Here is a 47,021-nt window from a genome sequence, read left to right on the forward strand (position 1 = left end):
CTACACTATATTTTATCACCGCTGTAAAGGGACTGCATTATTTAAGAGGTTTGCTATAAGTGCGGAAAGAATCTATCTACCGTTTACGAAACGGGGAAGAATGCCGCGTATTTTTCTCTCAAATGACAAAAAAGCAAAAAGATTATTGCGTTTCGTCCGATGCAAAGAAATTTCGTGTTGAAATTACCGGAAAAATGGCGTATAATTTAGAAATGCTATAGACGCAGAGAAAATAGAACGGTTTTTCAGCCGGAAGAAAAGAGGGAGAAAGATATGGAATACCGTATTGGATTAATTCACGGAGACGGAATCGGACCGGAAATTGTAAATGAAGCAAAAAAAGTTCTGGACGCCGTCTGCGAGAAATATGGACATCAGTTTGAATATACCAATCTTCTGCTGGGCGGAGCCTCCATTGATGTGCACGGCGTGCCGCTGACAGATGAAACCATAGAAGAAGCAAAAAAATGTGCCGCTGTTCTGATGGGCTCCATCGGAGGAGATGCCAAGACTTCCCCATGGTACAAATTAAGCCCGGATAAGCGCCCGGAGGCCGGACTTTTAAAAATCCGGAAATCGTTAGGCCTGTTTGCAAACCTGCGCCCGGCGTACCTGTATCAGGAATTAAAGGATGCCTGCCCGTTAAAAGAAGAAATTATCGGTGAGGGCTTTGACATGCTGATCATGCGTGAGCTGACCGGCGGCCTGTATTTCGGAGAGCGCAGCACCGTAGAAGAGAACGGCATCAAAAAAGCAACGGATACCCTGACTTACAGCGAGCCTGAAATCCGCCGTATTGCAATCCGTGCCTTCGACATCGCCAGAAAGAGAAAGAAAAAAGTAACAAGTGTAGATAAAGCAAATGTTCTCGACTCCTCCCGTCTGTGGAGAGCTGTTGTGGAGGATGTTGCAAAAGATTATCCGGACGTTATGTTAGAGCATATGCTGGTTGATAACTGTGCAATGCAGATTGTTCACAATCCGTGCCAGTTTGACGTGGTTCTGACGGAAAACATGTTCGGAGATATCCTTTCCGATGAGGCAAGTATGGTGGCAGGTTCCATCGGAATGCTTTCTTCCGCCAGCCTGAATGAGACAAAATTCGGTCTGTACGAGCCAAGCCACGGCTCCGCACCGGACATCGCCGGAAAGAACATCGCAAACCCGATTGCAACCGTTCTGTCCGCAGCTATGATGCTCCGCTACTCGCTGGACCTCGACAAAGAGGCAGAGGCAGTTGAGAATGCGGTACAGAAAATCTTAAAAGACGGATACCGCACCGTAGATATCATGTCCGAGGGATGCACTAAAGTTTCCACCTCCGAAATGGGAGATCTGCTGGTAAAAGCACTGGAGTGAGGCTGAAAAAGGCTTTTCGTAAGTTGCGAGTCCCAGTTTGTGGGAGATTTTGTCCGAATGAGGGGAAAATATACCGCAAAGTGGGGCTTGCAGATTGCGGAAATGGTTTTTCAGACACACTCTAGCATAAAACTGTAAGATAAGAAAAGAGGAAAAGATCATGAGAAGTGATGCTGTAAAAAAAGGAATCGCACAGGCACCGCAGCGTTCTCTGATGCGTGCGCTGGGTCTGACCGAAGAAGAGATGAAAAAACCGCTCGTAGGAATCGTAAGCTCCTACAATGAGATTGTACCGGGCCACATGAACCTGGATAAAATTACAGAGGCTGTAAAAATGGGCGTTGCCATGGCAGGCGGAACACCGATCGTGTTCCCGGCCATCGCAGTCTGTGACGGTATCGCCATGGGCCACATCGGAATGAAATATTCCCTCGTTACCCGTGACCTGATCGCCGATTCCACCGAGTGTATGGCAATGGCACATCAGTTTGATGCCCTGGTATGTATCCCGAACTGTGATAAAAACGTACCTGGTCTTCTGATGGCAGCAGCAAGAGTCAATGTTCCGACCGTATTTGTCAGCGGCGGCCCGATGCTTGCCGGCCACGTAAAAGGCGAGAAGAGAAGTCTTTCGAGCATGTTCGAGGCAGTCGGCTCCTACGCTGCCGGAACCATGACAGAGGAAGACGTCTATGATTTCGAGTGCAATGCGTGCCCGACCTGCGGTTCCTGCTCCGGTATGTACACCGCAAACAGCATGAACTGCCTGACCGAGGTTCTCGGTATGGGCTTAAAAGGCAACGGAACGATTCCGGCCGTATACTCCGAGCGTCTGCGCCTGGCAAAGAGAGCCGGTATGCAGGTTATGGAGCTGTTAAAACAGGATATCCGTCCAAGAGACATCATGACAAAAGAAGCATTCTTAAACGCTCTGACCGTCGATATGGCACTGGGATGTTCCACCAACAGTATGCTGCATCTGCCGGCCATTGCGCATGAGGCAGGCGTAGAGCTGAATCCGGAGATGGCAAACGCCATCAGCGAGAAGACCCCGAACCTCTGTCATCTGGCTCCGGCAGGATACCACTACATCGAGGAGCTGAACGAGGCAGGCGGTGTTTATGCCGTTATGAATGAGCTGAACAAGCTGAATCTGCTGCACACAGAGTGTATGACAGTAACCGGAAAGACCGTAGGAGAGAACATCAAAGGATGTGTCAATAAAAATCCTGAGATCATCCGCCCGGTTGAGAATCCATACAGCAAGACCGGCGGTATCGCCGTTCTGAAAGGAAACCTGGCACCGGATACCGCAGTTGTCAAACGTTCTGCCGTTGTTCCGGAGATGCAGGTTCATGAAGGCCCGGCCAGAGTCTTTGACTGCGAGGAGGATGCCATCGAGGCAATCCGCGGCGGCAAGATCGTGGCAGGCGACGTTGTTGTCATCCGTTATGAGGGACCAAAGGGTGGTCCTGGTATGCGTGAAATGCTGAATCCGACTTCTGCCATTGCAGGTATGGGACTTGGTTCTTCCGTAGCCCTGATTACAGACGGCCGTTTTTCCGGCGCATCCCGCGGTGCGTCCATCGGTCATGTAAGCCCGGAGGCAGCAGAGGGCGGTCCGATCGCACTCGTTGAGGAAGGCGATCTGATCCGTATCAATATTCCGGAGCACAAGCTGGAGGTTGTCGTATCGGACGAAGAGCTGGCACGCAGAAAAGCTGCATGGACTCCGAGAGAACCAAAGGTAACGACAGGCTATCTGAAACGCTACGCAAAGATGGTTTCCAGTGCAAATAAGGGAGCTATTCTGGAGTTCTAATTCAGAAAAACTATGAGAAACACGCTTTGCGAGTTTCTCATAGTTATCGCGGCAGTCGCCAAGGTTTCGTGCAAGCACGGACTTTGGCTCGTTGCCCGCGTAAATCATAAAATCATATCAGCCGTCCGAACGCGCTTTTTCTCGGATGGCTGATTTCATAAACAGATTTCATACACAAAGCGAAAAACATAAGGAAGGAATCATACAGACATGGAATTAACTGGATCACAGATTGTTATCGAGTGCCTGAAGGAGCAGGGTGTGGATACCGTGTTCGGCTATCCGGGCGGAACCATTTTAAATATCTATGATGAACTTTACCGTCATCCGGAAATCCACCATATCCTGACCTCACACGAGCAGGGTGCTGCGCATGCGGCGGACGGATATGCGCGTGCTACCGGAAAAACAGGCGTCTGCATGGCTACAAGCGGCCCGGGCGCAACGAATCTTGTCACCGGAATTGCAACCGCCTACATGGATTCTACACCGATGGTAGCGATTACCTGCAACGTAGGAAAGGCACTGCTTGGAAAAGACAGCTTTCAGGAGATTGACATTGCGGGTGTCGCAATGCCGATCACAAAATACAGTGTGATTGTAAAAGATATCACCGTTCTTGCAGATACACTGCGCCGTGCGTTTACGATCGCAAAGAGCGGAAGACCGGGCCCGGTTCTGGTCGATATTACAAAAGATGTCACAGCGGCAACGTATGAGTATGAGCCGAAGACTCCGGAGAAAATTGAACCGTTTACTGAGAGAATTACAGAAGAAGGCCTGGATCACGTCGTATCCCTGATTCAGGAGTCGAAACGCCCGTATATTTTCGTGGGCGGCGGCAGTATCATCTCCGGCGCGTCCGAGGAAGTGCGCGAACTGGCACACCGCATCCAGGCACCGGTCTGCGACACCCTGATGGGAAAAGGTGCGTTCCCGGGAACGGATGAGCTGTACACCGGCATGCTCGGTATGCACGGAACGAAAACATCGAACTACGGCGTGACAAAGTGCGATCTGCTGATCGTGCTCGGCGCAAGATTCTCCGATCGTGTCACCGGAAACGCTGCAAAATTTGCCAATAACGCAAAAATCGTTCAGATCGATGTGGATGCGGCAGAAATCAACAAGAATGTTGTTGTCGAGTCGAGCATCATCGGAGACGTCAAAGAGGTCTTAAAACGGCTGAATGCGAAGCTGGTGCCGATGCACCACGATGAGTGGATTGCAAAGATCAGGGAAATGAAAGAAAAATATCCGTTAAAGCATGAAGAGGGGCTTACCGGACCGTATGTGATCGAGGAGATCTATAAGGCAACGGACGGACAGGCAATTATCACAACGGATGTCGGACAGCATCAGATGTGGGCGGCGCAGTATTACCGTTATACGAGCCCGAGAACGCTTCTGACCTCCGGCGGTCTTGGAACGATGGGATTCGGTCTTGGAGCAGCCATGGGCGCAAAAATGGGACGCCCGGACAAAACGGTCATCAACATCGCAGGTGACGGCTGTTTCCGTATGAACATGAATGAGCTGGCAACACTTTCCAGACACAACATTCCGATCATCGAGGTTGTTGTCAACAACCACGTACTCGGCATGGTACGCCAGTGGCAGACGCTGTTCTACGGAAAACGGTATTCCAATACCGTTCTCCAGGATCAGGCAGACTTTGTCAAGGTTGCTGAGGCGCTCGGCGTAAAGGGCATCCGCGTGACGAAAAAAGAGGAGATGGGTCCTGCCATCCGTGAGGCAATTGAGGGCGGAAAACCGGCGCTCATCGATGTCTGGATCGACTGCGACGAAAAAGTATTCCCGATGGTACCGGCAGGAGCTCCGATTGAGGATGTCTTCGATGCAGAGGATCTGGCAAAAAAGGAACAAGAAAAGGATTGACAGATTTCTGACAAAGAGGTATCATAATTTCAACGTGGTAAAGCAATACCGTATTACCGCACGAATCGCACAGATGTGATTACAATGGAAACCATCGGTCTACTATCGGTGGTTTCCTAGTAAGATAAAGTAACACCAGGGGCAAAAGTTCGAAAGTCTGACGCAAGCAAAGCTTACAGGAAGATTTTTGAACTTGGGACCCGCAAAATATGAGTAAGTAGCCATTTTTCGGAGAAAAATGAGCGGAGTACGAATATTTTGCAGATTACGGGAGCACAAAGTGCGGAGTAATCTGGTGCAGAAAAGAGAAACAGGAGGATGAGAAAAATGAGCAGAGTCTATAATTTTTCCGCAGGACCGGCGGTTCTGCCAGAGGAAGTGTTAAAAGAAGCCCAGGAGGAAATGCTGGATTACCGCGGATGCGGCATGTCCGTGATGGAGATGAGCCACCGTTCCAAAGTATTCCAGAACATCATCGATGAGGCAGAAGCAGATCTTCGTGATCTGATGGGAATCCCGTCAAATTACAAAGTTCTGTTTCTCCAGGGCGGTGCATCCCTGCAGTTTTCCATGATCCCGATGAACCTGATGAAAAACGGTGTCGCAGATTATATCGTAACAGGCCAGTGGGCAAAGAAAGCATATGCAGAGGCGCAGAAATACGGAAAGGCAAACAAAATTGCCTCCTCTGAGGACAAAACATTTTCCTACATCCCGGACTGCAGCGATCTTGCCATCAGCCCGGATGCCGACTATGTTTATATCTGCGAAAACAACACCATTTACGGCACCAAATACAAAAAGCTGCCGAATACCAAGGGTAAAACCCTGGTGGCAGACGTCTCCTCCTGTTTCCTCTCCGAACCTGTCAATGTCTCTGATTACGGCATCATCTACGGCGGTGTCCAGAAAAACATCGGACCTGCCGGAATGGTGATCTCCATTATCCGTGACGATCTGATCACCGACGATGTCCTGCCGGGAACACCGACCATGATGAAATTCAAGACACACGCAGACGCAGGCTCCCTGTACAATACACCGAACTGCTACTGCATCTATATGTGCGGCAAGGTATTCAAATGGCTGAAGAAAATGGGCGGCCTGGAAGTTATGAAACAGCGCAACGAAGAGAAAGCAAAGCTGCTGTATGATTTCCTGGATCAGAGCAAGCTCTTCAAAGGAACCGTTGTACCGGAAGACCGTTCTCTGATGAACGTTCCGTTTATCACCGGAAATGCAGATCTGGATGCGAAATTCGTCAAAGAGTCCAAAGAAGCCGGACTTGAGAACCTGAAAGGCCACCGTACCGTCGGCGGTATGCGTGCAAGCATCTACAATGCAATGCCAAAAGAAGGCGTTGAGACACTTGTTGCCTTCATGAAAAAGTTCGAGGAGGAAAATCTCTAATGTTTCAGTATCATTGCTTAAATCCGATTGCAGGCGTAGGCCTTGCAAATTTTAATGAAAACTATCAGCAGACCGAGAGTCTGGAAGATGCCGATGCCGTTCTCGTCAGAAGTGCAGCTATGCACGGCATGGAGCTGCCGAAGAGCCTCCTTGCCGTAGCAAGAGCAGGAGCCGGTGTCAACAACATTCCGCTTGCCGACTGCGCAGAGCAGGGTATCGTGGTCTTCAATACACCGGGAGCCAATGCAAATGGTGTTAAAGAGCTTGTACTTGCCGGTATGCTGCTGGCATCCCGTGATATCGCAGGCGGTATCGAATGGGTGAAGAGCGACAAAGAAGACGGCGACATCGCAAAGACAGCAGAAAAACAGAAAAAGAAATTTGCCGGCTGTGAGATCAGCGGAAAGAAACTCGGTATCATCGGCCTTGGTGCCATCGGCCAGCTTGTGGCAAATGCAGCCACCCATCTTGGTATGGAAGTATACGGATACGATCCATACATTTCTGTCGATGCAGCATGGAACCTGTCCCGCGACATTCATCACATCCAGAACGTGGAAGATATCTACCGCACCTGCGATTACATCACTATCCATGTGCCGCTGATGGACAGCACAAAGGGCATGATCAACAAAGCAGCAATCGATGAGATGAAAGACGGCGTCGTTCTTCTGAACTATGCAAGAGACCTTCTCGTTGACGAGGATGCCGTTCTGGAGGCTTTAAAGGCCGGCAAGATGAAGAAATACGTAACCGACTTTGCAAACCCGAGAGTAGTCGGCGCAGAAGGAACGATCGTTACCCCGCACCTTGGAGCATCCACAAAAGAGTCCGAGGATAACTGTGCTGTAATGGCAGTTAAGGAAATCCGCGATTTTCTGGAGAACGGAAACATCAAAAACTCCGTCAACTTCCCGAACTGCAGCATGGGCGTATGCACCGGCGCAGGCCGTGTGACGATCTGCCACAAGAATATCCCAGGTATGCTGGGAGCCTTCACAACCGTTATGGGTAATGCAGGTGTCAACATCAGCGATATGACAAACAAAGGTAAAGGCGATTACGCTTACACGATGATGGATCTGGAAAGCGAAGCAACCGAGGAGATGGTAAAGGCCCTCGAAGCAGTTGATGGTGTATTAAAGGTTCGTATCATTCAATAAAGAGAATCAAAGAAAATCCAAAAGTGACAGGAAAAGGCGGTGCCCGAAAACAGGGGCACCGCCTTTTCCTGTCAAGAACGGCAGAAGTTACTGCTGTTTGACTTCCTTTGGGTAAAGAACGGCACAAAAAAGAGAACTGCCCTGGGACAGTTCTCTTTGCCTGTAATGTGTGGTTACGAAAAGATTTTCAGATTCGTTTCCAGACGGCACCGCCGCGTACATCGGCAACTTCAATGCCCTGTGCTTTCAGATCGTCACGGATCTTATCTGCTTCCGCAAAGTTTTTGGCTTTCTTTGCTTCATATCGTTTTAAAACGAGCGCATCAATCTCCGGATCTCCCTCGCCGGTAATCTGATAACCGGATGCAGTGGAAGCGGAAGTTGTCTTTGAGGCCTCTTTTCTCTTTGCTTCTGCATGGGAGAGAAGGGCAAGACCGAGCACCTGATCGAAATTGTCGAGAAGTGCCAGCTTCGTTGCGTCGTTCATGTCTGCCTTTAAGACATCATACAGCGTTGTGATGGCAAGCGAAGTATTGAGGTCAGCATCGAGTGCTTTCTGGAATTTTTCTTTTAAAACACTCATGGAAGCTTCATCGACGGATCCGTTCTCCGGATTTAAAGCAGCGATACGGGCGATCAGCTTGTCGTAGGCAATTTTTGCGTTGTCCAGGTTCTCCCACGTAAACACAAGCGCTTTGCGGTAATGGGACTGCAGGCAGAAGAAACGGTAGATAAGCGGATCGTAGCCTTTTTCTTCCAGAAGAGAAACCGTCAGGAACTCACCTTTTGATTTCGACATTTTTCCGGTCGAGGTATTCAGGTGATGTACATGGAACCACTGCGGGCACCATGCATGGCCAAGGTAGCTTTCGGACTGCGCAATCTCGTTGGTGTGGTGCGGGAAGGCATTGTCCACGCCGCCGCAGTGCAGGTCGAGGTATTCTCCGTTGTATTTCATGGAGATACCGGAGCACTCAATATGCCATCCCGGATAACCGACACCCCATGGAGAGTCCCATTTGAGCGCCTGGTTCTCGAATTTTGATTTGGTAAACCAGAGAACGAAATCGTTTTTGTTGCGTTTGTTGGTATCTTCCTCTACGCCCTCGCGGACACCAACGGCAAGATCATCCTCGTCGTGGTCGTTGAATACATAGTAGTGGTCAAGACGGCTGGTGTCAAAGTAAACATTTCCGCCGGCAAAGTAAGCGTAGCCGGTGTCCATCAGTTTTTCAATGATTTTAATATATTCGTCAATGCATCCGGTCGCCGGCTGTACGACATCCGGGCGCTTGATATTCAGCTTTTTGCAATCCGCAAAGAATGCATCGGTGTAATACTGTGCGATTTCCATGACTGTTTTATGCTCGCGCTTGGCACCTTTGACCATCTTGTCCTCACCGGTGTCCGCATCGGAGCTTAAATGGCCGACGTCGGTAATGTTCATGACACGGTTGACGTCGTAGCCTTCATAGCGGAGTGCCTTTTCAAGAACGTCCTCCATAATATAACTGCGCAGATTTCCGATGTGCGCAAAATGATAAACGGTAGGTCCGCAGGTGTACATTTCTACACGGCCCGGTGTGTGTGTCTGGAATTCAGCTTTTTTATGGGTTGCAGAATTATAAAGATACATAAAAGAAGTCTCCTTTTTCTTTTCGTGCGGATACGGATGCAGAAGTGATGATACACAGGAAAGCAAAAAAGCGTCTGCTGTATCCGACAAGGATATCAGAGACGCCGCGTGCGGTGCCTGTTTTCCGTGTACTGCACTGGTTCCTTATTAGAACTAATATTAGCAGGATTTTTTTTTGCTGTCAATAGTCCGGAGACTGTCGAAGACAAAAAGTAAAACGCATTTAATAGGAAGAAACACATTTTTCAGAAATAAAAAGACAGTACTGCAGAACGCAAATGGAAAGAAACAATTATTTGTGTAATCTTTTTTTGTTATAAAACCGAAGAATACAGGAAAATAGAAAAACAGCATCAGAACAATACCCAAAAAGAGGAAAATAGAGGATTTTGATGACTTTAAATGCAGTTTATACACTTTTCTCCTGCATCGGATATTGACAAACAGAGAGAGTTCTGGTTATAATGAACGCAGTTGTTTTTGGACAAACGGACAAATGTACGGGCATGAGGGATGAAGAAAACAAATCTTGTTGGACGCATCTCCTTTTTGTACTCTTCGTTTTGATGTGGTAAAGTGCCAAAATGAAAAACGGTGGAATGGCGAAGCCGTCCCGGCAAATATCCGGATGATGCAAAAACAACGCGAATCCATGAAAGGAGTTAGGAAGAATTATGAAAAGAAAAATTGTAAGCGCATTACTTGTTATGAGTATGGCTGCAAGCCTGGTTGCCTGCGGAAATTCCGGCAGCGGAAGTTCTGATCCGGCAGATGAGAGTGTAAGCGTAAGCAGCAGCGCGTCTTCCGAAAGTGATGCAAGCGCATCTGCAAGCAGTGAGAGTGAAGCCGAGGCAGAGGAATCCGAAATGCCGGAAGGATACGATGAGACCAGCACAGAGCTCTATAATGAGGCACTGGGCGATTTCAACGATGCACTTGCTACTGCCAAGGAAGCAGAAACGGTGGATGAGAGATATGCCCTGATGGCAGTTGCCGAGGGAAAACTGATGGAGTCTGCCATGATGTACCCGCTCATCTCAAAAGGTGGTATGTACGCTATGTACAGAATGGCTCCGCACACTAAGGACTATACCCTTTGGGGAAGCGATACGGACCGTTATCATCAGTATGTTGTAACAACTGACTTTATCAAAGCAGAAGATTACAACGAGATGAGAGCAAAATGGGATGAGCTCAAAGGAACAGGAACCTATGAGAGCTGGGTAAAAGAATATCTGGCAGGAAAAGGCTACACCTTAAAAGACAGCTTCTCCATGCCGTATTCGAGCGATCCGGTAACATGGGACGGACTTGCAACTTCCCGTGCGGCAGATAACGATGCGATCATCAATACTTACGACGGACTGATGGAGTACGATGTAGAGGGAACTCTGCAGCCGGCACTGGCAGAATCCTATGAAGTATCCGATGACGGACTGACCTATACCTTCCACCTTCGTAAAGATGTAAAATGGACTGATTCCCAGGGACGTGAAGTGGATACTGTAAAAGCAGATGACTTCGTGGCCGGAATGCAGCACATGTGTGATGCACAGGGCGGTCTGGAGTACCTGGTACAGGGCGTGATCAAAAACGTATCCCAGTACATCAGCGGCGAAATTACCGATTTCGACGAGGTTGGTGTGAAAGCAGTAGATGATTATACCGTAGAGTACACACTTGAGGAGCCATGCAGCTACTTCGAGACTATGCTCGGTTACACCATCTTCATGCCGATGAGCAGAAGCTACTATCAGTCCCAGGGCGGTAAATTTGGTGCTGAGTATGATTCCTCCGCAGCAGATTATCAGTATGGAAAAGATTCCAACTCGATCGCATACTGCGGACCGTACCTGGTAACCAACGCTACAGCTAAAAATACCATCGTATTTAAACTGAGCGATTCTTACTGGAACAAAGACAACGTAAACATTAAAACCCTGACCTGGCTGTACAATGACCAGTCTGATGTTACCAAAATGTACACAGATGCAAAAGCAGGTACCGTTGACTATGTAAACCTGAACACCTCCACCATGGAGACAGCAAAATCCGAAGGTCTGTACGACCAGTACGCAGTAGTCTCAGATACCGACGCTACTTCCTACATGGGATTTTACAATATCAACCGTACTGCGACTGCAAATGCCAACGACGGAACAACAGCAAAGACTACAAAGTCTGACGAAGAAATCCAGAGAACAAACAAAGCGCTGCAGAACGTTCACTTCAGAAGAGCGATCAGCTTTGCGGCAGATCGTGGCGCTTACAATGCACAGCAGGTTGGCGAGGATCTGAAATATACTTCTCTTAGAAATACCTTTACCCCGGGATATTTCGTAAGCCTGTCAAAAGACACTACCATTCAGATCAACGGAACCGACACAACCTTCCCGGCAGGCACCTACTATGGTGAAATCGTACAGAAACAGATCGACGCCGATGGCGTGAAGATCAAAGTATGGGATGCCGAAAACAAGACCAGCGATGGTTTTGATGGATGGTACAATCCGGAAAACGCAGTAGAAGAACTGAATACCGCAATCGAGGAGCTCGCAGAAGAAGGCATCACCATCGATGAGAGCAACCCGATCCAGATTGAGTATCCATATCCGTCTGCAGTAGAAGTTTACACCAACAAAGCAAACTCCTACAAGAAATCAGTAGAGGCTGCCCTTGGCGGAAAAGTTGTGATCAATCTGGTTGATGCCGTAGACATGGATGGATGGTACTATGCAGGATACTATGTAAACTATGGTTATGAACAAAACTACGACGTATATGATGTCTCCGGATGGAGTCCGGACTTTGGTGATCCGTGCTCTTATCTGGATACCATGCTTCCGGACTATGAAGGATACATGACCAAATGTTTCGGTATCTTCTAATTTTTGAAAAGGTAAAATTGGAAAGACCAGAACAGTTGAAAGCCAATGAATAAACCGGCAGGGGGATGGGGACAAAAAAAGCCATTCCCCTGTCATATTGTGTTAAGGAATGAGAGAATATGACAAAATATCTTTTTAAGCGTTTGTTGCATGGCCTTGTTTCCGTAATAATCGTCGTTGGATGCGTTATGACTATGATCTATTCTCTGATGGACCGAAATCTGATTTTCGCACAGGACGCCACCTATTCCCATCAGAGCAATAACCAGAAAAAGGTGTACAAATATCAGAAGTGGGAGACATACGGATATCTTGATTATGTAACCTATGCAGATTATTTGAACGCTCTCAAAGCAAAAGGCGAAATTGACGAGGATACGAGATCCAAAGCAGTAGCATTCGGAAGAACGAAAGACCAGGATTCAGAACTGGTATCTGAATATGTAAAGGAATTTACAGCTTATTATAAAGCAAAAGGTTACACCGTAAGAAGATACGACGCGATCATGATGGGCAAGAAAAAATATGCCAACGGCGGACAGCAGCAGCTGTTTGCGTACAAGGATATTCCGCTTGCAACGCGTCTCGGAAAATATTTTTCCGGTTTGATTGACATCGACAGCATTCACGATGCTGCAAAGGTAGAAGGTAAGAGGGGGATTACATTTACCTTACACGATCCGGTATATGGGGGAAAGAAATTTTCACCGGCCATCATGGGAAATGGCACAACACACAAGTACCTGATGTACTTTGACTCAAAATTCCCATATTTCCATCAGAATATAATCACCATAAATTTAGGAAAGTCCTATTCCGTAAATGAGGGTGTGGATGTAGCACTGACCATGACCCGCGCACAGGGATCCTACGTAAAATCGGAGATTACCTATCCAAGCGGTCTGGTGGAATACAGTGCAGACGATCTGCACAGCGCAACGTATATGAACGAATCTCAGGATGCAAGCGCTGTTCATTCCGATCGGTTCGCAGATGACTATACCAACGTGGATACAGTTAAGAGTGGTAAATCAAAAATCGGCTATTCCTTTGTAATCGGTATCATTGCCGTAATTCTTTCCTATCTCATCGCAGTGCCGCTTGGCATTCTGATGGCGAGAAAGAAAGACAAACTGGTTGACCAGCTTGGAACCATCTATATTGTATTTATTATAGCAGTACCTTCACTGGCCTATATCTTCCTGTTTAAGGCAATCGGAGGAAAAATGGGTCTGCCGACCACCTTTGACATGGATTCGAAGAGCAAGCTGATGTATATTCTGCCGATCGTTTCCCTGGCACTGCCGCAGGTGGCAAACCTGATGAAATGGCTGCGTCGATACATGATCGACCAGATGAACTCCGATTACGTAAAATTCGCAAGATCCGGTGGTCTGACAGAGGGAGAAATCTTTACGAAACACATTTTGAAGAATGCAGCGATTCCGATTGTGCAGGGTGTTCCGGCGAGCGTACTGTTCGCACTGACCGGAGCCATCATCACCGAGCGTGTGTACGTAGTACCTGGTGCCGGTAATCTGCTGACGGAAGCAATCAGCAAATATGACAATGGTGTTATTGTAGGTGTTACACTGTTCTACGCAGTGCTCTCCGTTATTTCCATCATCCTGGGCGATGTTTTGATGTCCATGGTGGATCCGCGAATCTCATTCTCAACGAAAGACAGGTAGGGACTTATGAATTATGATTTAGATAAATTCGGTCTGTCTGAGGAAGAACTGTTTTCTCCTGTAGATAACAGCAGTTTGGAGTCTGAGAAAATTACGGCTCCGAGATATTCCTACTGGCATTCCGTGTTCCGCGTATTTTTTAAGAAAAAAATCAACATTGCCGTACTTTGCCTCCTGGGTGTGATTCTGCTGATGACGTATGTGTATCCGCTCTTTGTGGAGTACGACCGTTTCGCCAATCTGATGAACGGCGCGACAAAACATCTGTCTCCAAGCAAAGCCTTGCAGCAGCTTGGATTCAATATTCACTGGATTTTAGGATCCGGTGCTTCCGGACAGTCAACCTTTGATGCTGTCTGGTTTGGTTCCAGAATTTCAGTTTCCCTGGCATTTATCTGTGCGCTCATCAACCTTTCGATTGGTGTGATTGTCGGATCTGTCTGGGGATTTTCGAAGAAGGTTGATGTCTTCATGATGGAGGTTTACAACATCATCGGAAATATTCCGTATGTACTTCTGATCTCCGTCCTGGTGCTTATCTTTTCTCCGAGCTTCTGGACTATGGTATTTGCACTGACCGTTACCGGATGGCTCGCCATAGCGTATTTTATCCGTACACAGGTCGTTATCATCCGTGACAGAGAGTATAATCTGGCATCAAAATGTCTCGGAACCTCTATTTTCCGCATTGCGATGAAGAATATTCTTCCGTTTATGACATCTGTCATTGTTACTCTGGCGGCAACTGAGATTCCGTCCTACATCTCTTACGAGGTGTTCCTGGCTTACATCGGTATGGGACTTTCTGACATGTCTCTGGGAAGACTGATCTATGAGGCTGAGGGTGCCATGCTGACACCGGGATGGGGATTCGAGTTCTGGAGTCCGGTTGTTGTCGCTTCAATCATCACCGTAGTATTATATGTAGTTGGACAGAACCTTGGAGATGCGTCCGACCCGAGAACACATATGTAGGAAGGAAAGCCGCATGGAAGATAAAAAAGTATTATTATCGATTAAGGACTTACAGGTAAAATTCCGTGTCCGCGGCCGTATCCTGACGGCAATCCGGGGCGTAACGCTGGATATTTACGAGAATGAGTCCATTGCTATCGTAGGAGAGTCCGGTGCCGGTAAATCCGTATTCACAAAAGCGTTTGCGGGCATGCTGGACAGCAACGGCTTCATTGACCAGGGAGATATCATTTTCAACGATGCCGAGCTGAGCGATACCGTTGTGCCGCTGAACTCTTATGCGAAAAAGACCATCGCATCCACCTGGGAAAAACTGAATGAGTATTCCAAACTGGAATATGGTTCAGAAGTATTCCTGAAAATGAAGGCGCTGGAGCAGGAAAAAGAAGAAAAAATGACGCTGAGCGAGGAAGAGCGTGAGAAAGCAGATGCTGAAATCAAGGAACTTGTAATAAAGAGAACCGAACTTTTCAACTATAAGCAGACACTCGATACTTCCAAAGAAAAAGCGAAAATCAAAGAGACATCCGCGGAGATTTCCAGACTGGATGGAGAGATTAAGGCTCTGCAGAAAGCAAAAGAAGAAAAAATCAAGGCACACAAACAGGCTGCCATGAACGATACGGCCTACAATCAGGCGTATGATGCAAAGATGGCAGAGTACAAAAAAGAGTATGCCGGCCTGACAGCAAAAGAAATTACGGACGAGACAAGAAAGAGAAATGAGATTCTTGCCAAAGAGATCTATCTTTCCGTTGGACGTTACAAACTGCGCAAAAAAGTCCGCATGATCAAAAAGCTGCACGAGGCATTCAAAGCTGCAATGGAGCGCGGTGTGGATCTGAACGATGAGCAGAAGCGAAACGGCGTTTTTGACCAGGCTACCTTCCGCGTACGCTATCTGGATGAGACACCGGAGCAGCTTCATGGAACCTGTATCATCAATCTGGCAAAAATCCAGGATCCGAATGACTGGGGTCAGATCCGCGGTAAGAAAATTGCAACCGTATTCCAGGATCCGATGACTTCCCTGAACCCGATCATCACAATCGGAAAACAGATTACGTCTGTTATCATGAAGCATCAGCATGTCAGCGAAGTGGAAGCAAGGGCACAGGCGCTTGAGCTGATGGAAAAGGTTGGTATTCCGAACGCAGAGCAGCGTTTCGATGATTATCCGTTCCAGTATTCCGGCGGTATGAGACAGCGTATCGTTATTGCGATTGCACTTTCCTGCCGTCCGAAGATCCTCATCTGCGATGAGCCGACAACTGCGCTGGATGTTACGATTCAGGCGCAGATCCTGAAGCTGATCAAGGACCTTCAGAAAGAGTACAACTATACCATCGTGTTTATTACCCACGACCTTGGTGTCGTAGCGAATATCGCTGACCGTGTTGCCGTTCTGTACGCAGGACAGATCATCGAGTTTGCGAATGTAGAAGAGCTGTTCTACGACCCGCGCCATCCGTACACCTGGGCACTGCTTTCTTCCCTGCCGCAGCTTGCGGAGCGGAATACAAAGCTGTTCTCGATTACCGGTACCCCGCCGTCTCTGTACAACAAGATTATCGGAGACCCGTTCGCACCGCGTAACCAGTACTGTCTGAAAATCGACACACTGGAAGAGCCGCCGATGTTCAAAGTAACGGATACCCATTACGCCAAAACCTGGCTGCTGGATCCGAGAGCACCGAAGACGGAGAAGCCGGAGGCAATTCAGAATATTCACGAAAAATTATTAAAAGCATACAACTTATAGGAGAGTTTGAAAGTGTCTACAAAGCAGGAAAGCAAGACCACTGTTTCGCATCTGCCGGAGCATGGTCCGATTGACGAAAATGGAAGAGAAATCTTACTGCAGGTAAAAAATGTAGATATCACTTTCGGCAAGGGCGATGACGCAGTCAAAGCGGTAAAAAATGCTTCTTTTGACATCTACAAGGGAGAAACCTTCTCCCTCGTAGGCGAGTCCGGTTCCGGAAAGACCACGATCGGCCGTGCGGTCATTCGTGTCAACCCGTGTTCCGCAGGAGAGATCCTGTACAAGGGTGTTAAAATTTCCGGCAAGATTCCGCATTCCCTGGACCGGGAGGTTATCCGAAACATTCAGATGGTATTCCAGGATCCTGCCGCATCGTTAAATGAGCGTGCGACGGTCGATTACATCGTATCCGAGGGTCTTTACAACTTCCATCTGTACGAGAACGAGGCAGACCGTGTGAAAAAGGTAGAGAACATGATCAACGAAGTTGGTCTTCTGCCGGAGCACCTGACCCGTTACCCACATGAGTTCTCCGGCGGACAGCGCCAGCGTATCGGTCTGGCCCGTGCCATGGTTATGGAGCCGGAGCTGGTTGTAGCCGATGAGCCGATCTCCGCACTGGACGTATCGATCCGTGCCCAGGTCCTCAATCTGCTGAAAAAATTCCAGAGAGAAAAACAGGTTACTTATCTGTTTATCGCCCATGACCTTTCCATCGTACGGTTCATTTCCGACCGTATCGGTGTTATCTACAAAGGAAATATCGTAGAGGTTGCGGATGCAGAGGAGCTGTTTAACTTCCCGCTGCACCCATACACGCATTCTCTGATTTCTGCGATTCCGATTCCGGATCCGCAGCTTGAGAAGAACAAAGTGCTGTACACCTACGATCCGTCCATTCACGATTATTCCGTGGACAAACCGGAGTTCGTGGATATCGGACACAACCACTTTGTATACGGAAACAAGAAAGAGATCGAAGAGTACAAGGCACTCCGTGAAAAGGGAGAGCCGCTGCAGCCGATCACCATCAGAAAGCCTGGCGAGAAAGTAAAAGAGGAGAACCACGAGGTTCATCTTTCCAAGGCAGAAGATGAGTTCCTGAAAACTCCGCTTCACGATACCGGAAGCATCTGGTACAAAGTGCTGTCGTTCTTCTTCCCGATCATCGGTATTATCGCAGCAATGGTATACAAAAAGAAACAGTACTATCACAACTATAAAGCATGTAAGCAGGGCGCGCTGTACGGATTCGCCGTACTGGCCGTGATTCTCCTGATCTTTATCATTGCATTGATATTGGTTGTCCTATAGCAGACTGTGAAAAGCAAAGCAGTGTCAGAATCGAAAGTCTTTTGATTCCGGCGCTGCTTTTTTGTGCCGTTTTACTTGACGGGAAACATATTTTCTGGGACAATAAAACACAGTGCGAATGAAGGGGAGAACTTAAAGTAAGAGGAGTAAAAGAATGGGAAGAACAGTAAAAGATCCAAACAGACGGCAGCCGAAGCCGGTGCAGAAAGTTCAGCTCTCTGAAAAGAATGTCGGACGGCGCATCGTGCTTGTGGTACTGTTTCTGGCGATCGGATCCGGTTTTCTGGTGTATGGTTTTATGAATTTTCTGCGCGGCGATTCCGGCTGGCGCGAAATCAGCGTGAAGGCGGGCTCGGAGCTGAACTGCAGCGAGGATTTCACACTGAAATATAATGTCGGTGCAGGCGGCGTATCGGCGGGTGGGGAGGCAAAGGCACTCTCGCTGATTTATACCGATGCGGCGGTGAAGGGCTACCGGCTTTTCAATATCGACGAGAGTTTCGATGATGTGACAAACCTGTACGATATCAACCAGCATCCAAACGAAGTGATGACGGTAGATCCGGTTTTGTACGATGCCCTGAAAAAAGTATCCGATGCCAACTGCCGGGAAATCTATCTGGGACCGCTGTACGCGTCACTGGAAAATCTCTGCATGAGCAATGATGATGCGGTCGCAGCACAGTTCGATCCGGAGAAGGATGATGATGCGGCAGAGGAAGCGGCAGCCGTCGCAGCCTTTGCGCAGAACCCGGATGACATTTCCATGGAATTCCCGGGAGAAAACCAGGTCTGCCTGCATGTGTCGGATGCGTATCAGGCATATGCCGCAGAGATGGGCTACACGGCGTATCTCGACTTTTTCTGGATGAAAAATGCTTTTTTGATTGACTATCTGGCGGACACGATCCGCGGCGAGGGCTATCAGCTCGGCATTATTTCCAGTAAGGACGGTTTCGTGCGCTGTCTCGATGAAACGGGAGAAAAAGAGTACCGGTATCCGCTGTATCATCTTTCCGGGAACGAAATCCAGTCATATGGAACAATGACGTATGAAGGACCGAAAAGCATCGTGTTTTTCCACGCTTACCAGGCGGGCAGCCCGGATGCGTACCGCTATTATCAGTATCAGGACAAAACGATGTGCACGCCGTATCTTAGCGCGGCAGACGGAAAAGACCACACAGCAGCATCCGAACTGATCGTCTATTCCGGTGAATATGGCTGTGCCAATACGCTGCTTGCAGCATTTTCTGATTATCAGGCCGAATCGCTTTCCAGAGAGTCCCTGGAAACACTGACTTCACAGAACATTTACAGTATCTGGTTTGAGGACGATGAGATGCAGACGACAGATGAAGATCTTGCCGTAATCGTAGGAAATGAATAAAAAACAAACCAGATTTGCATTGTACAATCGCGGTTAGGATGGTAGAATAAAATCAGAGTTTGAAAAATCATTTCCACAATCTGCAAGCCCCACTTCGCGATCTGTTTTGACCTTATCCGGTTGCTGCAGACCGTTTGGGCTGAAAATGGGACTCGCAGCTCACGAAAAGCTTTTTTCAAACACGCTCTGGCATGAATGAGTGCTTTTTTATGCGATTTTGTATGGGGGAAGCAGCAGCGAGAGCACGTAAAATAAAAAAGGAGGGGTTATAATTTTGAAAATGGAAGAAAAATTATACGATTATATGGATTGGGCGGAAATAGAAGCCGTGGTCTATTCCGAGGAAAATCATCCAAGAGACATCTTGGGACCGCGCGTAACGGAGGATGGTATTTTGATTCAGGCGTTTTTCCCGGGTGCAACCCGTGCAGCCGTACATACGATTCGCGACGGAAAACAGACTGAAATGGTCTGCGAGGATGAAGCAGGATTTTTCGCTGTTCTGCTTCCGGGAAAGAAAATTCCGTCCTATACGCTGATCTACTGGGACGGCGACGGAAACCAGATGGAGCATTACGATCCGTACGCCTATCCGATGCAGTTCACCGAGCAGGAACAGAAACAGTTTGAAAACGGCATCTGTTATTCCATCTATGAGAAGCTGGGTGCACACCCGGTCAAAATTGACGGCGTCAGCGGTGTTTACTTCGCTGTCTGGGCACCAAATGCGATCCGTGTCAGTGTTGTCGGAAATTTCAATAACTGGGACGGAAGAGCATATCAGATGAATCTTCTGGAGTCCGGAATCTACGAGCTCTTTATCCCCGGTGTTCGTGCGGGCGACATCTATAAATATGAAATCAAGGCAAAGGGCGGTCTGACGTATCTGAAATCGGATCCATACGCGAATGCAGCACAGCTGCGTCCGAACAATGCGAGTGTTGTGGTTGATCTTGGAAAATATGCCTGGCAGGATGAGAACTGGATGAAGAAGCGTGGTGTCACACAGGGCGACAAAGCGCCGATTTCTGTTTATGAAGTGCATCTTGGCTCCTGGAAAAAACCGGACGATGGCCGTGAATTTTATAACTACCGTGAGATCGCTCCGATGCTGGCTTCTTATGTGAAAGAGCTCGGCTACACCCATGTTGAGCTGATGCCGGTGATGGAGCATCCGCTCGATGAATCCTGGGGTTATCAGGTAACGGGCTATTACGCACCGACAGCACGATACGGAACGCCGGATGACTTCCGCTATTTTATGGATACGATGCACCAGAACGACATTGGTGTTATTCTCGACTGGGTACCGGCACACTTCCCGCGCGATACCTTCGGACTTTCTGCGTTTGACGGAACGTGTCTGTACGAGCATTTTGACCCGAGACAGGGATCCCATCCACACTGGGGAACGCTGATTTACAATTACGGCAGACCGGAAGTAAAGAACTTCCTGATCGCCAATGCGCTTTTCTGGGCAAAAGAGTACCATGCCGACGGAATCCGTATGGATGCGGTTGCATCGATGCTGTATCTTGATTATGGCAAGCAGGACGGGGAGTGGGTCGCAAATATCTACGGCGGAAATGAGAACCTTGAGGCAATCGAATTTTTAAAACATCTGAACTCCATCTTCAAAAAAGAGTTCCCGGATGCGCTTCTTATCGCAGAGGAATCGACCGCATGGCCGAAGGTGACGGGAGAACTCGACGATGAAGGACTTGGCTTCGACTACAAGTGGAACATGGGCTGGATGAATGATTTTACGGAATATATGAAAAACGATCCGGTATACCGCGGGGCACATCACGATCAGCTGACTTTTTCTATGGTATATGCATACTCGGAGAAATTCATGCTGAGTCTGTCGCACGATGAAGTGGTTCATCTGAAGGGATCCATGTATACCAAAATGCCGGGTACACCGGAGCAGAAAATGGCAAATCTTCGTCTGGCGTACGCTTATCAGATGGTGCATCCCGGAAAGAAGCTTCTGTTTATGGGACAGGAATTCGGACAGGAAAAAGAGTGGAATGAGAAACAGCCCCTGTCCTGGGAGCTTCTTGAGGACAAGGAGCATCTGCAGTTAAAGAACTATATGGCAGCACTGCATGCGTTTTACAAGGCAAATCCGGCACTGTATCAGCTTGACGAAAAGCCGGAGGGCTTTGAATGGATCAATGGCATGGAGTGGGAGAAGAATCTTCTGATCTTCCTTCGCAGAACAAGGAAGAAAGAAGATACGCTGCTTGTCGTATGCAACTTCTCGAATGTCGAGTACGATGATTTCCGCATTGGTGTGCCGTATCCAGGAAAGTACAAAGAGATGTTCAACAGCGATGCGGAAAGCTATGGCGGAACAGGCGTCGGAAATCCACGCGTGAAAATGTCGAAAAAAACAGAGTGCGACGAGCGGAAAAATTCGATTACCGTAAAACTCGCACCGCTTTCTGTTCAGGTATTTTCTTATACGAAGCCGGAGACGGGCGCTGCAAGCAATAAGAGCGCAAAGGCAAAAACTGCAGCGAAAGCGGCAGCAGAGAAGAAAACCGGAAAGAAGGGAAAACCGGCTGGAAAAACGGAAGAAGCAGTAAAAGCAAAGAAAACAACAAAGACTGCCCAAAAAGCAGAGAAAAAGGTATCGGAAAAAACGGTGAAAACCGCAGAGAAAAAGCAGGGAACTACGACTGCGACAGAGAAGGTGGAGAAAGCCGTAAAGCAGGCGATCGACAGCAAACCGGTGAAAACGGTAGAGCAGACGGTGGACAAGCTGGTGAAAGCCGGAAAATCCGCAGCGGCAGAGGCAGCAAAAGCCGTGGAAAAATACCGCGCAGCCGCCGATCCGGAAAAGAAGCCGGCTACAAAGCCGGAAACAAAGCCGGAAACCAAGTCGGAAGCAAAATCAGAGGCAAAACCAGAGACAAAAACGAAAAAAAGCACAGGCATGAGTGAACTCGGCGAGGAGCTGCAGAGAAAATTCGAGACAGAGGAGAGATAACACATGGTGAATCTGACAGCGGCAGAACGCGTCTATGAATACTGGATCGACAAAGCCTCCTCGACTGCCGATCTGGTGCTGAAGATCGTGTTTGCGGTAATCCTTTTTCTGGTTGCACGCAAACTGATCCTGTGGCTCTGCGGGCTGATTCGAAAAAATATGCGGCGTTTTAACACGGAGGAGGCTGTGGTCAGTTTTACCGTTTCCATGGTGAAATACAGTCTGAACACGCTGCTGGTGCTGACAATCATCGTTCAGCTCGGCATTGTGTCCGAAGCGTCGATCGCGGCGGCCATCGCCTCCGCCGGCGTTGCCGTATCCCTGGCACTGCAGGGCGGCCTCTCAAACTTTGCAGGCGGCGTGATGATTCTGCTGCTGAAACCATTTAAGGTCGGTGACTACATCATTTTTCCGGGCGAAGGTCAGGAGGGAACGGTTAAGAAGATTGAGATGTATTACACGACAATCAACAGCATCGACAACCGTACCATCATGATCCCGAACGCCAATCTTACGAATCACACCATCATCAACGTGACGGCAATGGACCGCAGAAAGCTGGAAATCAAAGTCGGCATTTCTTATGAGTCCGATATCAGAAAAGCGAAGGACATCCTGCGCCGCCTCGTTGAGGAGGAGCCGCATTTTCAGTCGGAGGAGCAGCAGTTTTTCGTAGATGAGCTGGGCGAGAGCGCGATCACGGTCGGTCTGCGCGCCTGGGTCGCAACGGAAAATTACTGGCCGGTCAAATGGAAAATGAATGAGCGCATCAAAGAAGAGTTTGACGCGGCGGGAATTTCCATCCCGTATAACCAGCTCGATGTCCACATCTGCCCGGAACCGGCGAACAAAAAAGCCGGAAAAGGCGATAAATAAAGGATATTTTGAAAATTAACCCTTGCAATTGCACGGAAAAGGTGCTATAGTAAAGCTGTTAATAAGTGACTGTTAAGGAGTGGACGATTTCGTCCACTCTTTCTTGTGTACAGGGAAATGAAAGAATTTTTCGAAAGTTTCCCTGAATCAAAAAGGTGGTGAGGATTTGAGCAGAAGAGAAGAATACGAACAGAAGGCAGAAGAACTGATCACTCCGATTGTAGAAGCCAATGGTTTTGAACTGGTGGATGTGGAGTATGTCAAAGAGGGCGGTACCTGGTACCTGCGTGCTTACATCGACAAAGAAGGCGGAATTACCGTAGATGACTGCGAAATCGTCAGCCGTGCATTTTCTGACCGGCTGGACGCAGAGGACTTTATCGATGACGCCTATATCATGGAGGTCAGCTCCCCGGGTCTTGGACGTCCGTTGAAAAAAGAGAAGGACTACAAGAGAAGCATGGGAAAAGAACTGGAAATCCGGACATACCGTGCGATCGAGAGAAACCGGGAATTTTACGGAATACTCACCGCATATGATGATAACAGTGTGACCATTGAGGAGGAGGACGGAACAGAGCGCGTCTTCCAGAAAAGCGATATTGCATTGATCCGTTTAGCATTTGATTTCTAAACAGACGCAGATACAGGAGGAAAAGAGAAAAATGAATACAGAATTAATGGAGGCCCTTGAAGTTCTTGAGAAAGAGAAGAATATCAGCAAAGATACCCTGCTTGAGGCAATTGAGCAGTCGCTGATCCAGGCCTGTAAAAACCATTTTGGCAAAGCAGATAATGTAAAGGTAAGCATCAACGCCCAGACTGGTGATTTCAAAGTCGTAGCAGAGAAAACCGTTGTTGATCTGGTACAGGATCCGATCATGGAGATCGCCCTTTCCGATGCAAAACGTGCAGACTCCCGCTATGAACTCGGCGATATTGTTCCGGTAGAAATCAAATCCAAAGAGTTCGGCCGTATTGCAACCCAGAATGCCAAAAACGTCATTCTTCAGAAGATCCGTGAGGAAGAGCGTAAAGTTTTGTTTGATCAGTACTTCGAGAAAGAGCACGATGTGGTTACCGGTGTGGTACAGCGCTATGTAGGACGCAACGTCAGCATCAACCTCGGTAAGGTAGACGCTCTGCTGACCGAGAACGAGCAGGTCAAAGGCGAGAAATTTGAGCCGACCCAGCGTGTGAAAGTATACGTTCTGGAAGTAAAGAATACAACCAAGGGACCGAAGGTTATGGTATCCCGTACCCATCCGGAACTCGTAAAACGTCTCTTTGAGTCTGAGGTTTCCGAGGTTGCGGAAGGCATCGTAGAGATCAAGAGCATTGCCCGTGAGGCGGGAAGCCGTACAAAAATGGCAGTATGGTCCAACGATCCGAATGTCGATGCAGTCGGCGCATGCGTTGGTATGAACGGAAGCCGTGTCAACGCGGTTGTCAACGAGCTGAACGGCGAGAAGATCGACATCATCACATGGGATGAGAACCCGGCACTCCTGATCGAGAACGCACTTAGCCCGGCAAAAGTTATCTCCGTTATGGCAGACCCGGATGAGAAGACCGCAAAAGTGATCGTTCCGGATTACCAGCTTTCCCTTGCCATCGGTAAAGAGGGACAGAACGCAAGACTTGCCGCACGTCTGACCGGGTTCAAGATCGACATCAAGAGCGAGACCCAGGCACGCGAGGCAGGAGACTTCGACTACGTAGAAGAAGAGGAATACGAGGAAGAGGGCAATTACGATGAGTCCGCAGCAGAGGAGGAAGCCATCTCTGCAGAAGAAGACTTCAACGAGAATGATGTAGAAACAGCAGAGAAAGCCGGAGACGAAGAGTAATTAAAATAAAAACAAAGGCGGGATGAGCATTTGAGTACAGTTCGTAAAGTGCCGCTGCGTAAATGCATTGGCTGCAATGAAATGAAAAACAAAAAAGAAATGATCCGCGTGGTGAAAACCACCGAAGGAACGATTATTCCAGACACAACCGGAAGAATGAACGGACGCGGTGCTTATGTCTGCTCTCTGGAATGTCTGGGGAAAGCAATGAAAAACAAAGGACTTTCCCGTTCTCTGAAGGCAGAAATTCCATCAGAGGTTTATGAGCAGTTAAAGGAGGCATTTGCGAAGATTGAACAGTCAAAGTAAAGGATTATCCATGCTGGGCCTTGCCATGAAGGCGGGTAAGGTATCGAGCGGCGAATTTGCGACCGAGCAGGCCGTAAAGAGCGGCAGCGCATACCTTGTCATTCTGGCGGAAACGGCGTCGGCCAATACACAGAAGAAATTTCGCAATATGTGTGCATACTATAAAGTGCCATGCATTCTTTTTGGGGACAAAGAGCAGCTTGGAAGAGCCATCGGAAGAGAATACCGTTCTTCCCTTGCCGTATGTGAAGCGCATTTTGCAGAAAAAATAGCAGCATTGTTGGCAGAAGCGTAAGGCGTAAGGCCGGAAAGGTCGGTGGATGGATGCAGGAAACACGAAAACCGCAGAAAGAGGAGAAAAGATCATTGGAAAAGAAAGATACAGAAAACATGGAAATGAAGAAACCGGAAGAGCAGGCAAAACCGAAGAAAAAGAAAATTATTTCCGTTGTGCGTCCGCAGAACGCAACAAGTAAAGAAGCAAAAGAGTTCACGAAGAACCAGGGACAGAAAAAAGACCGTCCGTCCCGCGGAAACGGCCGTCCGGAAGGAAACCGCAATGGAAACGGAAGAAGCGAGGACCGTCCGAACCGTGGAAACGGAAACGGCGGAAATGGAGATCGTCCGAACCGCAATGGAGACCGTCCGCAGGGAGAGCGCCGTTTCAACAATAACGGAGACCGCCCGAACCGCAATGGAGACCGTCCGCAGGGAGAGCGCCGTTTCAACAATAACGGAGACCGCCCGAACCGCAGCGGAGACCGTCCGCAGGGAGAACGCCGCTTCGGCGGAAACAATGGAGACCGCCCGAACCGCAGCGGAGACCGTCCGGGAGGAGACCGCAATAACGGCGGAAGAAGCGGAAACGGTGAGAGAAGCGGAAGACCATTCGGTGAGCGTTCCGCACGTCCAAACGGAGGCAGACCGGGAAATAATGGCGGAAGACCGTTCGCAGGAAAGGATGATGATTCCCAGAATCAGAACCGCCGTCCGGGAGGAGACCGCCGCAGAACCGAGCATAAGAGCTCTGCAGGCGATACAATGAGCCTTGGCATCAAGAAGCCAGGCCGTGATACAGGAAGAAAAGAAAAAGACAAAAACAAAGATTCTTTAAGAGAGAATAAATTCAGTGAAGACAGAGGAAGAGGCGGAAACCGTCCGAACCAGGGACATCATCAGCAGTCCAGACTCCCGAAAGCGCTCCAGAAACCGGTCAACAAACCGAAACAGGAAGCTCCGAAAGATGAGGTAAAGGAGATTACCCTGCCGGAGAAAATGACCATCCGCGAGCTGGCTGAGAAGATGAAAATGCAGCCGGCAGTCATCGTAAAGAAACTGTTCATGGAAGGAACGATGGTTACCGTAAACCATGAGATCGATTTCGAAAAAGCACAGGAAATCGCGCTTGATTATAACATCATCGCTGAGCCGGAAGAGAAAGTCGATGTGATCGAAGAGCTCTTAAAAGAGGACGAAGAGGATGAAAAAGACATGGTTCCGCGTCCGCCGGTAGTCTGCGTTATGGGACACGTTGACCACGGTAAAACATCTCTTCTGGACTGCATCCGGAACACCCATGTCACCGACCGCGAGGCTGGCGGTATTACCCAGCACATCGGTGCATACACCGTTTCGATCAACAAACAGAAGATTACGTTCCTCGATACCCCGGGACATGAGGCATTCACCGCTATGCGTATGCGTGGAGCCAATGCAACGGATATCGCCATTCTCGTTGTCGCAGCAGACGACGGTGTGATGCCGCAGACCGTTGAGGCAATCAACCATGCAAAAGCAGCCGGCGTTGAGATCATCGTTGCGATCAATAAGATCGATAAACCAGGCGCAAACGTAGAGCGTGTAAAACAGGAGCTCTCCGAGTACGAACTGATTCCGGAGGACTGGGGCGGAAGCACCGTATTCGTTCCGGTATCTGCAAAGAACAACGAAGGTATCGACGATCTGCTTGAGATGATCCTTCTGACTTCCGAAGTGCTCGAGCTGAAAGCAAACCCGAACCGGAAAGCAAGAGGTCTTGTCATCGAGGCTGAGCTGGATAAAGGAAAAGGACCGGTTGCTACCATTCTGGTACAGAAAGGTACCCTGCATGTCGGCGATTACATCGCAGCAGGCGCATGCTCCGGTAAAGTCCGTGCGATGATGGATGATAAGGGACGCCGCGTCAAAGAGGCAGGCCCGTCTACTCCGGTTGAGATTCTCGGACTTTCCGATGTTCCGAACGCAGGAGAGATCCTCGTTCAGACCGATAACGATAAAGAAGCAAAGAACTTCGCAGCAACCTTCGTGGCAGAGAACAAGAAGAACCTGCTTGAGGAGACAAAAGCGAAGATGTCCCTGGATGATCTGTTCAACCAGATTCAGGAGGGTAACTTAAAAGAACTGGCACTCGTTGTCAAAGCCGATGTACAGGGATCTGTCGAGGCAGTAAAACAGAGTCTTGTCAAACTCTCCAACGAGGAAGTTGCCGTACGCGTCATCCACGGCGGTGTCGGTGCGATCAACGAGTCCGACGTTATGCTGGCAACCGCATCTTCCGCCATCATTATCGGATTTAACGTACGCCCGGATGCGAACGCAAAATCCATGGCAGAGCAGAACGGCGTAGACATCCGTCTGTACCGTGTCATCTACCAGGCAATTGAGGATGTTGAGGCAGCCATGAAGGGTATGCTTGAGCCGGTTTACGAAGAGAAAGTTATCGGCCATGCCGAGGTACGTCAGCTCTTCAAGGCATCCGGTGTCGGAACGATCGCCGGAAGCTATGTACTGGACGGAACGTTCCAGAGAGGCTGCAAAGTTCGAATCAGCCGCGAAGGAAACCAGATCTTCGAAGGAAATCTGGCATCCCTCAAACGTTTCAAAGACGATGTCAAAGAAGTGCGCTCCGGCTATGAGTGCGGTCTTGTATTTGAAGGATTCAACGATCTTCAGGAGTTCGATCAGGTCGAGGCTTATATCATGGTAGAAGTGCCGAGATAGAAATGAGGAATTAAGTTGAGAAAAAACAGTATTAAAAACACCAGGATCAACGGGGAAGTACAGAAAGAGCTTTCCAACATCATCCGGAACGAGATCAAGGATCCGCGCATCGGAATGATGACCTCTGTCACAGCGGCAGAGGTAGCGCCGGATCTGAAGACGTGTAAAGTATATATCAGTGTGTTTGGCGATGATGAGGCGAAGAAAGAAACCATCCGCGGCTTAAAGAGCGCGGAGGGCTTCATCCGCCGTATGCTGGCCAAGACCATTAACCTCCGCAATACACCGGAGCTGACCTTTGTCCTGGATGAGTCGATTGAATATGGCGTTACGATGTCGAAACTGATTGATGAAGTAACACACAAAGAAGACAAAAAGGATGAGGAAAATGAAGAAAATTGATGAAATTCTAAACGGAGTCTCCTGCATGGCCATCGCCGGACACGTTCGTCCGGACGGTGACTGCATCGGTTCCTGCCTGGGATTATACCAGTATCTTCGCGACAATCGGCCGGAGATTCAGGCAGATGTCTATCTTGAGGATCCACGGCCGGAATTTTCCTATCTTCCGGGTTTTTCTGAGGTAAAGACAAGCTGTGAAGAGAAAGCGTACGACCTTGTGGTCCTTCTGGATGTATCCAGCGAGGAGCGCATCGGCGTTGCCGTACCGCTTCTTGCAAAAGCGGGAAAGACGATCTGCATCGATCACCATGTGACGAATACAGAATATTGCGAAATCAATCACGTAGAGCCGGATGCAAGCTCTGCCTGCGAGGTGCTGTTCGGACTTCTGGAGGAAGAAAAGATCTCCGAGCCGTGCGCCGAGGCGCTGTACACCGGTATTGTGACCGATTCCGGCGTATTCCAGTACAGCAGCACCTCTCCGCATACGATGCGGGTTGCGGCCGCTCTGATGGAAAAGGGAGTTCCGTTTACCAGAATCATCGAGGATGCATTCTTCAAGAAAACATACGTACAGAACCAGATTATGGGACGCACGCTGACAGAGAGCATCATGCTTCTCGACAAGCAGTGTATTGTCGGTATCGTGCGGAAGAAGGTCATGGACTTCTATGGCCTGACAACGGGAGATATGGACGGCATTGTCAGCCAGTTAAAAAATACAGAAGGCGTTCACGTAGCGATCTTCCTGTATGAGCTGGAGCCGCAGGTCTTCAAAGTAAGCCTCCGCTCCGACGAGCTGGTTGATGTGAGCAAAATCGCAGCCGTATTCGGCGGCGGCGGCCATATCCGTGCGGCTGGCTGCACGATGTCAGGTTCTCCGTATGATGTAATCAACAATCTGACTCTGTATATCGAAAAACAGCTTCTTGCAGAAGAGGAAGAAGAGACGACAGAGGAAGAAGCATAAACAGGAAACAGCCGGGCGCAGAAAATATATCCACGCCCGGTTTTCTTGTGAAAAAGAGGGAGACAAAACAACATGATAAACGGAGTTCTGAACGTATGGAAAGAGGCGGGATTTACGTCGCATGACGTGGTTGCGAAGCTGCGCGGCATCCTGCACCAGAAAAAAATCGGCCACACCGGAACCCTAGACCCGGATGCGACGGGCGTGCTTCCAGTCTGCCTTGGAAAGGGAACGCGTCTCTGCGATATGCTGACCGATGAAACGAAGACGTATGAAGCGCTGCTTCACCTTGGAATCGCAACGGATACGCAGGACATGAGCGGAACCGTGACAGCAGAAGCGCCGGTGACCGTGACGGAAGAAGAGGTGCGGGACTGCATCGCCTCGTTTGTCGGGGAGCAGCAGCAGGTGCCGCCGATGTATTCCGCGCTGAAGGTTAATGGAAAGAAACTCTACGAGCTGGCGCGGGAAGGCATCGAGATCGAGCGGAAGGCCCGCACGGTGCACTTTTACGAGATCAGCATTCTGGAAGTGAAGCTTCCGCTGGTGCGCATGGAGGTAACGTGTTCGAAGGGAACGTATATCCGCACCCTGTGCCACGATATCGGCGAAAAACTGGGCTGCCACGGATGTATGGAGCAGCTGATCCGCACGAGAGTCGGCCAGTTTGACAGAAACGGAGCGCACACGCTTGACGAGATCGCAGCGATTGTCGGTGAGGGCCGCCTTTCGGAGATCCTCGTGCCGGTCGATGAAATGTTTGCCGCGCTGCGCAGCTTTGCAACAGCGGACGATCATGCGAAAAAGCTTGCGGAAAACGGAAATCCGCTGAAACCGGCGCAGATCCGCGAAATCGGGGAAACTGCTTCCGGCGGGGACTTCGCAGAAGACGAGGAGTTCCGCCTTTATCTCGATGACGGAACGTTTGTCGGTATTTATCAATACAGACCATCACAAAACTTAACCAGACCGGTCAAGTTATTTCTGGAGAGAACATGAGATATCTAACAAAAACACTGGATTTTGACAGCAGAGGGGACAGCGTTGTAACCCTGGGAAAATTTGACGGCCTCCACCGGGGGCATATGCTTCTGATCCGCCGTGTCCTTGCAATCGGCAGAACGGAAAGACTGGAAACGGTTGTGTTTACATTTGACGTGCCGCCGCAGTCGAAAGTGCAGCATGTCAAGCCGCATCAGCTGCTGACGAATGAGGAGAGAAGAGCCCGCCTCGAACAGCTTGGCATGGACTGCCTTGTGGAATGCCCGTTTGTGGATGAAGTGATGCACATGACGCCGGAAGCCTTTATCAAAGAGATTCTGGTGGATAAGCTGCACGCGAAAAAAGTTGTTGTGGGAAAGGATTTCGGTTTTGGCTACAAGAGAAGCGGCACAGCCGAAATGCTGAAAGAAATGGGCCCGTCCCTTGGTTTTGAAACCGAGATCATCGAAAAAGCAGAGGAAAACGGCCGCGAAATCAGCAGCACCTGGGCACGGGAAGAGCTGGAACAGGGCAATATGGAAGCCGTGAGCGGTCTGCTCGGCTACGATTACGCGGTTCACGGCGAGATTGTCCACGGTCATGCACTCGGCAGAACGATCGGCGTGCCGACCATCAATCAGATCCCGCCGGCAGAAAAGCTGCTTCCGCCGTTTGGCGTCTACGTTTCCGAGGTGAAAATCGAAGGAAAAATTTATTACGGTATCACAAACATCGGTGTTAAGCCGACGGTACAGGAAAAATTTACCGGCGTGGAGACGAATCTTTTTGACTGCAGCGAGGATCTCTATGGAAAACAGGCGGAGGTTTCTCTGTTAAAATTCCTGCGCCCGGAGCAGAAATTTGCTTCGATCGACGCGCTGAAAAACCAGCTCGATCATGATGTTGCGGCAGGGAAAAAATATGTAGAAAAAAAGTTCGCTCAGCAGTGAAACACTCGCTGTTTCGCTGCGTAAGAAAGTGATTCAGGTGTGAGCAGCTCTCCTTTTGCGAAGCAAAACTTAAAATGAGAGCTGCGAAAGTTACAGTTCGGAGAACTGTAACTACGTGAAAATTCATCGCGAAAACATCTGATTTTAGTATTTACAATTCGAAAAGCGTATGCTATACTAATCGAGTATGCGGGACAAAAAAGATCCCCGGACCCTGATTCAGAGGCAGGACACTCCGACCACTTCTTAGTCAGCGGTGCAATCAAAATAACAGGAGGAATTTAAAATGATTTCGAAAGAAAAAAAACAGGCAATCATCAAAGAGTATGCAAGAACTGAGGGAGATACAGGATCACCGGAAGTACAGGTAGCTGTTCTTACCGCAAGAATCGAGGAGCTCACTGAGCATCTGAAAGTTCACCACAAAGATCATCACTCCAGAAGAGGTCTTCTGAAAATGGTTGGTCAGAGACGTGGTCTGCTTGACTACTTAAAGAAAACTGATATTGAAAGATACCGTGCTTTAATCGAGAAGTTAGGAATCAGAAAATAATCAGCTTGGAACAACGGGCGGGATACATTTTCCGCCCGTTTCTTTGCTTGTAAGATCAAAGACGCAAACGACATGGAGCCATTCTGAGGTGCAGGAATTTTATCCGAGACCACTGAAAAACACATTGAAAAGCTGCATCCTGTCCGTATTCCGGTGTGCTTTTCAGTTGTTTCGGAAATTCTGCTCAGAAGAAAAAAAGGAGATTATTTATGTACAAGAGTTTTTCTATGGAACTGGCAGGCAGAACCCTGACCGTAGACGTAGGCCGTGTAGCAAAACAGGCAAACGGCGCAGCATTTATGCATTATGGTGATACTGTAGTTCTTTCTACAGCAACCGCATCTGAGAAACCGCGTGACGGCATCGACTTCTTCCCATTAAGCGTTGAGTACGAAGAGAAGATGTACGCCGTTGGAAAAATCCCGGGCGGATTCAACAAAAGAGAAGGAAAAGCAAGCGAGCACGCAATTCTGACCAGCCGTGTCATTGACCGTCCGATGCGTCCGCTGTTCCCAAAAGATTACCGCAACGATGTTACATTAAACAACATGGTAATGTCCGTAGATCCGGAGTGTGATCCGGAAGTAGTCGCAATGCTGGGTTCCGCAATCGCAACCTGCATTTCCGACATCCCGTTTGACGGTCCGTGTGCCATGACTCAGATCGGTATGATCGACGGCGAGTTCATCGTAAACCCGACTCTCGCACAGAAAGCCGTATCCGACCTGAAACTGACCGTAGCTTCCACCAGAGAGAAAGTCATCATGATCGAAGCCGGAGCAAAAGAGATTCCGGAAGCAAAAATGATCGACGCCATCTACAAAGCACACGAAGTAAACCAGGAAATCATCAAATTCATCGACAGCATCGTAGCAGAGGTTGGAAAACCGAAACACGCTTATGAGAGCTGCGCTATTCCGGAAGAGCTGTTTGCAGCGATCAAAGAGATCGTTCCTCCGGCAGAGATGGAAGAGGCTGTTTTCAGCGATGATAAACAGACAAGAGAAGAAAACATCCGCGTCATCACCGAGAAACTCGAGGAGGCATTTGCCGACAACGAAGAGTGGCTGGCAGTATTAGGCGAGGCTGTTTACCAGTATCAGAAAAAGACCGTTCGTAAGATGATCTTAAAAGACCACAAACGTCCGGACGGCCGTGCGATCACAGAAATCCGTCCTCTGGCAGCAGAGGTTGACATTATCCCGCGTGTTCATGGTTCCGCTATGTTCACCCGTGGACAGACTCAGATCTGCAACGTAACAACACTGGCTCCGCTTTCCGAAGCACAGAAACTGGACGGACTGGATGAGTTCGAGACCTCCAAACGTTACATGCATCAGTACAACTTCCCATCCTACTCTGTAGGTGAGACAAAACCGTCCCGCGGACCGGGACGCCGTGAGATCGGCCATGGTGCTCTGGCAGAACGTGCCCTGGTTCCGGTACTTCCGACCGAGGAAGAGTTCCCGTACGCAATCCGTACCGTATCCGAGACCTTCGAGTCTAACGGTTCTACTTCCCAGGCAAGTATCTGTGCATCCACCATGTCTCTGATGGCTGCCGGTGTACCGATCAAAAAACCGGTTGCAGGTATCTCCTGCGGTCTGGTAACAGGCGAGACCGATGATGATTACCTCGTACTGACCGATATCCAGGGTCTCGAAGACTTCTTCGGCGACATGGACTTTAAGGTAGCTGGTACCCACGACGGAATCACTGCAATCCAGATGGATATCAAGATCCATGGACTGACCCGTCAGATCGTAGAAGAGGCGATTGCCAGAACGAAACAGGCAAGAGAGTACATCCTGACCGAGGTTATGGAGAAAGCGATCGCAGAGCCGCGTAAGACGGTCGGCGAGTTCGCTCCGAAGATCATCCAGATGATGATCGACCCGCAGAAGATCGGTGAAGTTGTCGGTCAGAGAGGAAAGACCATCAACGCCATCATCGATGAGACCGGCGTAAAGATCGATATCACAGATGACGGTGCTGTTTCCATCTGCGGAACCGAGCAGGCTATGATGGATCAGGCAAAGAAATATATCGAGATCATCGCAAGCGACTTTACCGAGGGACAGATCCTGACCGGAAAAGTTGTCAGCATCAAAGACTTCGGTGCTTTCCTTGAGTTCGCACCTGGAAAAGAAGGTCTGGTACACATCTCCAAGCTCGCCAAACAGCGTGTTGAGAAAGTAGAAGACGTTGTCAGCCTTGGCGATGTTGTAAAAGTAGTCTGCATGGGCAAAGATAAAATGGGCCGTGTAAGCTTCAGTATCAAGGATGTTCCGGCAGACGCGAAATAAATAGATCTGCCAGACGATAAAGAGCGGGGAACACAGAAAAAGGGATCTGCAAAACGGTTCGTTTTTCTGTGTTTTCTTATGTCCAATAGGAGTGAAAGCTATGAGATACCATAATATAACGAAAGACGATATGTTGAACGGAGACGGCCTGCGCGTCGTGCTCTGGGTCGCCGGATGCGGTCATCACTGCAAGGGATGTCAGAATCCGATTACCTGGGATCCAAATGGCGGCATCCCGTTTGATGACGCGGCAAAGGCAGAAATTTTTGAACAGCTGGACAAGGACTACATTTCCGGCATCACCTTCTCCGGCGGAGATCCGCTGTATGAGGCAAACCGGGCGGATGTGACGGCTCTGGCAAAAGAGATCAAGGAAAGATATCCGAAAAAAGATATCTGGGTTTACACCGGATATGAGTGGGAATCCGTCTGTGATCTGGAACTGATGGATTACACGGACGTGGTTGTGGACGGTCGCTTTATTCTTGCCCAGAGGGACGTTACCTTGGAATGGAAGGGCAGCCCGAATCAGAGAGTCATTGATGTGAAAAAGACGAGAGCACGCGGCGAAGTCGTACTGTTCGGCGAAAAGTAGTCACGCAAAAAGAAAAGGAGACGCTTTATGGAAACCATTAAAATTCAGTATTTAAACGATGAAATTGAGCGCCTGCGCTATATCGACGGAAAGTCCGACTGGATCGACCTGCGCGCGGCAGAAGAAGTAGAGTTAAAGGCCGGAGAATTCAAGCTGATCCACCTCGGCGTTGCCATGCAGCTGCCGGAGGGCTACGAGGCGCATATCGTGCCGAGAAGCAGCACCTTCAAGAATTTCGGTATTATCCAGACGAACCACTGCGGTATCATCGACGAGAGCTACTGCGGACCGAACGACTGGTTCTACATGCCGGCGTATGCCCTGCGCGACACCGTGATTCATGTGAATGACCGCATCTGCCAGTTCCGCATCGAGAAACACCAGCCGACCATCGGCTTTGAAGAAGTTGACCACTTAAACGGCGAGGACCGCGGCGGAATCGGAAGTACAGGAAAACAGTAAATCCGACATACGCGATAATAAAAAAACCCCGGAAACATCAGAAGTAAAATGGTGTTTCCGGGGTCTTTTTGTATTATTTCATTTGAACTGTATTATTTGTGATTTTGAATTTTTTAAAACTGTTGATAAAACTTGAGATCCTGCTGTACCCATACTGCTTCACATCGAAGCCCGGGAAGCGGTTCCGCAGAGCGTCGTGAATGATGCTCAGGTTGTCGATATGGCCGCCGTTGGAGCAGATCAGGTCGATGATGCATTTCTCAATCTGCTGGCGCGATACGGTGTTCTGGCGCTCTTTCACGAGGTAATTGTGACCCGTCTTCAGCACCTCGATATCATTCATACTCTCCAAAAACGTAGAAAGCTTCGAATAGCCGTAATTTCGAACATCAAACTCCGAAAATTTCTTCTGTAAAATACTGCCGATCTCACTGAGCGTCGTATTCTTTCCGTGGTCATTATTTTCCGTCAGTACACGGGAAACCGTCCGCTCGATTTCTGCCTTGCTTGTAATGGAAGGGGTTTCGTCCTGAGAAGTGCCGTAGCGCGCCGGATTTTCCGAGACAGCGGTAATCGCAGGAGAGATATCATCCTCATTCTGGGAGATCACCTCAAGAATTTTAAAGGCATCACACGCCACACGGAACGACGATGGAGTCTTCTGCTCACCCATACCGAGCACGAACATTCCAGATTCGCGCAGCCGCTGTGCCAGCTTCGTAAAGTCGGAATCCGAGGAGACCAGGCAGAAGCCCTCCACATTTCCGGAATAGAGAATGTCCATCGCATCGATGATCATCGCGGAGTCAGTCGAGTTCTTTCCGTTCGTATTGCTGTACTGCTGGATCGGGTTGATCGAGTAGCGTAAGAGCTGCTCCTTCCAGCTTTTCTTCGAGATATCGGTCCAGTCCCCGTAGATTCTCTTGTAAGTAGCGACGCCCTGGTCCGAAACCTCGTCCAGGATATATTTGATGTATTTCGGGGAAACATTGTCCGCATCGATCAATACGGCAAACCGGCTGTCTTTCTGTTCCATAGATTCTGTCCTTTCTGCGGCTTGAATAGTTACGAAAATAGATACCTCTAGTTTAGTACATTTCAGCCCACAAATCAACCGGGAGTTTGAAATGACAAAAAAACTTGTCAAAAGTATTGACAAATAAAGTTGTCAATGGTAGAGTAGTAGATGACAAGAAAAGTTGTCAAAAAGAGAGCTCATCTAAAAAACGTGACAAGAAAGGAGATGCTGCGATGCCGCTGTACAATCAGTTAAAAGAGTACCGTTCGAAGCTCGGCATCAACCAGACCGACCTTGGAAAAATGGCGGGAGTATCGAGACAGACCATCAGCCTGATCGAGCGGGGAGACTATTCACCGTCGGTGACACTGGCATTAAAACTTGCAAAAATCTGTGAAGTAAAAGTAGAAGATATTTTTCAATATGAGGAGGATGAACCATGAAAGAAAAACAGGGGAACAAACCAAATTCCTACGGAAAGTTGATGAAACGGATGCTGATTTATCTGGGAATCGGCGGAGTCTGCGGTTTTTTTGTCGGAATTTTTATGACGTTCGGAGTGAAAAATGGCATGAGTGATCTGAGCGATCTGGTCCGTCCGCTGGCACTGCCGATCATTGCGGTAATTTTCGTTGTAAGCATTGTCCTGATGGAATTTTACAGCCGGAAATTAAAGGATACGATGAAGCATCTCGAAGAAGCAGAGGATGAACAGTACGAAGTCTTAAGCTATGAAGAAGAGAAATACGGCGCGATGCTGATGAACTGCAATGTGATTTCGCAGGTCTGCGATATCATCGTGCTGACATTTACCTTTTCCCGTTCCTGGCTGGAAGAAGCATCGGGAAAAGAGCTCGCCGGATTCCTGGCAACCTGTGCTCTGTTTTGTATCAACTTCTTTCTCTATGGCTATTATCAGATGCGTTATGTAAAAATGGTTCAGGCAGCTCACCCGGAGAAGAGAGGCGATATGAACTCAAAAAACTTCCAGAAAGACTGGATGGCAAGTTGCGATGAGGCAGAAAAAGAGATGGTATATCAGAGTGCCTATAAGGCCTATATGGCGCTGGGCAAGATGATTCAGATCCTGCTGTGTGCGACGATGATCCTGCATCTGGTGTTCCATACCGGTATTCTCGCAGTCATTGTCGTGGGCGTCATTTATCTGACGATGACACTCACATATCATCGTTCCTGTGTAAGTCTGCAGAAAGCAAAACTGAATCTGTAATCCTGTAAATACAAAAAACTGCGTGGAATGCATTTCAGAATCGTGCATTCCGCGCAGTTTTGCGTTTGGTATGAAAAATGTCAGCTGATCGGAGCCGTCGGTGTCTTTGAATCATACTTTTTGTCGATATCCTTCATGACAAACAGATACGAAACACCGGTAAAGACAGCTGCCGTCACCCAGGCTGCCGGGTCACAGAAGCAGGCGAGCGGATAGCTGATGACTTTCATGGCAATCACAGCTACAATAAGGCGCGCAAAGAGTTCAGAAACACCGCCCATCATAGGCAGAAAGCCGTAGCCGCAACCCTGCATTGCATTTCGGAAAATAAAGATGGTGCAGAGCGGTACATAAAAAAGAGCACACATATAGGAATAAGTCTTTGCCCATGGCATCATGGCGGCCATATCGACATCACCCGAGAAGAAGAGGGAAAGACATGGCTTCAGAAGAAGGAAGACGAGAACAGCGGCTGCGATCGAATATGTGATGGAAGTCAGAAGTGCAGCGCGAACTCCCTTTTTAATCCGTGGAATATCGCCCTTTCCGAAATTTTGCCCGCTGTAGGTTGCCATCGTCTGTCCCATTGCGGAAAAGCCCTGTGTGACCAGATTCTGCAGCTTACAGGCCGCCGTAAAAGCGGCAACCGCCTCCGAGCCGAACAGGTTAATGGCAGCCTGCATAATCATTGTACCGGATGCGGTGATGGCAAACTGGAGTGCCATCGGAATGCCCATCGAGAGTTGATGGCGGGAATCTGCCGCATGAAGTTTCCAGTGGTGTTTTTCCGGCCACATATCCGGCATGGAGCGATAAATATAAAAAAGACAGAGCACAGCAGAAATTCCCTGGGAGAAAACGGTTGCATATCCGGCTCCCGCAACGCCCATTTTAAAATGAATGATGAGAAGCAGATCCAGAAGAACATTTAATACAGCCGAAAAAATCAGGAACATCAGCGGAGTCTGGCTGTTTCCTACTGCACGCAGATAGGAGGAAAGCAGATTGTAAAAAATCGTAGCGATCAGGCCACCGCAGATAATCATAATATAGGTATAAGCGTCCTGAAAAATATTTTCCGGTGTGTTCATGAGATGCAGCAACGGCCGCATGGAGATCATGCTGAAGAATGTCAGGACAACCGTGAAAAGGAGAGCCAGTAGAATGCCGTTTGCCACACTTCGCTTTACTCCGCTCGTATCCTTTGCACCGAACCGTTGCGATGTCAGAACCGTAAAGCCTGCTGTGATGCCCTGCGCAAATCCAAGCACCAGGAACATAATCGTTCCCGTAGAACCAACTGCAGCCAGTGCATCCGCTCCGACATATCGGCCAACGATAATCGTGTCTGCCATGTTGTAGAGCTGCTGGAAAATATTTCCGATAATCAGCGGCAGCGTAAACCGCAGAATGACCGGCAGCGGACTGCCCTTTGTCATATCTCTTTCCATGAAAAAACCTCCTCGAAATGATGGTAAAATAAGTTTTGTCTTCGCTTAAAACGAAAGTTATTTTATCACATTCTGAAGAGGTTGTCATACCCTTATTTTGACATTTTTTCTGCGAAATTTGACGAAGGGAAAAGTGAACGACTTGAATAGACAGTTATAAAAATTTTTCATATGCAGACTTTATTTTTTCCGCCATTTGCTGCAGCCTTTGCGCGCGTAGACCGAAAATACGAACTGCAAGATCACCGCAGGAAAGTATAGTTGCGCCGCCGTCAATTTCCGGATCGGAGGCAAGAAATTTCCGGATTTCATCCAGAAGGGTATTTGCGTGCTCCGATCGTGAGAGAAAGAGATTTACGTCTCGAGTCCCTGCGAGTGTGAATACGCACCGATTGGAAATAAAGCATCGTTGATCTGAAGAAGATAAAAATTAAGTTCGGACATAAAAAGTCTCCTGAAAATCATAAGATACGGAATGAGCCTGCCCGCGAAAAGAGGTCGGCCCATTCTTCCGAAGGTACGGACAAAAACCGCATCAGTGATGATGGTCGTGGATGGATGCGGAAATTCGCTGGTCAAAATCGAGCTTTTTCACCTCTTTTACTGCCGTGACGCCGTGAATCTTCTACAGCATAATAAGCATGGGCTCGTTGTAGATTGTAATAAACGTATCGTCTTCGCCCCAGATTTTCCGGAAAGATCAAAGTCCGGAAGTTTCCCCAAAATTTGTTCGCAAAGCATGAAAACACATCCTCCTTATCGAATTACCAGAGCTGAAGCAACATCATGACACCCGGAATCCACGCAGTGACGATGCCCTCAAAAACCTGAAGGCATGGCACAAATTTTCCGAGTTTCTTTCCGCAGATATCCTCTACGAAGGAAGTACCCCAAAGAATTGCCCAAAGATACCAGATTCCGGCCCAACGCAGATCCGGTGTAATACCAAGTGCGGCACTTCCGGTAAAGCCCTCGATGGTTCCGAAAATCACAGCATTGACGGCGACAAATGTGGAAAACCAGGCAAACGGAATCGGGCTTGCATTCAGAAACTTATTGACCGCAACAAAAAGGTACGTAAAGCAGAACAGCAGTCCCGTTCCGGCTGCATAGTAATTTCCCTGCACCAGATTTACAAAGTTGATGAAAAGGGAAAGCCCGCCGGTAAAAATATTCATTACAGCGGCCGAGCGTCCGTCCACATGATACAGGGCGCACATGCCGTTATTGATCAGTACAATTCCTACAAATAAAAGACACGCTCCAAGTATAATAAAATTCTCCTCGTATGGTTTTATATGATACAGAGCCGTTTAGAACAGACTGTAAAGCTAGGTCAGCGGCAGTTTTTCGGCCGGGCGGGAAGTGATTTCCTCTCCATCGACCGTCACTTTATATGTCTCCGGATCTACAGTAAGCTTCAGTGTGCGGTCGTTCCATACCATATCTTTCTTGCTGATATTGCGGCAGCCGTGTACCGGGACAACTGTTTTTTCCAGTCCGTAAGCATCTTTAACGCCTGCGTCAAAGGCAGCCTTAGAAACAAAGGTCAGGCAGGCTTCCTGTTTTGCTTTTCCATGAGCGGCAAACATTGGCTGGTAGCAGACCGGCTGTGTTGTCGGGATGGAAGCATTGGCATCTCCCATTTTGGAAGCAACAATCATGCCGCCTTTGATGATCATATCCGGTTTGGAACCGAAGAAAGCGGGATTCCAGAGCACGAGATCTGTCGTATGATCCTGACCGCTATCTGGCACATACTCTCAGATTTAAAGTCATATACACCAGAAGGTTTTCTTGAATCTCGTCCTGTGAAGGAAGAAAAGATTCTTTCTACTTCACAAGCACTTAATCTTTTAAGGCAACGTGGTTATGTCATTAAAGACGAACCATTAACCGTTTCCTGATTAGTGTTGCGTTTATATTTAGTTTTTAAGCTAGCTTTTTAGGTGGTTTATTTGTCATGTCCTTTATTTCTTGGTTGCCCGCTACTTATTTGTTTCAAACTTTTTGCTGTCCCTCCTTACAGAAATCCTTTTAATTTCGCATTTTCCAGTGATGCGGCTTTCGTATCGTCGGCCGCCTGTGCGCAGGTCATTGAGACCGAAGACACGCTTTCTGCCGCCCATCTCGGTGAGCTGAACCTCTTTTTCCTCGCCCGGCTCAAAACGGACCGAAGTTCCAGAAGGGATGTCGAGGTGATAGCCGTATGCTTTTTCCCGGTCAAAGGAGAGGCACCGGTTGACCTCAAAGAAATGAAAATGGGAGCCGACCTGAACGGGACGGTCGCCTTTGTTTGCTACCATGATAGTGACTGCCTTTTTGCCTTCATTTAATGTGATCTCGCGATCGGAAGCCATGATTTCACCGATTTTCATATAATGGTTCTTCCTTACTGAATCGGGTTATGTACAGTTACCAGTTTGGTTCCGTCCGGGAACGTCGCCTCGACTTGAACCTCACCGATCATATCGGCAACGCCGTCCATAACATCGTCTTGGGTCAGAATTTTGGTGCGAGCTGCATCAGCTTAACAACAGTTTTTCCGTCCCTGGCCAGCTCGAGAAGTTCTGAACTGATGTAGGCGAGTGCTTCCGGGTAATTCAGTTTCAGACCGCGCGCTCTCCGCTCTTTGGCAAGATTGCCGGCCATATGAAGCATTAATTTTTCCTGTTCCTTGGGATTAAGTCTCATGGTTTTCCTCCTTTTTGCACACAAAAAAGAGCAGACAATAAGGAGATCTTTTTTTTCAGACTCCTTTGTCTGCTCTTTCGTGTTGTTTTTATACCACGCATTATAACGGGTGATTTTCCATTGATCAAGAACTTTTTGCTATTTTTTTGATTGCTTTTATCATGCAGAACAGAGGAAAAACCATATAAAACAAAGAGAAGAAGGGAAAATGCAGAAGAAAAGAAAGAAAATCTCTGAAAACAAACAGTATATAACAGTTGACAACAGTGCTTAACTGTTATATACTGTTTATCGTAAAGGAGAGAAAAAACGATATGCATATTATTTTGAATCATTCCTCCATGGTGCCGATTTACGAGCAGCTCATGGAGCAGATCAAATCAGACATTATAAACTCTTCCTTAAAAGAAGGAGAGGCGCTCCCATCCGTCCGTTCTCTAGCAGGAGAGCTCCGGATCAGCGCTCTGACCGTCAAGAAAGCGTATGACAAGCTGGAGGGGGAAGGGTTTGTTACAACAATTCACGGAAAAGGAACGTATGTAACGGCCTCCGACAAACAGCTCGCGCTGGAAGCGAGGCAGAAAGAAGCGGAGGCGGACTTTGAAAAAGTCATCGACCGCGCCCTTGCGATGGGCATGAGCCGGGAGGATATTCTGGAAACCGTAACCCTTCTTCTGGATGAAAAATGAGGAAGATTTGATTAGTGACAGGAAAGGAAGAGACAGACATGATAAAAATGCAGAATGTCAGAAAAACGTATCCGGGGTTCGATTTTGAACTTTCGCTGGAAATCCCGGAGGGAAGAATCACCGGACTCATCGGAAAAAACGGAGCAGGAAAGAGCACGGCGATCCGCCTGATGCTCGGCCTTGTAAAAGCGGAGAGCGGAACGATCGAACTCTTTGGAAAACCGATCACAGAGATCACAATGCAGGACCGGCAGAAAATCGGTGTATCGCTGGCAGAGTCGGGCTTCAACGGACAGTTTACGATCGCGGAGGTGAAAAAGATCCTGGCGAAAATGTATCCGGAATTCGATGAAACCTGGTTTATGAGAGAATGCCGGGAACTGCGGCTGCCGGAAGGAAAACAGCTCAAGGAGTTTTCAAATGGAATGAAGGCGAAACTCCGCGTACTGACCGCGCTGTCACACAAAGCACAGCTTCTGATTCTCGACGAGCCGACCGCAGGCCTTGACGTAGAGGCGCGGAACGAGATTCTCGATTTGCTGCGTGATTATGCGGCGGAAGATGAGAACCGGACGATTCTCATTACTTCCCACATTGCCTCTGATCTCGAGCATCTCTGCGATGATATTTATTTGATTCACGGCGGAAAACAGCTCCTGCACGAGGAGACCGATGTGATTCTCGAGCAGTACGGCTTGATTAAGGCAGACGAAGCGCAGTATGCGGCGCTCGACAAGGAATATCTGCTCGGTTCCCGGAAAGAGCCGTATGGCTATGCATGCCTGACAAACGACAGAAAATATTACGAAGAAAACGTTCCCGGTCTCGTGGTGGAGCGGGCCGGAATTGATGAAGTCATTCTGATGATGACAGGAGGAAAAAGAAAATGAGTGGATTATTAGAGAAAGATATCTGTCTGCTGCTGAGAGGCCATCGAAACATGTTGATTCTGTTCTTCATGATCTGTGTGTTCCTCGGACTGGGACAGCCCGGCACCTTTATTCTGGGCTACCTTCCATCTCTGATGCTCGTTGTACTGATCGGAACGTTTTCCTGCGATGAATCCGACAACGGATTCCCGTTTCTGTTCACACTCCCGATTGACCGGAAAACGTATATTCAGGAGAAATACGTATTCTGTGTAGGCGGAACCGTAGTATCCTTTGCGATTGCCTGGGTGTTATACATGGCATCTCAGGTGCTGCACGGTGTTTCGAATCTGTCCGGTCTTCTGCTGGAAAATGCGGGAACGATCCCGGTCTTTCTGGCTGTATTTTTCATTGCCCTTTCGGTGATGATCCCGGTGCAGATCAAATTTGGAGCAGAAAGTGCACGGGTTCTGATGGCGGGAATCTGCTTTTTCTTTGCAGGTGTGGTTCTGTTTGTGCAGAAAATTGCAGGAGAAGCGACGCTGGATCAGATCGCGGAGCTGCTTGGCACCATCACGGGAAACGTTCCTGGACAGGCGGGAATTTTTGCGGTAAGCATCGCAGTTGTGCTGATTTCGTATGGGATCAGTGTAAGATTTATGGAGAAACGGGAGATTTAGAGAAATTCAAAGACGCCGGATTTCATGTTTGTATGTGAAATCCGGCGTTTTTGACGTGAGGAAAAACAATACGGAAACTTGAAAAAACTGCCGTGATATGGTATTCTCATAGAGTCGTTGACTCGAAAATAATAGAAGAAACAAGAGGAAAAACATGAAGAAATTATTTGCACAGATTGTGAAATTCGGTATCGTCGGTTTTATCAGCTTCGGCATCGACTACGTGACCGGTCTTATTGTCCTGAATCTTGTGATGGCGCTGACTTCCAGCTCTTACTTTGAAGCGGCATCCCTCATCGGTTCCGTTGCCGGATTTACCGTATCGGTCATTGCAAATTACATTTTAAGCTTCAAATTTGTCTTTGAGCGGAAAGAAGACATGAACAAAAAAGTCGAGTTCATCACCTTCGTCGTCCTTTCCCTGATCGGCATGCTGCTCAACAGTTTCCTGATCTGGATCGTCGTAGGCCCGATCTACGGCGGTAATGTTGCACTGCAGCAGAACATAGGCCATAACCTGATCTACACAATCGCGAAAGTATTCTCGACGGCGATTGTTATGGTATACAATTTTGTGACCAGAAAAATATTTCTGGAGAAAAAGTAATTTTGAAAAGAGTTTGAAAAAGGCAGCGGAGAAAAACGCTGCCTTTTTTGAAAAAAGAAAGGCTGGTGCGTAAAAAATGGAACATTCGATCTTACAGACAGTATTGTGGAGTTACCTGATTTGTATTAATATCATTACCATAGCAGTCTATGGAATCGACAAACGAAGTGCGGTGCGGGGAAAATGGAGAATCCGCGTTTCCACCTTGCTTGGACTTGCGGCAGCCGGCGGCTCGGTGGGAGCCTTGCTGGGCATGCACCTGTTTCATCACAAGACAAGAAAAAAGAAATTCACGATTGGAGTCCCGCTGATGCTGGCGGCGCAGATCCTTCTTTTTTTCTTTCTGGCAAAAGCAGGTCTGCTGTTTTTTGCATAGAGAGCAGCAGAATTTGAAAGAGGGTTAAAAAAATGAGAGAAGAACAAACGAAGACGACAACAGAACACCTGATTTTTCACGTAGATGTCAACAGCGCCTTTTTATCCTGGGAGTCGGTGCGGCGGATCAAAGAGGGACTGCCGGATCTGCGGGACATTCCTGCCTGTATCGGCGGCGATCCGACGAAGCGGACAGGAATCGTTGTGGCAAAGTCGATCCCGGCGAAAAAATGTGGTGTCCAGACCGGTGAACCTGTGGCAATGGCACTGCGGAAATGTCCGAACATGGTCATTGTCCCGAGTGATTTCGACCTCTACGTCAGGTGTTCCCGTGCCTTCAAGAAAATCTGCGCCTCCTACACCCCGGTCATGGAATCCTTTTCGATCGATGAGGTATTCCTCGATATGACGGGAACTTCCCTTCTGTATCCGGACCCGATTGCGGCGGCGCACGAAATCAAGGACCGGATTTACGAGGAGCTTGGATTTACCGTCAATATTGGAATCTCCACAAATAAACTCCTGGCCAAAATGGCATCTGATTTCGAAAAACCAAACAAAGTACACACTCTGTTCCCAGAAGAAATCCCCGAAAAAATGTGGCCGCTTCCGGTACGCGAGCTGTTGTTCCTCGGAAAAGCATCCGAAAAGAAACTGATCGAGGCCGGAATCCGCACAATCGGAGAACTGGCGCATGCGCGCGAAGCGGATATCCAGACGCTGATCGGCAGGAAAAACGGCCATCAGCTCTACCAGTACGCCCGCGGCATTGATGATTCCCCTGTAAAAGCGCAGCCCGACGAGGCCAAAGGCTTCAGCGCCGAGACGACCTTCAACGAGGACATCATCTCCATCGAACAGGTGAATCCGATCCTTCTCGCCCAGTGCGACATCGTAGCCGCCCGCATGCGTCGGAAAAAGAAAAAATGCACCTCCGTTTCCGTAACGTTTCGCACTCTCGAGTTTCGAAACCGTTCACACCAGACCAAACTCCCCAATGCGACAGATGTGACAGATGAAATCTACCGCTGCGCCAAACAGCTCTTCCGCGAATCCTGGAAAGGCGAGCCCCTCCGCCTGATCGGCGTCGCCGTGACCGGTCTTACCGAAGACGATTTCGAACAGCTCTCCCTTTTCGAAGATCCCGAAAAGAAGGAGAAAAGCCGTAAACTCGATGCCGCCCTCGACGCGATCCGCCAGAAATACGGCAACGACAAAGTCACCCGCGCGAGCATCCTGAACGGCACACAGGGGATTGCGAGAAAAGCGAAGGCACAGATGAAAAATGATGACAATATTCAGAAAAATATAAAACATTAATTGATATATTTCCGAAAATAATATAGAATAATCAGAAAGAAGAATGCCGGAAAGGAGGATACAGATGAAAAGCTGTAAAGAAATGGCAAAACAGTGGGGCGTTACAGAGCGTACCGTAACAACTTTCTGTAAAACAGGTAAAATTCCAGGTGTCGTAAAAGAAGGAAAGAGCTGGTGGATTCCAGATGGAGCAGAAAAACCTGCAGACGGCAGAGTACTGTCAGGAAAGTATGTAAAAAAAGAGGAAAAAGAAGCAAGAAAGCCACTCCCGATCGGAATATCGGATTACGTACGGGCACAGTCGGAATATTATTATGTGGACAAGACAGGAATGATCAAAGAATTTCTGGATCGAAAACCACTGGTATCACTGTTTACGCGGCCGAGACGATTTGGAAAGACGTTGAAAACTGCGCGTCGCATTCTCGTTACTTTAGTGATGAGTTAGACGCGCAATTTTTTTAATATAAAACAGAACAAATGTTTGATATATTATTATGGATATGGTAAAATACTTTTATGG

42 protein-coding genes and 2 pseudogenes are annotated in these 47,021 nt (G+C 48.4%); 36 read left to right on the forward strand and 8 right to left on the reverse strand.

Going from position 1 to position 47,021, the window contains the following annotated elements; translation table 11 throughout:
- The first annotated feature begins 273 nt into the window (after positions 1 to 273).
- The 6 genes and pseudogenes from leuB to DW915_RS14275 all read left to right on the forward strand — a co-directional run bounded on the left by leuB (position 274) and on the right by DW915_RS14275 (position 7,653).
- Positions 274 to 1,359, forward strand: a complete 1,086-nt coding sequence (gene leuB / locus DW915_RS14255; protein ID WP_055221545.1) for a 3-isopropylmalate dehydrogenase — start codon at positions 274 to 276, stop codon at positions 1,357 to 1,359.
- Positions 1,356 to 1,497 (forward strand): annotated as a pseudogene (locus tag DW915_RS16490) (DUF6783 domain-containing protein). Before leuB ends, DW915_RS16490 begins: the two are co-directional and overlap by 4 nt.
- A gap of 22 nt (positions 1,498 to 1,519) precedes the next feature.
- Positions 1,520 to 3,181 (forward strand): dihydroxy-acid dehydratase, encoded by a 1,662-nt coding sequence (gene ilvD, locus DW915_RS14260; RefSeq protein WP_055228625.1) that lies wholly within the window; start codon positions 1,520 to 1,522, stop codon positions 3,179 to 3,181.
- A gap of 210 nt (positions 3,182 to 3,391) precedes the next feature.
- Positions 3,392 to 5,080: a biosynthetic-type acetolactate synthase large subunit gene (gene ilvB, locus DW915_RS14265; RefSeq protein ID WP_118742342.1), complete on the forward strand. Its 1,689-nt coding sequence runs from the start codon at positions 3,392 to 3,394 to the stop codon at positions 5,078 to 5,080.
- 327 nt (positions 5,081 to 5,407) lie between these two features.
- On the forward strand, positions 5,408 to 6,490 hold the full coding sequence (gene serC, locus DW915_RS14270; RefSeq protein ID WP_118742343.1) for a 3-phosphoserine/phosphohydroxythreonine transaminase: 1,083 nt from the start codon (positions 5,408 to 5,410) through the stop codon (positions 6,488 to 6,490).
- Complete coding sequence (locus tag DW915_RS14275) at positions 6,490 to 7,653, forward strand: phosphoglycerate dehydrogenase (protein ID WP_118742344.1); 1,164 nt, start codon at positions 6,490 to 6,492, stop codon at positions 7,651 to 7,653. The genes serC and DW915_RS14275 overlap by 1 nt, the downstream gene beginning before the upstream one ends.
- Before the next feature lie 187 nt (positions 7,654 to 7,840).
- Here the strand turns inward: DW915_RS14275 and cysS are convergent, their stop codons facing one another.
- The gene (cysS, locus tag DW915_RS14280; protein ID WP_118742345.1) at positions 7,841 to 9,289 is read right to left on the reverse strand and encodes a cysteine--tRNA ligase; all 1,449 of its coding nucleotides are present in this window, start codon (positions 9,287 to 9,289) and stop codon (positions 7,841 to 7,843) included.
- A gap of 674 nt (positions 9,290 to 9,963) precedes the next feature.
- On the opposite strand from cysS, the gene DW915_RS14290 reads away from it, so the two are divergent.
- From DW915_RS14290 to DW915_RS14315, 6 genes are all read left to right on the forward strand, one after another.
- The gene (locus DW915_RS14290; RefSeq protein ID WP_118742347.1) at positions 9,964 to 12,177 is read left to right on the forward strand and encodes an ABC transporter substrate-binding protein; all 2,214 of its coding nucleotides are present in this window, start codon (positions 9,964 to 9,966) and stop codon (positions 12,175 to 12,177) included.
- 119 nt (positions 12,178 to 12,296) lie between these two features.
- Positions 12,297 to 13,868 carry an ABC transporter permease gene (locus tag DW915_RS14295; RefSeq protein ID WP_118742348.1) on the forward strand — a complete coding sequence of 524 codons (1,572 nt, stop codon included), beginning with the start codon at positions 12,297 to 12,299 and terminating at the stop codon, positions 13,866 to 13,868.
- Between the two features lie 6 nt (positions 13,869 to 13,874).
- Positions 13,875 to 14,843 (forward strand): ABC transporter permease, encoded by a 969-nt coding sequence (locus DW915_RS14300; protein WP_022461048.1) that lies wholly within the window; start codon positions 13,875 to 13,877, stop codon positions 14,841 to 14,843.
- 13 nt (positions 14,844 to 14,856) lie between these two features.
- On the forward strand, positions 14,857 to 16,605 hold the full coding sequence (oppD, locus tag DW915_RS14305; protein WP_022461049.1) for an oligopeptide ABC transporter ATP-binding protein OppD: 1,749 nt from the start codon (positions 14,857 to 14,859) through the stop codon (positions 16,603 to 16,605).
- 12 nt (positions 16,606 to 16,617) lie between these two features.
- Positions 16,618 to 17,922, forward strand: a complete 1,305-nt coding sequence (locus DW915_RS14310; RefSeq protein ID WP_278311675.1) for an ATP-binding cassette domain-containing protein — start codon at positions 16,618 to 16,620, stop codon at positions 17,920 to 17,922.
- 154 nt (positions 17,923 to 18,076) lie between these two features.
- Positions 18,077 to 19,312, forward strand: a complete 1,236-nt coding sequence (locus DW915_RS14315) for a hypothetical protein (RefSeq protein WP_118742349.1) — start codon at positions 18,077 to 18,079, stop codon at positions 19,310 to 19,312.
- Here DW915_RS14315 and DW915_RS16620 read toward each other — a convergent pair.
- Complete coding sequence (locus DW915_RS16620) at positions 19,237 to 19,491, reverse strand: DUF6783 domain-containing protein (RefSeq protein WP_442857846.1); 255 nt, start codon at positions 19,489 to 19,491, stop codon at positions 19,237 to 19,239. The two genes, DW915_RS14315 and DW915_RS16620, sit on opposite strands and share 76 nt — an antisense overlap.
- A gap of 101 nt (positions 19,492 to 19,592) precedes the next feature.
- On the opposite strand from DW915_RS16620, the gene glgB reads away from it, so the two are divergent.
- The 15 genes from glgB (at position 19,593) to DW915_RS14390 (ending at position 35,564) form a co-directional block, all read left to right on the forward strand.
- Complete coding sequence (gene glgB, locus DW915_RS14320) at positions 19,593 to 22,310, forward strand: 1,4-alpha-glucan branching protein GlgB (RefSeq protein ID WP_118742361.1); 2,718 nt, start codon at positions 19,593 to 19,595, stop codon at positions 22,308 to 22,310.
- A 3-nt stretch (positions 22,311 to 22,313) separates the two neighbouring features.
- Complete coding sequence (locus DW915_RS14325; RefSeq protein ID WP_118742350.1) at positions 22,314 to 23,186, forward strand: mechanosensitive ion channel family protein; 873 nt, start codon at positions 22,314 to 22,316, stop codon at positions 23,184 to 23,186.
- A 166-nt stretch (positions 23,187 to 23,352) separates the two neighbouring features.
- Positions 23,353 to 23,820, forward strand: coding sequence for a ribosome maturation factor RimP (gene rimP / locus DW915_RS14330; protein ID WP_118742351.1), 468 nt, complete (start codon positions 23,353 to 23,355; stop codon positions 23,818 to 23,820).
- Positions 23,821 to 23,851: 31 nt separating this feature from the next.
- The gene (nusA, locus tag DW915_RS14335) at positions 23,852 to 25,036 is read left to right on the forward strand and encodes a transcription termination factor NusA (RefSeq protein ID WP_118742352.1); all 1,185 of its coding nucleotides are present in this window, start codon (positions 23,852 to 23,854) and stop codon (positions 25,034 to 25,036) included.
- A 30-nt stretch (positions 25,037 to 25,066) separates the two neighbouring features.
- Positions 25,067 to 25,345, forward strand: a complete 279-nt coding sequence (gene rnpM / locus DW915_RS14340; protein WP_118742353.1) for an RNase P modulator RnpM — start codon at positions 25,067 to 25,069, stop codon at positions 25,343 to 25,345.
- Complete coding sequence (locus DW915_RS14345; RefSeq protein WP_055221524.1) at positions 25,329 to 25,640, forward strand: L7Ae/L30e/S12e/Gadd45 family ribosomal protein; 312 nt, start codon at positions 25,329 to 25,331, stop codon at positions 25,638 to 25,640. The genes rnpM and DW915_RS14345 overlap by 17 nt, the downstream gene beginning before the upstream one ends.
- A gap of 29 nt (positions 25,641 to 25,669) precedes the next feature.
- Positions 25,670 to 28,345 (forward strand): translation initiation factor IF-2, encoded by a 2,676-nt coding sequence (infB, locus tag DW915_RS14350; RefSeq protein ID WP_082424733.1) that lies wholly within the window; start codon positions 25,670 to 25,672, stop codon positions 28,343 to 28,345.
- A 15-nt stretch (positions 28,346 to 28,360) separates the two neighbouring features.
- On the forward strand, positions 28,361 to 28,747 hold the full coding sequence (rbfA, locus tag DW915_RS14355) for a 30S ribosome-binding factor RbfA (protein WP_022462931.1): 387 nt from the start codon (positions 28,361 to 28,363) through the stop codon (positions 28,745 to 28,747).
- Positions 28,734 to 29,717 (forward strand): DHH family phosphoesterase, encoded by a 984-nt coding sequence (locus DW915_RS14360; RefSeq protein WP_118742354.1) that lies wholly within the window; start codon positions 28,734 to 28,736, stop codon positions 29,715 to 29,717. Before rbfA ends, DW915_RS14360 begins: the two co-directional genes overlap by 14 nt.
- 72 nt (positions 29,718 to 29,789) lie before the next feature.
- Positions 29,790 to 30,716, forward strand: a complete 927-nt coding sequence (gene truB / locus DW915_RS14365; RefSeq protein WP_055265448.1) for a tRNA pseudouridine(55) synthase TruB — start codon at positions 29,790 to 29,792, stop codon at positions 30,714 to 30,716.
- Positions 30,713 to 31,648, forward strand: a complete 936-nt coding sequence (locus DW915_RS14370; protein ID WP_055228611.1) for a bifunctional riboflavin kinase/FAD synthetase — start codon at positions 30,713 to 30,715, stop codon at positions 31,646 to 31,648. The genes truB and DW915_RS14370 overlap by 4 nt, the downstream gene beginning before the upstream one ends.
- A 286-nt stretch (positions 31,649 to 31,934) precedes the next feature.
- Positions 31,935 to 32,201 (forward strand): 30S ribosomal protein S15, encoded by a 267-nt coding sequence (gene rpsO, locus DW915_RS14375; protein ID WP_022462935.1) that lies wholly within the window; start codon positions 31,935 to 31,937, stop codon positions 32,199 to 32,201.
- Between the two features lie 209 nt (positions 32,202 to 32,410).
- Positions 32,411 to 34,507 carry a polyribonucleotide nucleotidyltransferase gene (locus tag DW915_RS14380; RefSeq protein WP_022462936.1) on the forward strand — a complete coding sequence of 699 codons (2,097 nt, stop codon included), beginning with the start codon at positions 32,411 to 32,413 and terminating at the stop codon, positions 34,505 to 34,507.
- Positions 34,508 to 34,607: 100 nt separating this feature from the next.
- Entirely contained in the window at positions 34,608 to 35,102 is a 495-nt protein-coding gene (gene nrdG, locus DW915_RS14385; RefSeq protein WP_055228610.1) for an anaerobic ribonucleoside-triphosphate reductase activating protein, read from the forward strand.
- A 27-nt stretch (positions 35,103 to 35,129) separates the two neighbouring features.
- Entirely contained in the window at positions 35,130 to 35,564 is a 435-nt protein-coding gene (locus DW915_RS14390) for a dUTP diphosphatase (RefSeq protein ID WP_118659555.1), read from the forward strand.
- A 73-nt stretch (positions 35,565 to 35,637) separates the two neighbouring features.
- Here the strand turns inward: DW915_RS14390 and DW915_RS14395 are convergent, their stop codons facing one another.
- Positions 35,638 to 36,600 (reverse strand): NYN domain-containing protein, encoded by a 963-nt coding sequence (locus DW915_RS14395; protein WP_118742355.1) that lies wholly within the window; start codon positions 36,598 to 36,600, stop codon positions 35,638 to 35,640.
- Between the two features lie 215 nt (positions 36,601 to 36,815).
- Here DW915_RS14395 and DW915_RS14400 point away from each other — a divergent pair, with 215 nt between their 5' ends.
- Together DW915_RS14400 and DW915_RS14405 are read left to right on the forward strand one after the other, a co-directional pair.
- A complete protein-coding gene (locus tag DW915_RS14400) occupies positions 36,816 to 37,025 on the forward strand; it encodes a helix-turn-helix transcriptional regulator (RefSeq protein ID WP_055228608.1) in 210 nt (69 codons plus the stop codon).
- Complete coding sequence (locus tag DW915_RS14405) at positions 37,022 to 37,813, forward strand: DUF3169 family protein (protein ID WP_118594940.1); 792 nt, start codon at positions 37,022 to 37,024, stop codon at positions 37,811 to 37,813. Before DW915_RS14400 ends, DW915_RS14405 begins: the two co-directional genes overlap by 4 nt.
- An 80-nt stretch (positions 37,814 to 37,893) precedes the next feature.
- Here DW915_RS14405 and DW915_RS14410 read toward each other — a convergent pair whose 3' ends face one another.
- The 5 genes and pseudogenes from DW915_RS14410 to ureA all read right to left on the reverse strand — a co-directional run bounded on the left by DW915_RS14410 (position 37,894) and on the right by ureA (position 41,958).
- The gene (locus DW915_RS14410) at positions 37,894 to 39,264 is read right to left on the reverse strand and encodes an MATE family efflux transporter (protein ID WP_118742356.1); all 1,371 of its coding nucleotides are present in this window, start codon (positions 39,262 to 39,264) and stop codon (positions 37,894 to 37,896) included.
- A 764-nt stretch (positions 39,265 to 40,028) separates the two neighbouring features.
- Positions 40,029 to 40,571: an AmiS/UreI family transporter gene (locus DW915_RS14425; protein ID WP_179962771.1), complete on the reverse strand. Its 543-nt coding sequence runs from the start codon at positions 40,569 to 40,571 to the stop codon at positions 40,029 to 40,031.
- Positions 40,572 to 40,595: 24 nt separating this feature from the next.
- A complete protein-coding gene (locus tag DW915_RS14430; RefSeq protein ID WP_330422699.1) occupies positions 40,596 to 41,021 on the reverse strand; it encodes a hypothetical protein in 426 nt (141 codons plus the stop codon).
- A gap of 231 nt (positions 41,022 to 41,252) precedes the next feature.
- Entirely contained in the window at positions 41,253 to 41,642 is a 390-nt protein-coding gene (gene ureB, locus DW915_RS14440; RefSeq protein WP_330422700.1) for an urease subunit beta, read from the reverse strand.
- 14 nt (positions 41,643 to 41,656) lie between these two features.
- Positions 41,657 to 41,958 (reverse strand): annotated as a pseudogene (gene ureA / locus DW915_RS14445) (urease subunit gamma).
- Positions 41,959 to 42,272: 314 nt separating this feature from the next.
- Here ureA and DW915_RS14455 point away from each other — a divergent pair.
- The 7 genes from DW915_RS14455 (at position 42,273) to DW915_RS14485 (ending at position 46,946) form a co-directional block, all read left to right on the forward strand.
- The gene (locus DW915_RS14455; RefSeq protein WP_022462948.1) at positions 42,273 to 42,647 is read left to right on the forward strand and encodes a GntR family transcriptional regulator; all 375 of its coding nucleotides are present in this window, start codon (positions 42,273 to 42,275) and stop codon (positions 42,645 to 42,647) included.
- A 38-nt stretch (positions 42,648 to 42,685) separates the two neighbouring features.
- The gene (locus DW915_RS14460) at positions 42,686 to 43,537 is read left to right on the forward strand and encodes an ABC transporter ATP-binding protein (protein ID WP_022462949.1); all 852 of its coding nucleotides are present in this window, start codon (positions 42,686 to 42,688) and stop codon (positions 43,535 to 43,537) included.
- A complete protein-coding gene (locus tag DW915_RS14465; RefSeq protein ID WP_022462950.1) occupies positions 43,534 to 44,196 on the forward strand; it encodes an ABC-2 transporter permease in 663 nt (220 codons plus the stop codon). The genes DW915_RS14460 and DW915_RS14465 overlap by 4 nt, the downstream gene beginning before the upstream one ends.
- Positions 44,197 to 44,350: 154 nt before the next feature.
- Positions 44,351 to 44,803, forward strand: a complete 453-nt coding sequence (locus tag DW915_RS14470) for a GtrA family protein (protein WP_022462951.1) — start codon at positions 44,351 to 44,353, stop codon at positions 44,801 to 44,803.
- Between the two features lie 76 nt (positions 44,804 to 44,879).
- Positions 44,880 to 45,179, forward strand: coding sequence for a DUF1294 domain-containing protein (locus DW915_RS14475; protein WP_022462952.1), 300 nt, complete (start codon positions 44,880 to 44,882; stop codon positions 45,177 to 45,179).
- 32 nt (positions 45,180 to 45,211) lie between these two features.
- A complete protein-coding gene (locus DW915_RS14480) occupies positions 45,212 to 46,498 on the forward strand; it encodes a DNA polymerase Y family protein (RefSeq protein ID WP_118742359.1) in 1,287 nt (428 codons plus the stop codon).
- 64 nt (positions 46,499 to 46,562) lie between these two features.
- A complete protein-coding gene (locus DW915_RS14485) occupies positions 46,563 to 46,946 on the forward strand; it encodes an AAA family ATPase (protein ID WP_118742360.1) in 384 nt (127 codons plus the stop codon).
- Positions 46,947 to 47,021: the final 75 nt, after the last annotated feature.

This window comes from Blautia sp. AM42-2, assembly GCF_003480245.1.
Classification (GTDB): domain Bacteria; phylum Bacillota; class Clostridia; order Lachnospirales; family Lachnospiraceae; genus Fusicatenibacter; species Fusicatenibacter saccharivorans.

Coding starts and splice junctions, on each gene's coding strand:
- nrdG (WP_055228610.1), top strand. CDS start 34,608: ATGAGATACCATAATATAACGAAAGACGATATGTTGAACGGAGACGGC.
- ilvD (WP_055228625.1), top strand. CDS start 1,520: ATGAGAAGTGATGCTGTAAAAAAAGGAATCGCACAGGCACCGCAGCGT.
- DW915_RS14470 (WP_022462951.1), top strand. CDS start 44,351: ATGAAGAAATTATTTGCACAGATTGTGAAATTCGGTATCGTCGGTTTT.
- DW915_RS14460 (WP_022462949.1), top strand. CDS start 42,686: ATGATAAAAATGCAGAATGTCAGAAAAACGTATCCGGGGTTCGATTTT.
- DW915_RS14360 (WP_118742354.1), top strand. CDS start 28,734: ATGAAGAAAATTGATGAAATTCTAAACGGAGTCTCCTGCATGGCCATC.
- DW915_RS14390 (WP_118659555.1), top strand. CDS start 35,130: ATGGAAACCATTAAAATTCAGTATTTAAACGATGAAATTGAGCGCCTG.
- DW915_RS14400 (WP_055228608.1), top strand. CDS start 36,816: ATGCCGCTGTACAATCAGTTAAAAGAGTACCGTTCGAAGCTCGGCATC.
- DW915_RS14485 (WP_118742360.1), top strand. CDS start 46,563: ATGAAAAGCTGTAAAGAAATGGCAAAACAGTGGGGCGTTACAGAGCGT.
- DW915_RS14295 (WP_118742348.1), top strand. CDS start 12,297: ATGACAAAATATCTTTTTAAGCGTTTGTTGCATGGCCTTGTTTCCGTA.
- DW915_RS14380 (WP_022462936.1), top strand. CDS start 32,411: ATGTACAAGAGTTTTTCTATGGAACTGGCAGGCAGAACCCTGACCGTA.
- DW915_RS14395 (WP_118742355.1), bottom strand. CDS start 36,600: ATGGAACAGAAAGACAGCCGGTTTGCCGTATTGATCGATGCGGACAAT.
- DW915_RS14325 (WP_118742350.1), top strand. CDS start 22,314: ATGGTGAATCTGACAGCGGCAGAACGCGTCTATGAATACTGGATCGAC.
- DW915_RS14300 (WP_022461048.1), top strand. CDS start 13,875: ATGAATTATGATTTAGATAAATTCGGTCTGTCTGAGGAAGAACTGTTT.
- DW915_RS14465 (WP_022462950.1), top strand. CDS start 43,534: ATGAGTGGATTATTAGAGAAAGATATCTGTCTGCTGCTGAGAGGCCAT.
- DW915_RS14475 (WP_022462952.1), top strand. CDS start 44,880: ATGGAACATTCGATCTTACAGACAGTATTGTGGAGTTACCTGATTTGT.
- rpsO (WP_022462935.1), top strand. CDS start 31,935: ATGATTTCGAAAGAAAAAAAACAGGCAATCATCAAAGAGTATGCAAGA.
- DW915_RS14480 (WP_118742359.1), top strand. CDS start 45,212: ATGAGAGAAGAACAAACGAAGACGACAACAGAACACCTGATTTTTCAC.
- DW915_RS14405 (WP_118594940.1), top strand. CDS start 37,022: ATGAAAGAAAAACAGGGGAACAAACCAAATTCCTACGGAAAGTTGATG.
- DW915_RS14370 (WP_055228611.1), top strand. CDS start 30,713: ATGAGATATCTAACAAAAACACTGGATTTTGACAGCAGAGGGGACAGC.
- truB (WP_055265448.1), top strand. CDS start 29,790: ATGATAAACGGAGTTCTGAACGTATGGAAAGAGGCGGGATTTACGTCG.
- DW915_RS14290 (WP_118742347.1), top strand. CDS start 9,964: ATGAAAAGAAAAATTGTAAGCGCATTACTTGTTATGAGTATGGCTGCA.
- DW915_RS14275 (WP_118742344.1), top strand. CDS start 6,490: ATGTTTCAGTATCATTGCTTAAATCCGATTGCAGGCGTAGGCCTTGCA.
- glgB (WP_118742361.1), top strand. CDS start 19,593: ATGGAAGAAAAATTATACGATTATATGGATTGGGCGGAAATAGAAGCC.
- oppD (WP_022461049.1), top strand. CDS start 14,857: ATGGAAGATAAAAAAGTATTATTATCGATTAAGGACTTACAGGTAAAA.
- infB (WP_082424733.1), top strand. CDS start 25,670: ATGCAGGAAACACGAAAACCGCAGAAAGAGGAGAAAAGATCATTGGAA.
- DW915_RS14410 (WP_118742356.1), bottom strand. CDS start 39,264: ATGGAAAGAGATATGACAAAGGGCAGTCCGCTGCCGGTCATTCTGCGG.
- ilvB (WP_118742342.1), top strand. CDS start 3,392: ATGGAATTAACTGGATCACAGATTGTTATCGAGTGCCTGAAGGAGCAG.
- DW915_RS14315 (WP_118742349.1), top strand. CDS start 18,077: ATGGGAAGAACAGTAAAAGATCCAAACAGACGGCAGCCGAAGCCGGTG.
- DW915_RS14455 (WP_022462948.1), top strand. CDS start 42,273: ATGCATATTATTTTGAATCATTCCTCCATGGTGCCGATTTACGAGCAG.
- nusA (WP_118742352.1), top strand. CDS start 23,852: ATGAATACAGAATTAATGGAGGCCCTTGAAGTTCTTGAGAAAGAGAAG.
- leuB (WP_055221545.1), top strand. CDS start 274: ATGGAATACCGTATTGGATTAATTCACGGAGACGGAATCGGACCGGAA.
- cysS (WP_118742345.1), bottom strand. CDS start 9,289: ATGTATCTTTATAATTCTGCAACCCATAAAAAAGCTGAATTCCAGACA.
- ureB (WP_330422700.1), bottom strand. CDS start 41,642: ATGAAAATCGGTGAAATCATGGCTTCCGATCGCGAGATCACATTAAAT.
- serC (WP_118742343.1), top strand. CDS start 5,408: ATGAGCAGAGTCTATAATTTTTCCGCAGGACCGGCGGTTCTGCCAGAG.